The following is a 50,840-nucleotide window of genomic DNA, read 5'->3' on the forward strand; positions in this document are numbered from 1 at the left end:
GTTAGGTGTTACCGCATTTGGTGGTATTGTTGAAGCCGTTCCTGCAGATGCAAGTTGCACCTTATGCCCAGCTTGTGCTGACCTGGAGCAATGTCCGGTCGACGTAGTGCAGTTTTAATCAATGACATTAGACACCTGAAAAAATACCCGGCATCAGTGCCGGGTATTGTCATTATTTGTTACGCCCTTTGCCAGGCTTAGTCGTTCCGCCCGAAGTATCAGGATCTGCAGACGTCTGCAGGGCAATCGACACCACCGCACTTGAACTACCAACACCATTACTTATGGTATATCTAAAGCTGTCGCTCGATTTAAAGCTCTTATGCGGCGTATATTTCAGGCTACCATCAGCCAGTAATTGTACGGTGCCTTTGCTTGGCTGAGTGAACGAGGTAAGAGTGACTGCAGAAGTGTCTTCAATCACATCGTTCGCTAACACATCAATCACCACAGAATCTGTATTCGCTAGAGAAACCGAATCATTAACTGCAACCGGGGCTGTGCCTGCTGAGCCGTTATCCGCCACAACAGTATAATTCACTGTGGTCGTTGCTTCTGTCTGGGTTTGTGAACTGTGCTTAGCTGAAACAGTCAGCGTATAGTTGTTCGCCGCCGCACTGTCCGACGACACCACGGAGATAACGACCTGACCAGACTCCCCAGGAGCCAAAGTCACCTGTTCACTGCTCGCCTGCCAACCGATTGGTACAGCCGTACTGACATTAAACGACTCCGTCTCACAGTCCGTACTATCATGGTTGGTGACCGTAACTAAATACTGCACTTGCTCTCCGGCTGCTCCCGCATTATCGCTCATGGCAGTCGCACTGATTTGTGGAGCGCTCGTACTACAGCTTTGGGGCGAAACATTACCCTGCCCTGAATCTCCGAAATTAACGCTCACCTCTGCGATACCGTTTGCGGCACTGATGAGGCTGAACGTTACACCCGAATCTGGATCGGTATAGCTGTCACCAACCGGCATCGCCGGATCGAACCAGTCATTACGTCCATATGCCTGGTGAAACTGTGAATCAGTTTTAAAGTGAAGCAGATTACTGCTGCGGCCATCGCCATCGGTGGCAGCACGAACCACAATGCCATCCGTCACATCACCACGGTAAAAGCGATATGAGCGGTCAGCAAGGAAATCATCGAAGCCGACAGACTGACGGTATTCGATATAGAACCATTTCATTGCCCCAGTCGACGCATCGGTGCCTCGTGGGATTTTGATAGTAACCGGTTGAGTGTCTACGCTTTCATAATTGGAGATCGAGTAAGTTCCGCTTTGCGTCACTTCTAAAGTTCGTGCGGCATGCGCACCGTTCAGCCATCCCAGCTGTTCTTTCTGGAAGGTGTTGAAATAACCAATGTCCGGATTACCCATCACATCGTAGGTATCGCCATACTCATTGATTGTACAGCTGCTGCCCAATGTTTCATCACCACAGTCCAGAGCACGCGAATGATACAATCCGAAGTTATGACCCAGTTCGTGAGCAATGTTGGTCGCTGTCAGTACACCGTTAATAAACGCGCGGGTTGGGACACCGTCCATCGTGGCAGAGCCGGCAACACCACACGCTGCCGTGGTCATCAGATACACGATACGGTCATAATTACCTATATCGATGCCAGAATTGGCAGCCTGTTTATCCGCTTCGTCCTGTACCGCGTTCAAATCACACACCTGGTTGGACAAAGGCAGTGTGAACCAACCCGCAACCTGACCGGACAACCAGGTTTGGCCAAAAGAGTTCTCACGATAGAACTGATCAACCTGACCAAATACCAGATCATCCGCCTCGGCAAGTGTCAGTGGTTTATCGTCAGGATTTTCCTGAAAATTCACCATCAGAACCAAGGTATTTTGCTGACCCGTAGTCGAAATATTTATTGCTGAATGTGCCGAGAATGGAACCATGGTCATGATGCTGAGCAATAGCAACCCAATAGCATGCAAATGTTTAAGCAAGCTTTTCCCTACCCTAAATGGCACAACAGAGTTAATAGAATTCAACGTCTTCCCCTCAGACTCACGAGTAATAATTTTTAAAATATTCATTACTTAAGAAGTTATCATGTGAAATAACATAAACTTGCCGAACATATATTTACGCTTAAAATAAGTAGCGGATAAATGTTTATATACAATAAATTGCAAATATAACTTTTATGTTGTTAGCCAAAATTTCCGCAATACAACCCCCTCCTCGCAGGGAAAGAGGATAAAATTATAATATTAATTTTCAGTCAGTTACGAAAAAATAATATTACTTGCGATCATTTAGACAAACTCATCCCACACCTATTTTTATACAGATGGTGGCATACTTAAAAATATGATGTTCAGACTAATAAAATCCAGGATTAAAAAGACCCAATATGCTTACTTAAACATATTGGGTTATCCTTTAACGATGATAATGCTATCAATAAATATATTTATAACTCAAGGAAATTTTGGTTAATTTTTGGTCAAACCAAAAAATGCGGAATATTAACATTATGATAACAATTAATAAGCCTGACTAAAGCTAACAATATCAATATTTTCAACTAGTTTAATAATATTAATCTGAACATATTTTATTAACAGTCATCATTGAAATAGCATTTTCATCATCACTGAGCAACTGCATATCTGCTGCATTCAAATTTTAATTTGGAATAAAGATCACTATTAATTACAACCGTCCACGTGTTCGTGAAACACGCTGTGAGAGCAAATTGGAACTAAGCGTCAGACCCGGCAAATGATAGTGCCTTCTGATATCACATCAAGTCTCAGCCCGATTCACATCGTGAGAGTAACCCGCTTGCGTAACTGCCGATCTTTTCATGAACACAACCCACTTTCACAGGGTGCATGCGATTATCAAACCAACCTATATGGTTGCGCGGCAACTGTCCGGTATTGGACCTGTGGGTGCGCTGGCCCGGGCTGGAATAACACAAAAACTCGAACTGCCAGTGGGTAGCAGGAATCCGGGCCGTGCGGAGCCGTCGTTGGATAAAGCACACCGATAGTCAGTCGGTGTAACAGGGATAAACTTTAAATTTAACAGCGAAAAAGCGAACCCTGAGGTTCGCTTTTTCGTATCTGTTTACCAATCAGCGCATACGCTTACAGCATGGCCACTGACTGCTGGGCAATCACAAATTCTTCGTTAGTCGGAATCACAACCGCCAGTTTGGAGTCTTTGGCGGTAATCACGCCAGACTGACCGAAACGAGCGTCAGCATTCGCTTTGGCATCTTCTTGATAGCCAAACACTTTCAGGTAGTTAAGAATCTCGCTGCGAATTGGCAGTGAGTTTTCACCGATACCACCAGTAAACACAATCGCATCGACTTCTTCACCAATCGCCACCATGTACGAACCAATGTATTTCGCGACCCGGTAGGTAAAGATCTCAAATGCCAGACGGGCACGCGGATTGCCCTTTTCCATCGCTTCCAGCACACCACGCGCGTCGCTGGTCACACCGGAGACGCCAAGGAAGCCTGACTTCTTGTTGAGCATGTCAAACAGCTCGTCTTGCTGCCAGCCTTTGCGGAACAGGAATTCGATCACGCTTGGGTCGATATCACCACAACGGGTTCCCATCATCAAACCAGCCAGAGGAGTCAGACCCATACTGGTATCAACGCACTCACCATTCTTAATGGCAGTGACCGACGCACCGTTACCCAGGTGAACCGTGATGAAGTTACTCTGCTCTACCGGCTTATCCAGCATCTTGGCCGCTTCACGGCTAACGTAATAGTGGCTGGTACCGTGGGCACCGTAGCGGCGAACTTTCTGTTCTTCATATAACTCGTAAGGAAGGCCGTAGATAAAGGCTTTAGGTGGCATGGTTTGGTGGAAGGCGGTATCAAAAACAGCGAACTGTGGCAGGTTTGGGAACGCAGCCATTGCAGCGCGCATACCGGTTGCATTGGCTTTGTTATGCAGCGGAGCCAGTTCAGCCAGGCGTTCAACTTCTTCTATCACCGCTTCATCCACTTTGACCGTACCTTTAAAGGTTTCGCCACCAGCCACGATACGATGACCCACAGCGACAAACTGAGAAGTCAGCCCCAGGGTCTCCAGCAAGCTTACCACCCGATTGACCGCATACTGGTGATGATTGCCTCCTGCCGGGATCGCTTCGACGGTTTTCTCACCTTGGTATTTCCAGCTGATTTCAGCTTCTGGCAAACCAAAACATTCACCAAGACCAGAGACCAGGGCGTCACCCGATTGTGAATCAATGACCGCGAATTTAAGTGAGGAGCTGCCTGAGTTGATAACCAGCACGTACGAGTTCGACATGGGGATGTATCCTGTTTCCGACTAAATTTGCGAAGCCTGAGCTTCTCCGTTTGCTGGCCCTATTATTCAATAATTTTTGAATCTTTCAACTTTGTTTTAGTTTTTTGTGTGATGAAAACGAAATTTTGTTGATCTTTGACAACAAAATATTTTTTTTGAGTGTAGAAATATTTCCATATGTCACTATTTTTTAACTGCATTTCTTAATGGAGCGTGTCTTGCCCGACCAGTAACGCGTAAAATGCATCATCAGAACGAAAAAAAGCCTGTGGCAGAACCACTGGCTTTTCGATTGAAAATGTCGGCATAGAATCGGTTGCGAAAAATCACCGCCTTGTGCCTCTGTCATCATGCTTAGTGAGTGTGATACAAGCACATGCGCTTGCCTTCGATCTCCAGCACCCGGAATGGGGTTTCGTAGATTTCACTCAGAACACTTTCCTGAATAACCGACTCCACACTACCCGTTGCAACCACTTCGCCTTTCTTCAGTGCAATGATGTAATCCGAATAACAGGAAGCAAAGTTGATGTCGTGAATAACAACCACCACGGCTTTATTCAGCTCATGGGCCAGACGCTGAATTGTTGCCATGATCTGCAGCGAATGCTTGATGTCCAGGTTGTTGAGCGGCTCATCGAGGAAGATGTAGTCGGTATCCTGCGCAATCACCATGGCAATAAACGCAAGCTGGCGCTGACCACCACTCAGTTCATCCAGATACTTGTGCTGAATCGTGCTCAAATCAAGGTAGTTGATCGACTGGTCGATCACCTGCTGATCGTTCGCATCCAGTTTGCCCTGCGAGTATGGGAAACGCCCGAAGGCCACCAGCTCACGCACTGTAAAACGCATGGTTAAGCTGTTCGCCTGGCGCAACACCGACAGTTTTCTCGCCAGGGCTTTGGTATCCCAGTCCACCAGTTCTTTACTATCGATCCACACTTTACCGGCATCACGGTTCACCAGGCGGCTGGCCATCGACAGCAAGGTACTCTTACCTGCTCCATTCGGGCCGATGATTGAGGTGACTTTACCTTTCTCGAACTCCGCACTGGCCTCTTTTACCACTGCATGTTGGCCGAATTTTTTCGTCAGTTTATCGAGTAGAATCATAGCTAAACCACTTTGTTACGAATCAGAAGAGAAAGGAAATAAATGCCGCCAACGAAGTTAATGATGACACTTAGTGTGGTCCCGAAATGGAACACTTTTTCCACCATCCACTGCCCGGCCAAAAGAGCCAGAACAGACATGGCAGAACAGGCAATCAACAGCACACGATGCTGGTAAGATTTAAACCATTCCCGGGTCAGGTTCGTCACCAGGATACCGAAGAACATAATTGGCCCCACCAACGCGGTGGAAATTGAAATCAGGACCGCGCTCAGCAGCAGGACCTGGCGGGTAGTTTTGCGAACGTCTACCCCAAGGCTGACTGCATTATCATTATCGAGCCAGAACACATCCAGCACGCGGTGCATTCGGAACAATAACAAGGCTATGCCTAACAGCAACGGCGTTGCCAGATATACCAGGCTCACTTTTACATTGTTAAAGCTGGCAAACATATTGGCCTGAACGGACGCAAAGTCATTCGGATCCATCAGCATGATCAAAAACGAAGCAATATTCGAGAACAGCTGACCAAAAATCACCCCCATCAACAATAGCGCCATCAGGTTACGTTTCTCTTTACTGAAATAAAAAGTAAATAACAGGGCCGAGAACCCCATCATCACCGCAACAGAAAGTGAAAAATTCAGATAAGCATTAATAGCGAAGCTGCTCAACCCACCAAACAGTGCCACAATCGCCACCTGTACAAACAAGTACAGGGAATCAAAACCCATGATACTCGGGGTAAGAATACGGTTGTGGGTGATGGTCTGAAACGCCAATGAAGACTGTGCGATTGCGATGCCGGCCAGCACAATAGCTAACACTTTCGGCACACGGCGCGACAGGAAATACTCATAATTATCGGCGGTTAATCCGACACCAATGAATAATGCAGCAAATACGACGGCAAGGGCAATCATCGCCGTCAGTTTGGTTTTATCCTGCATGACGCTGACCTCGCAGGATAAGAGCGATAAATGCAAAACCACCAAAAATACTGATGATCATAGAAATAGGCACTTCATAAGGGAAAATGATCACACGCCCTAACAAATCACAAAGCAGTACCAGCAAGGCACCAAAAATAGCGGTGCGAGGAATGTTGAGACGCAAATTGTCGCCATAGTAATAACTGACGATGTTCGGCACAATCAGCCCCAGGAACGGCAACTCTCCGACAATCATTACGACAGTCGCCGACATCACCGAAACCAGACAGACACCAATGATGAGAACCTGCTGATAGTTAAGGCCGAGGTTAACCGCAAAATCTTTGCCCATACCGACCGCAGAAATACGTGCGGCATACAGATAGCTGAAAATCGCGACCGGCACCGCGATATACAGCAGTTCGTAATTGCCTTTCAACAAGTTGGCGAAGTTCGCGACTGCCCAGCCGGAGAGGTTTTGAATCGCATCGAATTTGTAGGCAATAAAGGTCGCAGCAGAGCTGACCACATTACCAAAAATGATGCCGACCAAAGGGACAAAAATGGCATTTTTAAACTGAATGCGCTGAATAAACTGCACGAACACCAGGGTTCCGGCCATCGCGACAGCAAAGATCAACCAAAGGTTGTTGCCATCACCAAATATCACCAGACTTAAGACGTACCCCAGCATGGCACATTCGATGGTGCCGGAAGTGGAAGGTGCAGCGAATCGGTTCTGACTGACCTGCTGCATTATCAGGCCGGCGATACTTAGTCCGCCTCCGGCCAGTAACACCGCCAGCAAACGCGGTACACGGCTGGTAACAAGCAGATTCCAGCTTTCGGCATCACCGCTTAGCAGGCCTACAAACGACAAATTGCCCACCCCCACAAACAGTGAAGACAGGCTCACAATTACAAAAACGAGCAATAATTTTTTCACAACTAACCTAGGCTTGCCAGTGCCTGCCCTAAGGGCAGACACCGTTACACATGATTAAAGGCCAACAGAATTTTTCATGTCTGCCACCATCTGCTCGGTGGCTTTAACACCAGCGGCTGAGATGTACCAGGCGTTCAAATCCAAAAACTTCATGCGTTTATTCTGATAAGCATCCGTAGCTTTCACCAGATCATTTTCAAACTCTTCATGGGTGTGGCTTACGCCTTTGTTAACCAACTTGTCACGGTCAATGATGAACAGCGTCTGCGGGTTGTGCTCACGAATGAATTCGTAAGAGATCAGATCACCATGTTTGCCTGTCTGTTTTACCTTGGTGTTTTCTTTAAAACCAAAATCACGATAGATAGCAGAGAAACGAGAGTCTTTACCAAACGTGGTCAGGTTACCGCCTGAGCTCATCACCGTCAGGGCATCCACGGTATGGTGATCGGTGTAATCATGTACCTGTTTGATCTCTTTCTTCAGCTGATCAATTTTAGCGTCAACTTGCGGTTCAATATCAAACACTTTACCCAGGTTATGCCACTGTTCCTGCGTGCTTTCCCAGTAACCTTTACTGTCATCGACAGCAAAAACGATGGTCGGTGCAATTTTAGACAGCTCATCGTAGGCTGTTGCGGCACGTGAACCCACAATGATCAAATCTGGTTTCTGGGTGTAAATAGACTCGAAATCCGGCTCGAACAAAGAACCAGCCTGTGCGTAATCATCACCGTGGTATTTATCCAGATACGGCGGAAGTTGTGGCACTTTAGAGACAGCCACCGGCTTGATACCAAAGCTGTCGACCGCATCCAGCGCGCCTAAGCCAATCACAACAACACGTTGAGGTTTCTGTTCCAGAGTGGTTTTACCCATCTGATGTTCAATAGTCACTTCTGCAGAATGGGCTGAAAAAGACAGGACCAAAGCCAGAGACGTCAAACTGATAACGGATTTCATAATCTTCCTTTTACTAATCATTGCGATATATTTTGAGAAGCATTCGCATTAAGATGTGGCAACTATACCCAGTTACCCACCCTACCGCAACTGAGATAACCGACTTAGGATTGTAAATCTGTGTAAAACAGGGAAGATGTTGATCTGACGTTAAAAAAACGCCAGATCCTATGCAGAAACTAAGCTGCTCGTGGTGAAGATATCACCTGCGTTGTTAGGTCTGTGCCTGCGACGTGGGTAATCGTCTGCGGATCAACCAGGCTCCAACCGGTACTGTTATCCAAAGGCTCGGAAGCCAATACGATGTCATCGTCCATCACTTTGATAAATACCGTTGGCGGGTGCAGGTCCGAACTGTAACGTACCAACCAGAACTGGTCGCCGTCTGACAGGCAAATCGACGCTTTAAACGGGGTAGTAATCCCCTTCATTGCCATCGCCTGTTCAATCTCATTCACCGTACGCCGGATAGCCGCTTCCGGATTGACAGCCAGGCCATTTTTCATCATCAGCAAGAAGATCAGCTCACTGTCTGTCGTCCCCTTGCGCTGTACATAAAGTGACTCCGGCAGCATGCATTCCAGGGTATAGCGTACCTTTTCAAACTCACCAATCTGGCCGTTATGCAGAAACATCCACTGCTCCAGCACAAAAGGATGGCAGTTACTGCGCGACACCTGAGTTCCGGTCGAAGAGCGGACATGAGCCATAAAGCGGTGTGAGCGAATATGGTGGGCAAGCGACTTAAGATTTTCATCCCCCCAGGCTGGCAGAACTTCATGAAAAGTACCCGGCGTGCTGCGCTCGGTATACCAGCCTAAGCCAAAGCTGTCGGCGTTAACACGCGTCACAGCTTTGCGCGCTTCGAGACTTTGATGAACCAGCGAATGCTCCGGTTGATAAACCAGTTGTTCAAGATAAATAGGGTTGCCCTGATAGGCGAGCCAGCGACACATAAAGGTGATAGCCCTTAAAATAGAGAGGTCTTTACTAAACCACGTTTCCACCTTGCTGGCAATATCGCCGGGCAAGATTATCTTCTGCCGACCCAACGTGCATCCAGCCAGGCTGCTGACGAGAAGACATGCACCCGACAAATAGTAAAGCGGCTTACCAGTATATTGCTAAGCCGCTTTGCATACTACTTACAGGCAATTGAGCCGTTTTTGAACCGACTTTAACTCAGCTTAAACTGGGCCATATCTTTATCCAGTGCCGCAAACTGCTCTTGCACCTGTTGCGAGGTTTGGGTCGAACGACTGCTGATCGCCGCCACATCATCCACCGCATGATTCACTTGCTGCATCAGATGCGTGATGGCCTGCGTCGCCTGGGTTTGCTGCTCTGACGCATGAGTGAGTTCCACCATCTGCTGATTAAGCTGACTTATCTGATTGGTGGTCGATTCCAGTTTGACGACGGCTTCTTCAATATGTTGCGAACCGACTCCGGCAATCTGCTGCCCCTGCTGGATCTCTTTGACCACAGCAGCGGTCGAGGACTGAATCGCCTGCACAATCTGATTGATTTCGCTGGTTGATGCCGTCGTGCGTGTTGCCAGCAGGCGTACTTCATCAGCAACCACCGCAAAACCCCGCCCCTGCTCTCCGGCGCGGGCGGCTTCGATCGCCGCATTTAAAGCCAGCAGATTGGTTTGCTCGGCCAGACCTTCAATCACTTCCGTCACTTTACCGATAGCAGCACTCTCCTGACTCAATTGCCCGACTAACCGGTTAGCCTGTTCAATGGTCTGGTGCAGGTTATTCATGGTCTCTTTATTTAGCGCCAGTGACGACTTACCCTCAGCGATTTCACGCTGTGATTCGGCCAGAGCGACCATTGAACGCTGTGCCTGCTGTAAAGTGTGTGCGGTCGACTGGCTGACATCAGATAACTCTGCATCCATTGCGCTGATGTGCTGTTGCTGGTTTTTCACCTGCGACAGGGTATGTTGATTGGACTGCAATAAAGCGCCCATACTTTCACTGACACGCTGCGCTTTGTCCGTCACGCCCTGCACGATACCCGCTAAGGAAACATTCATGCGGTTGATCGATTCGGTCAGAGCAGACAGTTCATCATTTCCGTTAACGCTCAGCGGCGGCTGAGAAACATCACCGGACGCAATCAATTGTGCGCGAGCGGAAATACCCGCCACGCGACGGCCAATGCTGCGCCCCATGTAACCGGAAATCACCAGCGCCGCGACAATAACCAGAATCAAGGTAGTGACCAGCACGCTGAGCACCTGACTGATAGACGCTTCGATTCCCTCGCCGCTCTCGTCGGCTTTCAACTGCTGGGCTTTAACAACGGCTTCTAAGGCACTATCCAGGCTCTCTGCCGCTGGCAGCAATGTTTTCGCCATCTCCTGATGGGCAAAGTTCCAGTCCGGAGACTGCCGCAGTTCGATCACCTGATCAGCCAGCGGGAAAAACAACTGCTGCATCTCTTTAAACAGATCCCAAAGCGAGCGGTCACTGTCATTAAGCAGGTTCAGTTTACTGTCAATTTCACTGACCGACTGATTATGAGCTTTAATGAAATCATGATACTTGTCGAGATATTCACTGCGCCCGTATAACAGAAAATCGCGCATCGCTGAAAGTGCATTCGCGAGAGAGTTATAGCTGTCGGCGTAAACCTTAAACAAGCGCTTGCGCTCATCGCCTTCCTTATTCGAAGATTCGGCATTGATCAGCCCTTGTAACTGATCCAGAGCCACTTCGGCTATCGGGGCTGCTTCGTTGGTAAACAAATTGTGAGCTGGCAGGTTTTCAGCGCTGTGGGCCAACTCAACGATCTTCTCTACTGATGCTTTCACCGCTTGCCATTGTTTGACCACGGTTTGATAGTCTTGCTGGTCGATCAACGGCTCGAGAACGGGTAACGATTGATCAGTCTGCACAACAATCTGGTTTAACTGCTGTTTAAGGCGTTCCGCACTGGCTTCATTGCTACCGAGCAGCATATAAGCCCGTACGGTCGATAAACTGGCCTGGACCGATTGCTGAATACCACGACTGGTGTCAACGGTCGGCAAATCAGAATTAAGAAGAGACTGGGCGTGATTATCCAGCACTGAGATACTGCGGTAGGTCATTGCCGCTGACGCGACAAACAAAAGGGCCAGCAACAAAAAACTGAGTTGCAACTTCCCTGAAATTGTTAGCTTCATCCATAAGCTCCTGTACAACTTTAGAACGACACTATAGCGTCAAACTCCGACAAGAGAAACCGAAGAGGATGAAATACTGTAAATAGGTAACCTTATGATATAAAACAGATTGCATCAAATATTGAACAATTGCTTATTAAAAAGCCAAAGGTCAATCATCGTTTGGCTCTTCAGTTAGTAAATGAGTTCCCCCACTAAAGGCAATACCACACACAAGCCAAACAAAGCATGGGCCTTATCCGAATAACGAATCGGGATCAGAAATGGCGCCGCAACAAACAAGGTTATCAACACAGGAATAGCACTCAGTGAGGTGGTCAAATAGCACAGCAACAAAACCACGCTGAGTACCACCAGCCAACGGTCTGGCACCATCAGCTTTTTACCCAAAGCCAGCATAAATACAAATGCAATAATGAAAGGTAACATCAAAACACCTTAACGATAATAATTTTCATTTAGATTTATACTAGACATTCCCCGTAACAAAAGCAAGGGATAATGATACACCAGCGCAAACGCCATTCGGGTTGGGGAATACGATGAGTTAAGGTATATTGCCCGACAACTTGACTGACGATTCGATTACCATGAAAACCCCTTGTATTGCCGCCTGCAAAAATAATGGCGGAATTTGCTCAGGCTGCCATCGCACCATGCCAGAAATTATCCAGTGGCGAAAGTGGTCGGATGCCGAGCGTGACGCTGTCATGCAGCAATTATCCCGGGAAAGCGCGACTCATGACTGCCCTGCTTGCGGCGATGCGGCGCACTGTGACATCAGTGCCGGTAAAAGTACCTGCTGGTGTTTTGAACTGGAAACGCGCGAAAGCAATCAAGAGCGTAAACAGCAAGCCTGTTTGTGCCGTCACTGTCTGTCTGCGCTGCCGATTGCTTAGTATTGTTCAACCGATGAAAGGCATTACCTTATGCCTTTTATGAACCACGTCCCTCAACGCACTCGTTGCCCATAGCGAATTGCTCACCATTGAAAAAGGAGGCCTTAGCCTCCTTTTTCAATATTCTGACGCGCGTTATTTTACACTCAAAGCCTTGGCTGCAAACTTCACGCCTTCCCAGCCATATTGCATAAAGTTGCGAATGTTCTGATGATCATCATTATCCGGATGCCCGAGTACATCTTTACGGTAGAAATCGCCAAAACAAGCCAGAGTCTGTTCCGGACTCAGGGTATGTAAACTAGCAAACGAAAAGATTTTGCATGAGCCGTTATTTTGGTTGGCTTCGTTGTGCAAGTCGCCATTTTCAAAAGCCGTTGGGGTGAAATCATAGTTCGCGTCAATCACGCTGATCACATCAGCAAATGCCACTTGCTCTGGCTGCTCGGCAATTTGAGTCAATAGCTCATTCAGTTCCATGGATTCTTATCCTGTTTGATTGAAAACCGGCAGTCTAAATAAAATTCGTCACGATGCAAACCGGAATGTCATTTGCGTAAACCGAAACGTAACTTGCTTAAACAGGAATATCATTTGCATAAACAAGATTGTAATTTGCTTAACGTCATAAGGTGCCACTTTATGCACATAAATCTATTGCTTTTATAGTGCGCTTGTGGCTTTTATTGTGCTAGTACACATACTATTCATCCGGTTTCAGCGTCGTTGAAATAACCGTTAATAAGGCGGCAGGACACATGAAAAAACTATTACAGCGTTTTCCTTTGTATAAAGTGGTTACCGTCATCGCAGGTCTGCCGATGTTACTCGCATTGGCACTGGCGACTTTAAACGTGATTGACCTAAATAACAAAGTTGACACAGCCCACCACGATAAAGAGACGGTGCAACTGATCTTGCTCTACGATAACCTCGCCCATAACCTGGCACTGGAACGCGGCCTCACTGCCGGCGTGTTAGGCTCCAGGGGTCAGGGCGCTCAGGTAGAACAGTTGAATAAGCAACGCATTGAATCAGATAAACACGCTCAGGCGCTGCTTAATTTCAACCCGCAATACATTAACACCAGCCTGGCAGATAAACTCAAATCCGATGTCGCCAAACAGTTAGCTCAGCTGACGGAAGTACGCCGTCAGGTCGATAGCCTGAAGCCTCAGATTTCGTCTTTTGCTTACTATTCCAATTTGAACCAACTGGCTATTGATGACTCACAAGTGTTGTTGTCCACCATTGATGATGTGGAAGTGGCAAAGCTTGGTAGTGCGATGCTATCTGTGGTGGTCATGAAAGAGCGAGCCGGACAGGTTCGGGGGGCACTCAATGGCGCTTTCGCGCGTCAGGCATCTTCACCGGCGCAGTATACGGCGGTGAAAGGTTACATTGATTCGGGTCAATACGCTGAACGTACAGCTATGACCATCTTGCCCGCTACACTTATCAGCGAGTTGAATCAGGCGAAAAGTAGTAACACCTGGAAAAATGTCGAACAAGTTCAACGCTCTTATCTCGACCAAGTCGATAGCCTGGAAAATCTGCAAGGGCCTGAACCATCACAATGGTTTGGCGCAGCGACAGAACGTATCAAGCTGATTAACCAACTACGCAACCATCTCCAACAACAGATGGTTACCATTTCCGATAGTCAGGCTGACCGTGCCCAAACCAATCAGCAGCTCATTCTGGTGGTGAGTATTGTCGTGGGTATTGTTTTAATCTGGAGTCTGGTCAGCATTGTTGCATCACTGCGCGAGCGAGTCGGACAACTGAATAAAACCATACACAACATGGCATCAAAGCGCGATCTGACCGTGGCATTGCAAGCGGAAGGCAATGACGAAGTTTCCCAGATTTCGACCAGTGTTAACGATTTCATCAGTAATATTCGTCAATTGTTGGCTGACGTGACTCAAACCAATAACCACAGTGCCGAACGGCTGAAAAACATCGTCCAGGGTGCGAAAGATCTCGGTAAAAGCAGCAGCAGTACCACTGCCAAATGTGAAAATATCGCCGCAGCCATGACCGAGCTTGCCCAGTCAAGTGTCGAAATCGCCCAGGCATCGGAACGTGCGCTGGAAGAAACCACACAAATGACCCAGCGCGTGGTCGAATGCCAGGGGCAAAGTCAGTCTTCGTTCAAGGCTGTCGAGGCCCTGGTTGAGCAGATAGAACAGACTCAGACCTGCATGACTGAATTGGAAAAAGATGCGCAAAGTGTCAGCAAAATTGTTGATACAATCAACAGCATTTCTGAACAAACCAACTTGCTGGCACTGAATGCCGCCATTGAAGCGGCGCGCGCCGGTGAACACGGGCGCGGCTTCGCGGTCGTATCTTCTGAGGTGCGCGATCTTGCTCAGCGTAGTAAAGCCGCGACAGAGCACATCAGCCAGTTACTGGGCAACATTACCAATAACACGACGATTGCGGTCAACAACATGCAAAAGAGTCATCAGGCTACCAGCGTGACCTTTGATTCCGTATCGACCGTAACCAGCAGCGTATCCGCGCTGGAGAGTGTGATTGATGAGGTTAACTCACACATTACCAGCATCGCTAATGCCACCATCGAGCAATCGAAAGCGAGCGAAGATGTCGATAAAGATGTCGACATCCTGGCGGAAATCGCCCAGAAAACGGGGCAGTTAGCACAAGATATGAACAACATCGTCAGCAGTTATCATGGTGAAGTGGACCGGGTAAAACGAACCTTGGGCGAGTTTAAACTCAGCTGATGTGACTGACAAACAGCAACTAAAAAGGGCATCATCTGATGCCCTTTTGTCTTTCATTCATGCCCGCTTGATGGCAAACAGTACCCGCCTGGCCAATATCAGCGCCTAAAACGGTACTTCTATCTGCATAAACCAATCAGCCTGATACTCTTCATGCCAGCGATAATCCAGGCGAACTCTGGGCTCTCCGCTTTCACGTTCACCAAACCCAAGGCTGAACTTCAGCCCATGATTGATCAACCACTCTTCCGTGTTCATATCCTGTTCCTGCTCAACTAGCTTGGACGGAACCCACAGCCCGAGGCCAAGGTAACTGTGTTCGAGTTGTTGAGTCACAATCGGATTGCTGTCATTTTTATCATTGACCAGCCAACCCTGCCAGTAGTCGCCGCTTTGCGGAGAGCGGGTATCAGTTTCAACGTCGAATACCAAAGCCTGCTCACTACCCTGCTGCCAATGCTCGTCAAAGTTGTCACACGGAGTATAAACGGCAACATCATCTACTACTGGGTGGAGCGGATCGATGGATAAATCAGCATCGCAGACCGATGCCAGGCACGGCAGAGAAAAAAGCGCGACCAACCCAACACACACTTTCATCATTAACCACTCCTATTCACCAACAGGCGTTAATATACATCGAGCTCAAGCAAAAGCTTAGCGACCGACGGCGTTGTCAGATGCCGGATATCCTCCCGCTCTTTTAAACTCCGCCGCAGATCTGTGCTGCGAACCTGAACTCTCTCCGGACAAGCCATGACCGACCAACGTTGTAATATTTCTTTTGATTTGTAGAACCGACCAAAATTAAATAAATTATCCGGCCCAACAACAAAGGTGATATCCGCATCGGGAAACTGCTGTTGTAAGCGCTCCAGCACCGCATAGGTGGTAACGCTCTCGCCCGGCTGATAAAGATCCTGTTCTACCGAACAACGTTGTAACTTATCTGACGCTAAATCGCCAATGAAAGCATCAATAAGTTTACAGCGTATCTCATAATTCAGCATTTCTTTACCCCACGCATGGGAAATACTGGGCACCAGCAAAATACGGTCGAAATGTTCCAGTGAGTCAATCACGCTTTTATGGCCTAATGTCGGCGGGTTAAAAGCGCTGCCAAAAACAGCAATTTTGTCCATCTTTTCCCCGATTCAGTGTGAAAGTCGCTTTCACGGTTTTCTAATTGAATGTTTGCGGTATGATACTACGATAGTTTTTTATTGCTTGCAGGAAAAGGAACTCTAATGGAACAAATTATCCGCGAAGAGATGCATGTACTTCCAGTGATCGACCCACAATTCGAAATTGAACGTCGCGTTGGTTTTATCAAACGCAAACTATCAGAGTCCGGTTGTAAGGCGCTGGTTCTGGGTATCAGCGGTGGCGTTGACTCAACCACTTGCGGCCGTTTGGCGCAAATGGCGGTAGACGCGCTGAACAAAGAGCATGGCAGCAACGCTTATCAGTTTATTGCTGTTCGTCTGCCGTACGGCTCGCAAAAAGACGAAGATGAAGCACAACTGGCACTGTCATTTATCCAGCCAACCCATTCCGTTTCGGTCAATATCAAAGCGGGAGTAGACGGCCTGCACGCAGCGTCTCATGAAGCCTTGGCGGGCACAGGACTGATGCCTGCTGAAGCGGCTAAAATCGATTTTGTCAAAGGTAATGTCAAAGCACGCGCACGTATGGTGGCACAGTATGAAGTGGCAGGCTACGTAGGTGGCCTGGTGCTGGGGACCGACCATTCAGCTGAAAATATTACCGGCTTCTACACCAAATTTGGTGACGGAGCCTGTGATCTGGCTCCCCTGTTTGGTCTGAACAAACGCCAGGTTCGTCAGGTTGCAGCAACACTGGGCGCACCTGATCTGCTGGTGAAGAAAACACCGACGGCCGATCTGGAAGAACTGGCACCACAAAAAGCGGATGAAGATGCACTGAACCTGACCTACGATCAGATCGATGACTTCCTGGAAGGCAAAGCTGTCTCACCTGCTGTTGCCGATCGTCTGGTGTCGATTTACAAAGCGACACAGCACAAACGTCAGCCGATCCCAACCATCTACGACTAACTCTAACACAGCCAATAGCGCGTTTGAGCTTATGTCCGGCAGCGAAACACTTCTCGTTATTCAGTGTGTTAGGCTGGTCCTTTCAGCCGGGTCCTTACGGCCCGGCTTTTGTTTACACCCCACCTTATGTGCTACAACAGTTTTGCTACAAAAAAACCAAAAAATCATTACTTATCAATCAAATAGCGTGACAACACTCCCAAAGCCTTCATTCCGTTTTTGTACGCCTGCAATGTGTGAAGCACTCTCCATATTTTTTGTGAAATGCGTCGGAAAATAACCCCATCTGTTTCGTTCTAAAGGTTAATTCATATGTTGTATATGGAATTTATTTTCCTGCTATTGGTGCTCTATACGGGCTCTCGTTATGGCGGTATCGGCCTCGGTGTTGTTTCCGGCATCGGTCTGGTTATCGAAGTGTTTATTTTCAAGATGCCGCCAACCTCACCGCCGGTGACGGTGATGTTAATCATTCTGGCGGTCGTTACCTGTGCTTCAATTCTCGAAGCCGCCGGCGGGCTGAAATATATGCTACAGGTCGCTGAGCGCCTGCTGCGTAAAAACCCCAAACGCGTCACCATCATCGCGCCTCTGGTGACCTATTCGATGACCTTCCTACTGGGTACCGGGCACGCGGTTTACTCTATTATGCCAATTATCGGTGATGTGGCGCTGAAAAATGGTATCCGCCCGGAACGTCCGATGGCAGCGGCCTCAGTGGCATCACAGATAGCCATTACCGCGTCACCTATCTCTGCCGCTGTGGTTTACTATCTGGCAGAGCTGTCCAACATCAACCATAACATCACCTTACTCTCCATTCTGATGGTTACGGTACCGGCTACCCTGTTTGGCACCGTACTGATGTCGCTCTACAGCCTGCGCCGCGGTAAAGAACTGGATCAGGACCCGGGTTATCAGGAACGATTACAAGACCCGGTATTGCGTGAGCGCATTGAAACTACGACAGCCACTTCGCTGAACGAACAGTTGCCTGCGTCGGCAAAGAACTCAGTGTTGCTGTTTATCCTGTCGATCCTGGTCATCGTACTGGTTGCAATGTTTCCGGAAGTACGCCAAATCGGCGATGCCAAACCAATCAATATGGCGACCGTGATTCAGATGATGATGCTGTGTTTCGGCGGTATCATCATGCTGGTTGCCAAGGTTGAGCCGAAGAAAGTACCGGAAGGCGTGGTGTTTAAATCCGGTATGGTTGCAGCAATCGCTATCTTTGGTATTGCCTGGATGTCAGATACCTATTTCCAGTATGCGATGCCGCAGTTTCGCAGCGGGATCATCGATATGGTGAATGCATATCCCTGGACATTTGCCCTGGCGTTGTTTGTCGTCTCTGTAGTGGTTAACTCGCAAGCTGTGGTGGCAAAAATGATGCTGCCGGTTGGTCTGGCGCTGGGACTGGAACCGGCACTGCTTATCGGCCTGATGCCTGCGTTGTACGGATACTTCTTTATTCCGAACTACCCGTCTGATATTGCAACCGTGAACTTCGATATCACCGGCACCACCAAAATTGGCAAGTGGTATTTCAACCACTCGTTTATGGCTCCGGGTCTGGTCGGGGTCATTGGTGGCAGTTGCATGGGCTACATACTTGGTCAGATGGTGATTGGCTGACCGTGTAGCCAAACAGCAGAACATCTTATTGCGAAAAACATCACGAGTTGATGAAAGTCGGCGGATGTTTAGAAGTGAACTGATGATATAAACAGAAAGCCAGCCCGTTGAGGCTGGCTTTAACTTTATACCCTATCGATACCCTATCGCTCTATGGCACACCGTGGCCTTTCGAAACTACCCAAACCCGGAACCACTGTTCGCGGGTCAGCGTTAGATCCAGCGCGGCTACAGCCGCCTTGACGCGGTCTATTTTGCCGGAACCAACGATAGCCAAAGGCTTGGATGGCAGCGCGCGAACCCAGGCATAGATCACCTGATCAATACTCTCGGCGCCAAGCTCTGCACGCAGTTCTTCCAGCACGCTGCGTACCCGCTGCGCCTGCTCGCTCTCACCGTTGAAAATAGCACCGCCGCCCAGACAAGACCACGCCATCGGACGAGTGCGCAGCATTTGCATCTGATCCAGCGTACCATCATGGGCGACTTCAAAATTAAGCGGGTTAATCTCCACCTGATTAGTCACCAGAGGTTTATTGATGCGTGACTGCAGCAGATTAAACTGCGAAGGACTGAAGTTAGACACACCAAAGTGCTTCACTTTGCCGACTTTATGCAGTTCGGTAAATGCTTCTGCCACTTCATCTGCATCCATCAGCACATCCGGACGATGGATCAACAGCACGTCAATTTCACTCACACCGAGGCGCTGCAGCGAGTTATTGACTGACTGATAAATGTGCGCGGCACTGGTATCGTAGTGATTAATTTGACGATCCGGGAACTGATCGCTGCACAGCTTAATGTCGCATTTAGTGACAATCTGCAGCTGTTCGCGCAAAGAGGGATCCAGCGCCAGCGCTTCACCAAACAGAGATTCACATTGATAGTTACCGTAAATATCAGCGTGATCGACAGTGGTGATACCCAGTTCAACGTGCTGTTTGAGGAATGTCAGTCGCTCCTGAGGCGACATGCCCCATTCCGTTAACCGCCAGTAGCCCTGTACCAACTCAGATAAATCCGGGCCTTGCGGGGCAATCGTTACTTTCGCAACCATGGTTGTACTCCTTTTTCTTTGTCTGACATCCTAAGCTTGTTTTCCGCTGACCTCAACGGATAGACTGTCGAAGTTCGAACTGGAGTACGAAGTTGTGAGTTTTGCAAACCGATTACAAACATTAATAGGTGCTGAAAGCATCAGCGGTTTTGCCCGCCGGGTGGACATTTCAGAAGCACTGATCAGAAAATACCTCAAAGGCAGTGAGCCCAGCCTGAGTAAAGCCAACCAAATTGCCATGCGTGCCAATTGTTCACTCGAATGGTTGGCTACCGGCTGTGGTTATTTATACCGCCAGGCTGAAGTCGTAGATATGGAGGCCTGCGTTCTGGCCCATACATTCGTAACCGGGCAGGAGCTGTCACCCAATCAGCAGGATCAACTGCAACAGGTGATTGCCGGTTATCAGTATCTGCGCGCGCACAAAAAGGCCGACGGCTATCTGGACGAAACCGCTATGGCTGCGTTTCTGCAGCGTCATCCCAAAGCGTTGACACCGGAGCCTGTGTAAATAACAGTTGTACACTCTGCGCGTTGCTGTGCAGCTCTGCAAATCCATAGCGCGCCTGCCAATACAAGGTCTTGGGAAACTGGCGCGCATGCTGGCTGATAAACAGCATCAGCTCCCGATCCACCTGCTGCGGTGTCTGGTGCTGAAGACGCCGCACAACATCGAACCGCGCTTCACCGACAGTGACTTTGCGCAGCTCAAAACCATCACTGCGCAGTCCGAGCTGGATCTGACTCCAGCTGTGAAAAGTGTAGTCAGTATGCAAAATCAGCGATGGACGAGCGATAGGCGTGGCTTCCCCTGTCTGCGCCCACACCCGGGTCGCGTAGTAGTAAAAAGGCTCGCTGCACCAACTCTTCTCTGTATCTTGTTCGCTGCATTCGAACCAATCGGCACGCTGAGCCAACTGTTCAGGGGCGAGAGCCTGCTTTCTCCCCTCCAGATAAGACTGTAAAAAATCCGGATGAACAGCCAACACATCATGGCTCCACACAACTGCGGCACCACTGCTCCACAAAATAAGCATCAAAGACCACTTTTTCATCGGACATCCCACTGTTCCTTCGCCATTTAACCCAGTGTGCCGCGCCAGCACCGACCAGACAAGCGCCCGCCTCTACGCCCCTGAACAGCGAAAACTGTGAACGGCTTCAATAGTTCGGGGCGTAGCCAAGAGAATGATGTCAGTTCGTTTTTTGCCCGCTATGGTTAACGCTCAATAATTCTAAAAAGAAACAAGGACCTGAACCGACATGAAACCCAGTACCCTAGCTATGGCACTGCTTACTCTGACACCGGCCGCATCAGCGATGCCAAACCTGACGATCGCCACCACAACCAACAGCCGTGATTTCCCGCTCAACAGTGAACAGCCGTTGGTTATTCCCCTCACCAAAGACAGCTATACCCTGACCGTTACCGGGCTGACCGGCGACTGTCGTGCGCCCGAAGAACAGCAAGTTAAATTCAACACGCCAGTATCACTTAATTGTGATGCAGCTACCGTGTTGCCACTTAAAATACGCTTTAGTGGCGACTACGCGTTTCAATACGATGCTAAAGCCTTCACTCTGACCTTTGTGCGTCAGCCCAAAAACAGCGCCCAGACCGAGTTCAAACGCCCTGTCCCGAATGTCAGCTGCGAGGTGTATGCAGGCGGTGAGGTCACTCTGAATCTGGGCGATACCTTCAGCGACGGGACCCGGCTGCGAGAGACATTCAGTGGCCAGGTCATCACCGTCCGCCAAAGTCAGGTCAGGCTCACACCCTCTGCTGACAGTGGCGGTCTGGTGCTGCTCGAACCCGTTACACCGACTTCGCATGACTTTAATTACCGTAATGCCAACATCTACTTTGTCATGGTGGACAGATTCAATAATGGCGATCCGGAAAACGACCACAGTTATGGCCGGCATAAAGACGGTGAACAAGAGATCGGCACCTTTCACGGCGGTGATCTAAAAGGTGTGATTGATAAACTGGATTACATTCAAAGCCTGGGCACTGACGCTCTCTGGTTATCACCAGTGGTGGAACAGGTGCATGGTTTCGTTGGTGGCGGCGACAAAGGCGCTTTCCCTTTTTATGCCTACCATGGCTACTGGACCCGTGACTTTACCAAACTGGACGCCAACTTTGGCGTGGATGACGATCTTAAAGCCTTAGTCGAACAAGCTCATCAGCGCGGTATGAAAGTGTTGCTGGATGCAGTGGTCAATCACGCCGGCTACGCCACACTGGCTGACTTACAGTTGGATGGCATTAAAGTGGTCGACCCGGCGCGTTTACCGCCAAAATGGAGTGACTGGGCACCCGCTGCGGGACAAAACTGGCACAGTTTTCATCAGAATATCGATTATCAGAGTCCGAACTGGAAAAACTGGTGGGGCGGCGACTGGGTGCGGGCCGGACTGCCGGGTTATCCGCAACCGGGCAGCAGCGACATCAGCATGACTCTGGCTGGTTTGCCCGATTTTCGCACCGAATCAAGACAACATGTCACCCCGCCGCCATGGTTACTGAATAATCCTGGCACCCGAGTGGTGGCCCGAGACGGGTATGATGTTTCTGATTATCTGATTGAGTGGCAGAGCGACTGGGTCAGACGTTTCGGTATTGACGGCTTCCGGGTGGATACGGTTAAGCATGTCGAAGGCGAAGTGTGGCAACGCCTCAAACAACAAGCCAGTGAAAAGCTCAGCCAATGGCGCAGCGAACGTGGCGAGCAAGGTCTGCCATTTTGGATGATGGGCGAAGTTTGGGGACACACAGCCTACCGCAGCCCCTACTTTGACGATGGGTTTGATGCCTTAATCAATTTTGATTTACAAAAACGTATGGATAACGGCGCCGCTTGTTTAAGCCAAATGGCGGACACTTACAGCAGCTATGCTAAAACACTGGCCGAACAACCAGATTTCAACCCGGTCAGTTACATGTCTTCCCATGATACTGAACTGTTTTTTGGCCGCTTCAACTCACTGGAGATGCAGCGCAACGCGGCGAATGCTTTGCTGCTGACGCCCGGCGCGATCCAGGTTTACTACGGTGATGAGGTCGCCCGGCAAGTCGGCCCATATGGGGATGATTTTCATCAGGGCACCCGTTCCGATATGCTGTGGCAACTCGATTCACAACGAGAGGCACTGCTCAGACACTGGCAACATCTGGGGCAGTTCCGTCAGCGTCATCCGGCGGTCGGGGCCGGCAAGCATCATGTGATCCCAAACCGCAACGCCTACGTTTTCTCGCGTATTTTAGCTGACGATAAGATCGTTGCCGCCTATGTAGGACGACCACCAGCGGAATAATTCAGTGACACCCACTGGCGATCAAAAAAGGCAGCTTGACGCTGCCTTCTTGATTCATCCGACTAAGATCAGAACTTGTAACCCGCTGCCACCATGAATACCCAAGGGTTGATGTCAACGTCAGTAGACTGTGACACACCGCCTGCTTTGTATTTGGCTGTAGTTTCAATGTTCGCGTACCACACCGCTGCGTTAGCAAACCAGTTGTCGTTGATCTTGTAATCGACACCAATGTTCGCGGCCAGCCCCCAGGAATCATCCAGTTTCAGATCGCTCAGACCCGCTGTTTTACCCGTGCTATTAAATTTCTCGTCAAAAAAGGTGGTGTAGTTGATACCGGCACCGACGTAAGGACGAAAATCTGCATTTGGTTCCATGAAGTAGTACTGAACCATCAGTGTTGGTGGCAGATGCTTGGTTTCACCGATTTTACCCAGACCACCTAAGTCGGTTGAAATGTCATGAGAAAATGGTGACGCGGCCAGCAATTCCACGCTGACATGATCAGTCAGCATGTAACCCATTGTTAAACCCAACTGGGTATTGCTATCGACATCCAGTTCTTCATCCGAACCGAGGATCTTATCACTGCTGTCATTTGGGACTACCGCAGCCAGACCCGCTCGAACAAAGATGTCACCTTCTTGGTGCGCCAGGACGTTGGTTGAAGCTAGAGCTGAAAGGATTGCGAGTCCGCAAAGTGTCTTTTTCATTATTGGTATTCCTTTTTCTGGGGCTTGGTTTTTAATTTTTGTTGCTGCGCACAGTAGCACATAAAGCCCACACTATTTTGATGGAAATCAATTTGTAAAACTAATTGTGCTAAAAAATAAAAAAATGGGGATTAAATCACCGTTTATTTGTAATTAAGCAAGAACTCAACCACTGAGCAATGAATAGGTATCACTATGAAAATTCGAATAAAAATTGATTTAGATCAATTCTTATTCGAATTAAATTTCCAGCTTTTGAAGCCGTTCTACACTTATCAAGGCGAGTAAAAAACGGCACATACAGGAGGGCGTTATGAGCTTAATTCCGCGTGACTCTTGGTCAGATATCTATCGTTTATTCGATAATACATTTCCATCAATTCGGCCACGATTTGATGCAGATACTTTCTCACCACGTGTCGATGTTATTGAGAAAGAAACAGCATTTGAAATTATTGCCGATTTACCCGGCGTGGCGAAACAGGACATCAACATCACCTGCCGGAATGGTATGTTGACGATCGAAGCGTCGACAACGAAAGACGAAGAAACCAAAGAGAATGATAAAGTCATCCATAAAGAACGCTATCACGGCAAAATGGTGCGTAGCTTTTCTTTGGGCGACAATCTGGACATGAAACAGATTTATGCCGAATTTGAAGAAGGTGTGTTAGTGGTTGTAGTACCGAAATTGGAGGGAAAACCAGAAGAAAGCCAACGCATCCATATCAGCTGAGACAGACTTATATTGCAAGCGGCGTGGTCACAGACGCCGCTTTTTTATTGTGGATAATTTGCCGATGATTTGACCGTCCGCTAACACCGCATGCAGCAGTATTGACCAAAATAGCAAAATGAAGAATCACCCTTTTGAGCTGCTATGAAACCTCTCATCGTATTGTTAATCACTCTGCTATTCAGTAGCGTAGCCTTATCCGGGCTTCGAGTAGGCACACCGCAGACCAATCTGACCACGGCCAGTTATCCGACGCAAAAACAAGCCGCCCAAGCAGGAGACGAGCTGATCGAACAGTTAGAAACCATGTCACCGAGTGCTCTGCAGTATGTCTTACCTGCCGAAAGCGCACAAAATCGTCGCGATGGTATTGAAATCAGACAGTTACGCCGTAGTGTAAAACCGGTCTCAACACAAGCAGGTCAGATCGAGTTTCAAAGCATTGTCACGGTACATTACGCATACTCAACCGGACAATCTGCGCGCTGAACCTGTATACGGCCTGCCGCCGCTGCTTTTTTACTGAGTTGTGCGTTACTGGCTTTTGCGGGTTAATAGCGCAGCAATAACCAGCCCCAGACCAATACAAGCCAGCAACGTGCCAACAAACGCCAGCGCAGAATAGTGCAACAGAGTTAAACCGGCACCCAGCCCAATCAGAGTACATCCGCCGACTGCCCAGGCCGCGCTGTGTATGTTCCCTGGTTTCTCTTTCATAACATTTGTCCATGTTGATGAGCCTAAACGTTTTGTCTTAAACAAATCATCGCCTTGATTAATCATGGCACACTCAGCAACGATCCGGTGTCATTGGGTGGATTATTCCGGGTAATTCGAACTCAATTCGCATCAGCCTTATCCGGCCAAACTCGACACCAAGTTCACGCTGCTGTTCAGCGGCCGGCAAAGCCTGAGACGTGCTGCCCTCTCATTGCCGTGTTGCTTGCTGACACATCGGACGGATATCGCCCCTGTGCTTAATGACATTTACTGTAACAAAGTGATTTTAGCCGTACTGGCAAGTTGAGAATGCAGAAAATAACGGCTCAGCGAAACGAGATAAATTGGGAAGTTATCAGCATATTCGTCGCTGAGTTTCTCCCCCTTCTGCGACTTTGAAAAAAGGGCATTTCCTACGAGGACATGTGTTCCTACGAGGACACACACCTTAATGCGCCAATGGCCACTCGACCCCAGGCAACGCCTTGTTACAGTGTGTCTCCATATTGCTCCGGTGTGTGTCCATATTACTTCAGTCAATTATTTTGATAACTCTGCTTTCGCCTCAGCTAACTCTTGTCTGGCCTCTTTCAACTTTTTCTTACGTTTCTCTATTTTTTCCGGATTACCTGATTGTTTAGCATCATCCAAATCCCGAAGACGCTGTGTGACTTCATGCTCCTTCTCGTGAACATCAGACAGACGCTCGCGGCGCAGACTTGCGTCTGTACAATGTTCGCGAACTTCGCGCAAAGCCTTGTGCAAGCCATCAGCACGATGCGGGTTATTGTGCTTATGAGCCTGTTCAATCTGCTGCTTTATATCGTGTTCTTTTGCAGCACAGCCGGTAAGCTGAGGCTTTGCCAGGGCCGAACAAACCGGAAGTAGCACCAACAGTCCTGTAACTAGAGTTCGTTTCTTCATACCATATCTCTTTGATAAAAATTAGAGGCATTCTGGCACAAGCAACAACCGATTAAGTTCGGACAACGTAAATTCCACATTAGAACTATGCCTTTATTTTTCTTTTGTCATCGGCAGTGGCAGGGACACACCGTCACTCATTGGCCAAAATCTGCTACCCGGTTCCGCAGCCACGCTGCCGCTGCGGCAAAGTCACTCCATCCGGTCGCATGGAAAAATCGTGGGACAACTGACAGCCAGCCAAACGCGCAGGCTGATCTCAAAATGAGAGTGAAACGCCGCAGGTAACAACCAAGCGCCCGCGGTAACGTCACAAGTGACTGGTTGACCGCAACAAAGTGCTTTACCATGCCAGTTATCAGAATCGGTTTGTGAGCCATCAATGGGCAGTAAACATAACAGTAATCTCAGCATCCTTCTTAGACTCAGTACGTTTGTTTCCCCTTACAAATGGCGTGTCACGGCAGCACTGATCGCTTTAGTGACGACCGCCAGCCTGACGTTATCCATCGGTTACGGAGTGCGTATCCTGATCGATCAAGGGTTTGCTCAGCAATCGTTGCCACAACTGACCAGCGCGATTCAATTTATTGTTGCTCTCACGCTGTGTATTGCTGTCGGCACCTTCTTTCGCTTCTATCTGGTATCCTCAGTCGGTGAACGCGTCAGTGCCGATATCCGGTTGGCGGTGTTTAACCATGTGATATCGCTTCATCCGAGTTATTTTGAAACCCACAGCAGCGGCGATATTATGTCGCGCCTGACCACAGACACCACCTTGCTGCAAAGCATCATCGGTTCCTCCTTTTCCATGGCCATGCGCAGCGCCCTGATGTGTGTTGGGGCCATCATCATGCTGTTTGCCACGAATTTTAAGCTGACCTTAATCGTCCTCGCGTCAGTGCCTTTTGTATTAGTCCCTATTTTGGTTTATGGCCGGCGCGTGCGCGCATTATCACGCCAAAGCCAGGACTCGATGGCCGACGTCGGCAGTTATGCCGGTGAAGCGATAGAGCATATAAAGACCGTACAAAGTTTCGGCTCACAGCAATATGAAAAAGCCGCCTTTGCGGTTGAGGTGGAAAAAGCATTCGAAGTCGGCAGGCAACGGGTGCAGCAGCGTGCCATTTTAATCTCCGGAGTGATTGTGATTGTCTTCAGCGCGATTGCAGGCATGCTCTGGGTCGGCGGCAGTGACGTGATTCACGGCCAAATGTCTGCAGGCGATCTGGGCGCTTTTGTGTTTTACGCCATCATGGTCGCCTCATCGATGGCAACCATTTCAGAAGTACTGGGCGAGCTGCAAAGAGCCGCAGGAGCCACCGAACGCCTGATTGAGATCCTGCAAGTAAAAAGCGAAATCAGCGCGCCGGATGATCTTGTGCCGATTCACCCGACCATGCCCGCAGAGATAGTGTTTGATTCGGTCAATTTCAGCTACCCTTCCCGCCCTGGTCAGCATGCCATCAAACAGCTCGACCTGACCGCAGAACAAGGCAAGGTACTCGCGCTGGTTGGCCCGTCCGGCGCCGGTAAAACAACCTTGTTCGAACTATTGCAACGCTTCTACGATCCGCAGCAAGGCCAGATTCGGTTCGGAGGCGTGGACATTCGCCAGTTCGATCCCAACGATCTTCGCCGCCAGATGGCACTCGTACCGCAGCAACCTGCGCTATTCAGCCAGGATGTATTGCATAACATTCGTTACGGCACGCCCGAAGCAAGCGATGAGCAAGTGATTGCCGCCGCAAAAAAAGCCCATGCGCACGAGTTTATCGAGACGCTACCGCAGGGTTATCACAGCTTCTTGGGAGAACGCGGCGTCAGGCTATCCGGCGGGCAAAAGCAGCGCATTGCTATCGCACGCGCGATTCTTAAAGATCCGAAAATCCTGCTACTGGATGAGGCGACCAGCGCACTCGACAGCGAAAGTGAACACCATGTGCAGCAGGCACTGGAAGCATTAATGAAAGGCCGCACCACACTGATCATTGCGCATCGTTTGTCCACCATCCAGCATGCCGATAAGATAGCCGTCCTGGACGGCGGTACTTTGGTCGATATCGGTGATCACCAGTCATTAATGCAAAGTTGCGAACTTTATCAGCGCCTGGTCGCCCTGCAGTTTAAGCACCTGACCTAAGGCGATATCAGTCAGTTTTAATTGAATTACTTTTTCATGTTCATCAACGCCTTGGTTGGGTGAACATGATTAATGTGTAGACTGGACTAGATTAAAATATGCCACCTATGCGTATAGAACTCGAAGCGTGTGGCGGTGCACATTATTGGGCAAGAACCCTCAATAATTTAGGACACGATGCTCGTGTTATGGCGGTTAAATATATCGTCCCCCACAGAACTAAAGGTAAAAATAACCTCAATAATGCCGTTGCTATCTGCCAAGCAGTCCAACATACATCTACACGATTCGTTCCAGTAAAATCTCCAGAACAACATGCCATATTGCCTGTTCATCGAATACGTGAGCATTGGGTGTGTGAACGCACGGCTCTAATGAACCAGATTCGCGCCTTGATTTCTGAGTTTGGTCTCATTATTCCTGTTGGACGGACGCTCTTCTTTAATGAAGCAAGTACCTAACCGTCATTTATAATTTTAGGTTTCCATACCACAACTTGGTTTCTACCAAGTGATTTCGCCTTATATACAGCCTCATCTGCTCTTTTAAGTAACTGCTCAACACTGAAGTCACCAGGTTGAGAACAAGTAACACCGATACTCACTGTGGCAAATATCTCATTGGATTCATATTCCATGATTTGCGCTTCTACCGCTCGCCGTACCGATTCAAACAGACAGAAAGCTGCCGAAGAGTCTTTAACGCTGAGTAAAATACCGAACTCTTCACCGCCTAAACGATATATCTGACCATTGTCCTTCAGCAGTTCTTTTATCACTGACACTGTTTGTTGAAGAAACTGATCTCCAGCGACATGACCATAATTATCGTTAATTTTTTTGAAATAGTCTAAGTCGGCAAACCCTAAAAAGAACATTTCTTTGCCAAGGTGGAAATAATTGATAGCCGTTTTAATATCCTTCATAAAACGACGGCGATTGAGAGATTGAGTCAGAGGGTCAACGGAAGCTTGGTAATTGAGTTTGTCAATTTGTTGATGAAGGTGCACGTTAGATGCTATCCAATTCGCAATACACTGAAGCTCTATGGCATGTTGAGTGGTATAACGAAAGTTATCTCCATGGGCGACATTTAATGTGCCTAAACACTTATTGGCGCTGAGCAGAGGTGCATCCATGCAGGTTGTTAGACCAGCTTTCCGCAATATTTCACAGTCAAGCTCAGTGGATGTGGATAAATCATCGCAGATTTGTAATTGACGACTCAGAAACACTCGTCCCACAAATGTTCCGCGAATAGGAACACTGAACCCCCTCGGAATGGCAGAGTCACCACTTATAGCATATATCTTTAGATTTTCCTCATCCTCAAACAGTGTAACGCTAGCCCTTTCCGCGTCAAAAATATCGTGCAACCAACGAGCTACTGTATCTAACACCTCCTGTACTGATGTAGAAATCGACAATTCATGTATGAAATCGACCGGTAGACTTATCTTGTATCGATTTCCGCCCTCGGACGTTTCCAAAGCTCTCAATTGCCTTTCCATGAACATACCTTCTCAACAAGCGCTAGTTAAATCCTTATGCAATTTGTGAAGTTTAGCAAGGACATTAACGGAAAGAACTTCATGCAATTCATATAACTTATTGTTGATATTATAATTAAAGGTGTAAGGCCAATATTCAGAGATAAAGAAGTTGATTAAATGATAATTCATAACTAAATTAAAAATTGAAATTTAAAGTGCAGTAATAATTTCCTACCCAGTTAGCACGTCATATTGCCATCTTCTACAGGTGGCATTTTTTTACAATTGATTCAAAACACTGCCATCTCCAAAGGGCTTTGTTGCAGAAATCGAATGAACTAAATCAGAATCTTACGACCAGATCAGGGACATTAATTCACTGACTTTGATTTCATACCGAAGCCTCGCTACAAAACTACTAACTGGTGCAAGTACAATAACTCCCTGAACAACAGAGGCTCACTCACGTTTTGGATTGACGAAGAGGCCATAACTGAGTGGAAACAATCTAAACAGGATAAACGTGGTAGACCAAGATTATTTAGTGATCTCGCTATCACGACTACTCTGATGGTAAAGCGCATTTTTCCTTACCATTAAGGGCGCTACAAGGCTTTATCGACTCTGTTTTTAGATTGGCGAACGTCCTATTGGTTTGTCCCCACTATACTTGCATCAGTCGCCGAGCTACAGTGAAGCGAAACGGATAATCGTTTAAAGCCTCACAGAAAGGCAGTGATCACTCAGGGTATCAATGCCTTTCTTATACCTAGTAACTCTTCTCAACCTTACCCATCCTCTGATTAGTGCCGACTAGTTCGTACTGTCTACCTACTGGTATCGTAACTAATAATTGGACATAACTTTGCCAGTGACTTTACTAAATTGGTAAATCAGGAATAACTACAGGTATGGAAAGTTTCGTAGCTCGGTGTCCAGAAGTGATGGTGCAGATCATAAATCCTGTAGGCATTCCTCATGACTCATAAGCCAGCTTTAACGCTTTGACGGTCACTTGTAAGGGAAATGCGGAGTTGTTCAAACCATGTGCAGCAGATGTTCGGCGGAATTTAAATCTGCCCTACAATGTTAGTATCAACATAGACAAAAGGTTTATATATGATGCGCTGGTCCCTTATCCTCATATTTTTATCTGCAACCAATGCCTTTACAAAAACACTTCCTGAGTCTTTAGTCCCCATTTTCGAAGACGTGGCTTCGAAGGAGAATTCATCGCTTGCCTCCATCTCGTTTCATACTGGCGACTACAACTATGACGGTATTGAAGATGTACTGGCGCTTTACACTCTAGAGATCATTGGCGGTAATGCCTATTCGCAATATACAGCGTTAATGGTTGGTAAAGGTACAGGCGGCTACCGTGTCTATTTTACCGAGATCGGTGACAAAGCTACTCGTACAGTGACTTACAAATACTTTAAAGATGGAATCTTTCATTTTGATACAAACTATATAAAAGATGATGACCCATTTTGCTGTCCATCTGGTGTCGGTGTTCTATTCATGACTTTTGTACCAAACGAACTAGCATTGCATGATACTGACCTCGCGGCTAGTTTGACTCAATTTCGCTATCTTCATAGTAGGATTGAGGTAGAGAAAAACACTCTGCTAACCAATAAAACTTTATATTCTCGAATGATGTGTCAGGTTGCAGAGTTCATCCCCTACAATGCGCTATTCACCCAATTTAAATTTCAAAGCAATATGAACTTTCCGTTCAATGCCCCTCCAACACCTGCAAATTTATACGGATACTTTGCGTCTTCTAACTATCCTGAACAACTAAAGTTCGTGGATGATGTAATTGACGCTGTAGAGCGGACTCCTAATCTCATTGGAGGAAGAGGGTGTTCCGCTCACCTGTTAGACGCACTTAACAAAACATTCTGATCACAGGATAGAAACTTGTATGCTATTTGGTACTAACAAACTGTCCTATAATCTAAACTATCCGAGATTCAGAAACAGTCCCTATATAGGCCTGCATAATTCTTTGGTGTTGCGTCTAAATGTGGATTTATCAAGTATGAACAATGACTGTTAGTAGGAGATCCATATGCTATTTGAAAGCAATCCATTGCTCTCTGACTATAGAAAAAAATTTAAGGCTCGGCACCGATTCAGAGTCTTGCTCTACGTTTTGACAGCTTCGTGTGGCATAGGTTGGGCAACCAATTGGTATTACAGTGGGAGCGTCATCAATGCGCTGCTCACAGTTTTTTCCATAATCTATTTGCTAACCAGTTTCCCAACACGAAAGTCATTGTTAAAGCAAGATGCGGACAACCCCAAGTATAAAGTGTTCGCCAATATACTCATTACAGAATGTGAGCACGACGTTATCCGCAAGCATAACCTTGAAAAAGAAAATTTGAAGGAACTAGAAGAATATCTATCAAAACTTAGTAAAGACCAAAAGAAAGATTTATAGGCACACAGCCAGAAATGCATCTAACCGCACAAACAAAGCGTTCTTTTTAACACGGCTACCCACAATACCAATTCACTAGGAACTACATAGATTAGAAAAAGTAGTTTAAATACTTTTCCATAACAGATTTTGAATAAGTCCGCTTAACTTACACTTAATTCCTTGTCATACGCGGCCGATATATGGAGAAATATCAATGACCGCCACAGACCCTTTATGAATCTCATAGTAATCCCTTACTACTTTAATCGCTGATCCGTACTTATCTGATATACCTTTGTATATTGCTGGTTGCTTCGATAGCACACTAGTTAATGCTCTTCTCCCATTCAAGAATTTCAGTGGATAACGAGTGCCTACTACGTAGAGGTTTTTAGACTTTTCAGTATCATATTCAGCAAGTTCATAGAAATCTTTGAATAACCCATTCTGCCGTATTGACTCAGCCCCACCTTTCCAATCGATAAACTTGAATTCAGCTACTTGAAGGTTTGTTTCGAGATCAAATTTTCTACCAGTATTCCCCGCTCCTAAAGAAACACTTTGAACAACTTCCCCTTTTTTTAGAATATCTTTAAGTGAGTGCAATATTCCTGAGGCATGAATAATAACATTGATCTCTCCAGCAACTTTTTTTACAGCCAAGGCTGAAGCAACAAAGTCATCATCTATTTTTCTCTCAGAGCAATACTCTAATGAGTCGGCAGCACTAGCACCGATAATATCTTTTTCCAAGCGAGAAAGACTTTCAGTGAGAGAATTTCCTTGAAATTTACTAATTGCTTCAATTGCACTTTCAATGCTCATTTGTACCTTTACGCATAATGAAGTTAATCCGTATCTATATCCACATTACTAGTATTACGAAAAGTAAGTCAAATGATGCTTAGGTGAAGTGTGTACCCAATCGGACGTAACACTGAAAGAGACAAAAGTAAGATAAGAATTCTTGGGGCTTTTTGGGGCGCTAAATGGGACTATATTTTCCATTTTACTGTTTATACACCCAGTATTATCCCAAACAAAAAGCGCCCCAACCGGAGCGCTTCAGATTCAATTTTGGGTTATTCCCAATCAAGGATAACTTTGCCGGAAGCTCCGCTACGCATGGTGTCGAAGCCTTGTTGGAAATCATCCACCTTGAAGTGGTGGGTGATGATTGGCGTCAGATCCAGGCCTGATTGAATCAGGCTCGCCATCTTGTACCAGGTTTCAAACATTTCACGACCGTAGATGCCTTTGATGACCAGGCCTTTAAAGATCACCTGGTTCCAGTCAATCGCCATGTCTGATGGCGGAATACCCAGCAGAGCAATACGGCCACCGTGATTCATGGTTTGCAGCATTGAGCTAAACGCACTTGGTACACCGGACATTTCCAGGCCAACGTCAAAACCTTCAGTCATGCCCAGTTCTGCCATCACGTCTTGCAGTTTTTGCTCAGCCACGTTCACTGCGCGGGTCACGCCCATTTTACGCGCCAGTTCCAGGCGGTATTCGTTCACATCAGTGATCACCACATGGCGGGCACCAACGTGTTTTGCGACTGCGGCGGCCATGATACCGATCGGGCCGGCACCGGTGATAAGCACGTCTTCGCCAACCAGGTCAAACGACAGCGCGGTATGCACTGCATTACCGAACGGATCAAAAATAGACGCCAGATCATCAGAAATGCCTTCCGGGATCTTAAATGCGTTAAACGCAGGGATCACCAGATATTCAGCAAACGCACCGGTACGGTTTACACCCACACCAATGGTGTTACGACATAAGTGAGTACGGCCGCCACGGCAGTTACGGCAGTGACCACAGGTAATATGACCTTCACCAGAAACGCGGTCACCGATTTCGAAACCACGAACTTCCTGGCCAATCGCAACCACTTCACCCACGTATTCGTGGCCGACAACCATAGGAACAGGAATTGTCTTCTGTGACCATTCATCCCAGTTGTAGATGTGAACATCAGTACCACAGATCGCCGTTTTCTTAATGCGAATCAACAGATCGTTGTGGCCCATTTCTGGTTTGTCCACTTCGGTCATCCAGATGCCTTGTTCTGGCTTTAGCTTAGATAGCGCTTTGATTTTCATGTTCTTCACTCAATATACCCCGCGCTGTGCGAGGCAAAAAATACGATGTTTTCGGCTCAAGGCCGTATCACTTCGGGAGGAGTTTTCTCCTCAGCCTGAATCAATACGGCTCCGCACCGGGGATCAGATAAGCCCCATCTCTTTACCGACTTCGATAAAGGCATCAATGGCTTTGTCGAGTTGCTCACGAGAGTGTGCCGCAGACATTTGAGTACGGATACGAGCCTGGCCTTTAGGGACCACAGGGAAAGAGAAGCCAATCACGTAAATACCTTTCGCCAGAGCGCGCTCGGCAAATTCCGCAGCAACCTTCGCATCACCCAGCATAATTGGAATGATGGCATGGTCTGCGCCTGCCATGGTAAAACCGGCCTCAGTCATACGAGCACGGAAGTGCGCCGCGTTGTCCCACAAGTGAGTACGCAGTTCACCGCTTTCCTGCAGCAGATCCAGCACACGCAGAGACGCAGAAACAATGGCCGGAGCCACAGAGTTAGAGAACAGGTAAGGGCGAGAACGCTGGCGCAGCCAGTCGATCACTTCTTTCTTACCAGACGTGTAACCGCCTGATGCACCGCCCATCGCTTTACCCAGAGTACCTGTGATGATGTCAATACGATCAATCACGTTGTGGTATTCGTGGGTACCACGGCCGTTTTCGCCCATGAAACCAACCGCGTGCGAGTCATCAACCATCACCAGCGCATTGTATTTATCCGCCAGGTCACAAATCGCCGGCAGGTTAGCCACCACGCCGTCCATTGAGAACACACCGTCAGTCACGATCAGTTTGTTCCGTGCGCCTTTTTCATCGGCAGCGATCAGTTGCTCTTCCAACTCCTGCATGTTGTTGTTGCTGTAGCGGAAACGCATCGCTTTACATAAACGCACACCATCGATAATCGAAGCATGGTTTAGTGCGTCAGAAATGATCGCGTCTTCTTTGTCCAACAGGGTTTCAAACAGACCGGCGTTGGCATCAAAACATGAGGTGTAAAGAATGGTGTCTTCTTTACCCAGGAACTCAGACAGTTTTTGTTCCAGCGCTTTGTGAGTATCTTGCGTACCACAAATAAAACGTACCGATGCCATACCAAAACCGTGCGAGTCCATGCCCTCTTTCGCGGCTTCAATCAACGCCGGGTGGTTAGCCAGGCCAAGGTAGTTATTAGCGCAAAAGTTGAGAACATCTTCACCAGAGGAGATATGAACCGACGCTTGCTGTTGCGAGGTGATAATGCGCTCAGATTTGTAAAGACCCTCAGCTTTGACTTCCTCAAGCTGGTTGCGAATCTGTTGATAAAAAGCAGAAGACATTGCATTTTCCTTCTTTGTTCTTGGGTTGACGTGCAGTCAGTAGGGCCAGAGAACCGATCCTGTTTAGGATCCATTTACACTGTAAACATTCACTACCAGTAAGTGTAATCCAAGCACCAGAAAGGGATTATCCTGATTTGCGGAAAAACATTAGTGAATCATAGGAACAAATAGGGTTTATTATTTTCACATCGCACAAAAAACGCCCTTTCGGGCGCTTTGGTGTTGAATCTAAGCGGCTAATCAGCCAGGGAAGTGATGGAGCCGAACTTAGAAGAAACCCAGAGGGTTAACATCATAGCTCACCAACAGGTTTTTGGTGTTTTGGTAATGATCCAGCATCATCTTATGGGTTTCACGGCCAATACCTGATTTTTTGTAGCCACCGAATGCTGCGTGTGCCGGGTAAGCGTGGTAACAGTTGATCCACACGCGCCCTGCTTCAATATTGCGCCCCATACGGTAAGCCAGGTTGGTATCTCGGGTCCAGACACCGGCGCCGAGGCCGTATTCGGTATCATTGGCGATAGCCAGCGCTTCAGCTTCATCTTTAAAGGTGGTGATCGCGATAACCGGGCCAAAGATCTCTTCCTGGAAAACGCGCATTTTATTATGACCTGCCAGCATGGTCGGCTGAATATAGTAGCCTTGGCTGATATCGCCCTGTTGCAGCGCAGCAGCGCCTCCAAGCAGTACCTGAGCGCCTTCCTGACGGCCAATCTCCATATAGCTTAGAATCTTATCGAACTGTTCCTGTGAAGCCTGAGCGCCGACCTGGGTATCGGTATCCAGCGGGTTACCCTGCTTGATGGTTTTCGCACGCTCCACCAGCTTGGTAATAAACTTATCATAAATGTCTTCATGCACCAGCACCCGCGAAGGACAAGTACACACTTCGCCCTGGTTGAAGAAGCCCAGTAAGGTACCCTCCAGACATTTTTCCAGATACGCATCTTCATGATCAAAGATGTCAGCAAAGTAGATGTTTGGTGATTTACCGCCCAGCTCAACGGTGGATGGAATCAGGTTGTCAGCGGCACATTTGAGGATATGGTTGCCCACTTCGGTCGAACCGGTAAAGGCCAGTTTGGCGATGCGGTTGCTGGTCGCCAGCGCCTGGCCTGCTTCAGAACCGTAGCCATTAACCACGTTCACCACACCTGCTGGCAGCAGATCGCCGATGGTTTCCATCAGCACCAGAATAGACGTTGGCGTCTGTTCGGCAGGTTTGAGCACCACACAACAACCGGCCGCAATCGCAGGAGCCAGTTTCCATGCTGCCATCAGCATCGGGAAGTTCCATGGGATAATCTGGCCTACCACACCGATAGGTTCCGGGAAATGGTAAGCGGCCGTTGTCGCATCAATTTCGGCCGCACTGCCTTCCTGGGCACGAATACAGCCGGCAAAGTAACGGAAATGGTCGACGACTAATGGCAGGTCAGCCGCCAGTGTTTCACGGATTGGCTTACCGTTTTCCCAGCTTTCCACATACGCCAGTTTTTCTAAGTTTGCTTCTACGCGGTCAGCAATTTTAAGCAGCAGATTGGAACGTTCAGTCACACTGGTTCTGGCCCATTCTGCACGCACTTCATGGGCCGCATCCAGCGCCAGGCTGATATCTTCCGGGCCGGAACGTGCCACTTTACAGAACGGCTGGCCGTTGACCGGCGATGTGTTATCAAAATATTGGCCGTTGACTGGTTTTACCCACTGGCCGCCAATGAAATTATCGTAATGACTTTTGAAGTTGAAAATCGCGTTGTCCGATCCGGGTTGTGCATAAATCATCGTTCGTTCCTTCTTACTTTCTCGTTCACGTATAAATGGAGTGTTTATGTTTAAACAGCGCCGTTTGAGCTGATTATTGTGGTTATCGATGTTGGGTTGATGATTGCGCAGCAGGTCGCGATAAAAGACAGCATTGCCATACCTTGCTGCACCGTTGCTTTACTACACAACGCAAATCACAGGCCAGAATGAGAAATCTTGTTGTTAAATAAATGTAAAACTATGATTACCAATATGATTACAAGATCAGTGTCATCCGGGAACCGAAGTTGGGTACTGCCACCCAGTGTTCCAGTGTGCCAAAATGACACACTGCCACTGTGACAACATGGAACAGTTATGCAAATTCAATCAGTTAATCAAGACTGGCTGACCACGTCCTGGCACAGAAGCCAGCAAGCCGGTCTGAACCAAAGAAGTCAGCCAGAGCACATTCGCCTGCCAAACTATCAGTTGAAGGAACGTCAGTGGCGCGCGACCTATCTACTCGCTGCGGTAGAAAAATACGCGTTGCCCCTGTTTAACCAGATGTGCGCACACAGTGACAGTCGTCTGATTGTGACCGATCAGGAAGGCGTTATTCTTTCCAGCTGGGGACAATCCCGTTTCGAACAGCGTTTGACCGAGATAGCGCTTGAATCCGGTGCCTGCTGGCAGGAAAAAATCAAAGGCACCAACGCCATTGGCACCGCGATTTTTGAAGCCAGGCCAGTCACCATTATCGGTGACCAGCATTACATACGGCAGCATCACTTTATCAGTTGCTCCGCCTGTCCGGTGTTTAACCACCAAGGCGAGTTGATCGGTGTGCTGGACATTACCAGTGAGCAAAAACAGCACGATTTATCCACTCAGGTTCTGGTGCAAAACATGGTACAGCTGATCGAAAATCATCTGCTGTGCGATATTCCGCAAGGTACGATGCGAATTGATCTGGCCTGTGATCGCTCACTACTCAACAGTGGCTGGCAAGGCATTGTGATTGCGGATGAGAGCGGAAAAGTGCTGGCCCATAACCACATCGCCGCTCAGCTGCTGGCGCAAAACTCCGTGATTGGCCACTCGATTGAAGATTTGTTCGGCGCGCATTCTGCCGCTTTCGTGTATGAAAAGCATGAGCTAAAGTCACCACCGCACAAAGCGCGTCACTACTCTGCATCTTGCGACTTACATTTTGGCGATATGACGACCGAGCGAGCCTGGCAACAAGCCAACAAATTGATTGATAAAGACATTACGTTGTTGATTCTGGGCGAAACCGGCGTGGGTAAAGGTGAGTTCGTTAAGGCTCTGCATCAACGTAGCTCACGTAAAAACCAGACTCTGGTCAGTGTTAATTGCGGCGCGCTGCCTAAAGATTTGATCGAATCAGAGCTGTTCGGATATGTCGGGGGGGCGTTTACCGGAGCGAACAGTAAAGGCTATCAGGGCAAAATCAGACAAGCCGATCAAGGCATCTTGTTTTTAGATGAAATCGCCGATATGCCGCTTGAAGCGCAATCAAGGTTACTGCACGTACTGCAGGATAAACGGGTGGTGCCGGTGGGCTCCAATCAGAGTTATCAGGTTGATATTCAGATCATCGCCGCGACACACAAAGATCTGCAACAGGCCGTGGCTGAAGGTCGTTTTCGCCAGGATCTGTTCTATCGCCTTAATGGCTTGGTGTTGCCGCTACCTGCACTGCGCGAGCGCCAGGACAAAGCCGCATTAATTGAACATATTCATAACAAGTACCGGCTGGGTCAACAGACTTTGTGCCCTCATCTGATGAGCTTATTGTGCGGGTATGATTGGCCTGGCAATATTCGTGAACTCGATAACCTGATGAAGGTGGCTTGCCTGCTGGCGAGCGATGAGCCACAACTCAGGCTTGAGCATGTACCAGGTCATATCAGTCAGTCTCTGACCGCCAAAAAACGGCGCGAGCTGGCGACAGAAAGTGTTGATCTCAAAACCACGGTAGATGATACCCTGCTGCAAGCCTATCAGGCCAACCAGGGTAATATCAGCCGCACATCGAGAATGTTAGGGATAAGCCGCAACACCTTGTACCGAAAACTTAAAGCACTCGGCATACTCCAATAAGCCGATTGCTCTTGCCACTGATGTTCCTGCCAACTTCGGCTACGCAGTTGGCACGTTTTTTAACAGCATGAACGGTCTGCACGCCCCGTTTTCGCTGAATAATTCCGCAAAAAAACGGCCAATCTAACAAATATCTATGACCTGAATTCACAAAATAAGCTAAAATAAATACTTTCCTATCAATAACATATGTAGCCAAACTTTCTTTTTACCCCTTCCTGTTAACATTTTTTTTGGCACAGCGCACAGATTGACAGATAAAAAGCAATCACTGGACACTCATTACACATAAATCTGCAAGAATGAGACACTTTATCATGCTGTCACATCGTACTTTAAATCGAGCGTGACGACAGATTGTCATCGAATTCAATTCGTTGCCGGCTTGACCGCACAGCCAAAGAGCGCCTGGCAAATCCACATTGAATTTTAATTTAGTAACTGAAGAAAAATCGGACATGCTCAATACCAAACTGATAGGCCTGCTTCCTGACTTAGCGACTTTTATTTTAGTGGTCAACGAAGGCAGTTTTACTGCTGCAGCAAAAAAACTCGGAGTGACCCCCTCGGCGTTAAGTAAATTGATCACGCGTCTGGAGCAGGCGCTTTCAGTCAAACTGTTCGAACGTACTACTCGTAAGCTGGTGATCACCCAGGCAGGACAAAAGGTCTACGACCAATGCCTGGTGATGGTAAATGCGGCGCAACAGGCGGTGGAATTATCGGGATCAGACCATACGGAACCGTCAGGTTCATTGACCGTTGCCGCTCCTGAAGCGTTTTTAAACTCGGTGCTTCAGCCCTTTGTTATTCCATTTCTAAAGCAATATCCGCAGATCCAACTTAAGTTGCGCGCCGCCGATGGTGAGATAGATCTGTTTAAACATGACATTGATGTCGCATTTAAACTGACTGATAAACCGGATGAAAATCTGGTGTTGCGTGAGTTGTGTAAAACCAATCTGGTGCTGTGCGCCAGTCCGGAATATCTGGCTGAACGCGGTAATCCCGCCCATCCGACTGAACTTGCCCAGCATGACTGTTTGTATCTCGCCGAAACCAACAAAGACCACCTCTGGGATTTTCTCAAAGATGACGAGTTCCATACCGTTGCCGTGAGCGGGCGTTATGCCGTGAACCATTCGCAAATGCGCTTAAACGGGGTAAAAAACGGCCTGGGCATCGGTATTTTTCACGATTTTGTGGTGCAGGATGATTTGGCCAGCGGTAAAGTCGTGCAGTTACTCAAAGACTGGACGATCAAGAGTAACTACCATGGTGCAATTGCGATGCAATATGCGCAAACCAAATACATGCCGGCGCGGTTACGGGTGTTTATCGACTATGTGATGACACACCTGAGCGTGAAGTTAAATGACAAAGGCTGAATTAAGGACTGATTAACGGATGCTGAAGCGGTTACATCATGCAGCGATTATCTGCGCTGATTACCAGCGTTCTAAATACTTCTACAGTGAGATATTAGGGCTGGAGATAGTCGCAGAGAATTACCGTGCCGCGCGCGACTCATACAAACTTGATCTTGCTCTGCCGGATGGTGCACAAATTGAACTGTTTTCATTTCCGGATGCACCGCCACGCCCGAGTTATCCGGAAGCTCAGGGACTCCGCCATCTCGCTTTTGCCGTTGAGGATGTCAGGGAGGTAAAAACCATCCTGGAATCACAGGGGATCGAGGTAGAGCCAATCCGAATTGACGAGTACACCGGGCGCATGTTCACCTTTTTCCAGGATCCCGATGGATTGCCACTGGAAGTTTATCAAGCCTGATGGATCTCCAATCATGTCATGACCTGCAGGTAAAAAAGCCAGAATTTTGTCATTCTGGCTTTTTTACATCCATTGTCTCGTCCTGAAATGTGTTTACACATTGAGGACGACACACATCAACTCAGCATATAACGCAGGCGTGCAACACGGCTGAACAGCAGCCAGTCGAGCAATAACACGCTGATAATACTCAGCCCGGCCAACGGAAAAGCGACGCCTATCAGAATGAGCGTCACCAGCCCTACTTTCCAGATCCCCGCTTGCTCAAAACGCGGCGGCACGCCCAATTTTCCTTTGCCTGCCGGACGACGAATCCACCACATAACGCCCCCCGTCACGGCAATCAGAATAAACGACAAACAAAACACCACATTTAGCCATTTGTTTAGCGGGCTCAGATCACCCTGGTGCAGCGATACGCCAGCTGCCATCGCCTTGGCAAACAGAGTGTAGTCCTGCCAGGTCACGCCCATCAACACCTCGCCACTGTACTGGTCGAAATGCACCGTTTGATCGTCACGCGGATCATGAATATCGCCGGCCATGGTATTGGCGGTGACAGTGTAAACGCCTGTCGCGCCGGTCGGGAAAAACACCCGATAATAACCAAATCCCATCTGCTTGGCCTTCGCCATGATGGTATCGATATTCAGCGCGCCATGCCCCATGGCATGCACTTCGCCCATGCCCATTTTGGAGTGATCATGCGCCTCTTCCGGTTGCCCGCCTGCCATAGAGGGCGCGCCGGCAGCCATCGGCTGCTCCTCCATTACCGGATGCGTCGACTCGGGCATCGGCGTCAGTTCCAGGTTCCACGGCAGTTCTTTTTCTGTACCGTGGTTAAGGCTGGCATGCGTCATCGGCTTGGATTGCGGTTTTTCACCGTAGGTGTAGTAAGTCGGAAATGAGTTCCAGGTCTGAACAAACGTCCTGCCCCAGAACCCGGTCCAGGACAGACCGGAAATCAGGAAAAACAACAGCACAATAGAAAGCACGCCACCCAGATTCGCGTGCATATCACGCATCACGATGCGTGAGCCGCTGCCGAAACGGATTTTGAGAAAGCCCGAACGACTGGCGTTATCACGTGGCCACCATAAATATAACCCGGTCACGAGCAGCAAAATTCCCAGGCTGGCAGCAATTTCCAGCAGATAGTCTCCGGCATCACCGATCAACAAAGTGGCATGAATGCCATTCGCCAGCTGGTACCAGCTTTGAGTGCGGTCGATACTGCCCAGCACTTCCCCGCTGTATGGATTGACGGTAATAAACCGATCGCTGCCATCAGCCATCCGCACGGAAAATTTATTGGCAACATCAACGGCCTGCGCCGGGATAAACTCCGTCACAATGCCATGAGGATAAGCACTTTGCACCGCGGCCAGTTGCTGCGAAACCGCCACCTGATGGTGTTGGGGTGTTACCTGCAGGATATCGCTGTAACGAGCCTGCTCAATTTCACCGTCAAACATCATCACGATGCCAGTAACCGCCAGGATTAAAATAAACGGCACGACAAATAGACCGGCGTAAAAATGCCAGCGCCAGGTTAAAAAGTAGAGAGATTTTCCGCGCTCGACAGATTCGTGAGACGCGGCAGACATTCTCGACATGGAGTTTCCTTATACGATTCGGACGAACGGCCCCCTTCCGCTAAGACTGCGGGGAACCGCCTGAAATATGAATTATTTTGGGTTATTAAGATTTAACGTCGAGTCCTGGCAACGCCCGCCAGCCCACAATCATCGTTGATGCATCAAGAAGGCTCGGACGGCTTGCATCGGCAATATAACGCTCAGGACACATGACCGAATGGCGGGGCGCGGGGAATCGATAAGCCAAAGCGCTGCTTGCGCACAGTGAATGCATAACGCTCTGCGGTGAATAGCGACCTGCTTGCAACAGACTGAATGGTGGTCAGCCCGGCATAGTGAAAATTAGAGAAGTGCGCGCACGGGCAAGGTTTGCCATGCTGCGAATGAACTTTGGTGTGTTTGGGGTGAGTATGACCTTCAAACGGATGCGCCGTCTCAACATCACCGCTGGCCAATACGCAAAATGTTTGCCAGATATTCTGCTGGCCGCTGTGCGCATTGAGCACCGGCATCAACGTCACCAGCAGCCAACTTAGGACACTGGTACAGATCATAATGCGGTGAAAACGGCAAAGGAGGTTCATAAAGGTTCTCAAACAAATTGCCGCTACTATACCGACTCAGCAAAGTATACCGACTCAGCAGAGAATGTATATCTGATGGCAAAAATCAGCCCCGTAGTATCGGCGTAGTCTCGATCAACGTTCGTTTAACCGGCACTACGGAGCAGAATAAACCACAATAATGGGTAGTGATCAGCCGAACAGGCGTTTCCAGATACTTGGATTACGGCCTTCGTGATACTCTTTTTTCAGATTATCGACACTACGCAGTGACGTTTGCGCCGCTTCGAATTCACCATTTGCTAGTTCGTTCTCGATTTTATCCAGCGCGACACTCAGCTTATTAAAGCCTTCCAGGTAATAATCCTGTTTTTCCGGCGGATACTCACCCTGTTTGGCATGGGAGACCAGCTCGTTGAGTTGCGCGACCGGCGCTTTCATTTCCTCGATGCTCTGAGCCTCAGCGGCATGTTTAAATGCCAATTTCATCTGTTTCATCGTCTGCTTCAGATCGACCTCAGCAGCAAAAACCTGGCTGCTAAGTAACAATGCAGCACTCAGTATCATGCATTTCTTCATTATATCTGCCACCCTTTGAGTTCAGTCGCCCTAGTGTACTTGAATCTGATCATCCAATTTAAGCTGAAATTGTTTCAAATACTTACATTCGCCGCCCGGCTGACCAAAAACATTAAAGGTTCTGAAACGCTTCAACCGGATGACGTCCACGTAAAGCAAGAAATTGCACAAACTGCGCTGCGGTATGCGTGATGACTTTTTCCGACGCGATTCCTACCCGGTCCAAAAGCTCGCTGGCCAAGGCTAAGTTACCGACATCCTGGCAAAAATGCGCATCACTGCCCGTGGTAATCCAGGCTCCGCACGCTTTGGCAATTTGTGCAATTTCATAGCATCGGTCAACGCTACCTGCGCGGCTGTGCCCCTTCAGAGTACTGTTATTAATTTCAATCGCGACATTGTGCTGTGCGGCACAATCAATCACCGGCTGAAAATCAAAGTCAAAATGCGGATTACCAAGATGGCCCAGAGCATCAACACGGCCGCTGCGAATGACGTTCAGCAGCGCTTCAGTATGTTGTGCTTTCGTGCCTGGGCGAAATACCGGCTCGTGAAAACTGGCAATGACCCAGTCTAGATTCTGATCCACTGAAGGATGGATATCTATCTCTCCGGCGGTATTGAGTATATTGGATTCAACGCCACGAACCACCGCGACACCGTGCAGAAAACGCGGTAAAACGCGTTGATTGGAGAAGAACCAATAGTGCGGTGCTCCGGGCATCGACTCTGAATGGTCTGTGGTACAGAACATGGTCAGATCCTGCTTGGCCGCTGACTGGGCATTCTCAATCAATGTGCTGTAAGCATGCCCGCTGGCATACGTGTGGGTGTGGGTATCAACCGCTAATTTCATCGCTACTTCCCTCCGTTATTCAATCAGTTTAACAATATCCCCTGGTGGATACCAATCTCTGAATGGTGCTGCTGATGACGACTGAGATGTGAACGGCCCTGCTTAACGACACGAAATTTGTGAGCCCTAAACAACTTTCAGCAAAATAGAAACTCGCTAATTGGTTGATTTTTGCAAGTTATGGAACTTGAACAATACTTATACCATCGTCGAACTAGAGATGGCTTTATGACCAAACGTTGCTACCCGCTGAGCATTCAAATCAGTACATTATTTGTCGTTTTAGTAACATTAGTTGGATCAGCATTAATTGCTGTCAGTTACTATCATTCACAGCAGTTACTGACCACCAGTGCCAAAGAGCTCAGCCATGAAAATAGCCGCAAACTTGAAGCAGCGTTTAGTCAGAACGCGTCACCGGTACTGACAACTCTCGATTTCATGGCTTTTAGTCACTTTGTCGATCAGGGTTTGCCGCCCCAGGAAGCGAAAAACTGGTTTGCGGCGCTAAGCCTGGTGTTTAAACGTAATCAGGATTTAATTGCACTGTATTACGGTAATAATCAGGGCGACTTTACGATGATAAGGCCGCTTAACAGTGCCGAAGCACGCAAACAGTTTGACGCACCTCCGGAAGCACAACTGTTTATTAACCGCACCCGGATGGATGGCAGCAGTATCGTATTATTTGTCGATAGCGAACTGAATACTATGATGACTCGCCAGAGCCACGACAATACATACGACCCACGAGAGCGCCCGTGGTACATCCAGGCTCAAGACGATGGCGTTACACGACTCACCGAGCCCTACTCTTTTCACTTTCTCCAAACCCACGGTGTCACACTTTCCAGACGCTCTTATGATGGTCAAACCGTGGTAGCGGCAGACTTCACGTTAAATTCACTCTCTAACCAGATGGCCCGTATCGGTTATTCGCCCGATGCCAAACTCGCGCTATTCGATCATCAATTCCGCCTGCTGGCTGAACACAATACCGGGATGACGGTGAGCGACAGCGATCAGCAAACCAAACAAAAACTGGCCTCCGGTATTTTCGGTTCGATAGCCAACCGTATCAGCAGCCAAACCTTATACACCACCACCCATTTTGCCTCTGACGAATGGTCCGTCACCCTGACCCCGGTGACGCTCAACGAGCACGTCCATCTGCTCCTGGCGGAAGCAACGCCTCAAAAAGCGCTACTAGCTAACCTGCTGTCTATGCGCGATCAGCAAATCATGGTCGCCATTTTTCTACTGATGGGCTGTTTCCTGATTGTCTGGTTCACGGCGCGGCGTCTGGCCAGTCCGCTGGAAAACCTGGTGGTACAGACAGATAACATCGCGCGCTTTGATTTTCAGAAAACCCGCTATCCGAAAAGCGTGATCAAAGAGGTGGCCGATCTTACTCAGTCCATCGAATTGATGGAACACACTCTGCACGACCTGCTGAAATTATTGCGTGAAACCGCTTCGAATCAGGACTTTGATGTGCTGGCGAAAACCATTACTCATCAGAGTTACATCGTGACCAGAGCGGAAACCATTTTGCTCTATTTGTATTCGAATGAATGTCAAACGTTCACGATTGCCGCCAATCATGCAATTATTCCGTTCAAAATCGATATCAATCAGTTAGTTCAGGACACACCCTGGCTACTTTCTGAACTGAAGAAAGGGGAACTGGTTCACCTGACTCGTGATGACAATATCCTGCGCAAACACAAAGACTATTTGTTTAACAGCGATATCTATCTTTTCCCGTTACTTAACCGCCATCGTCAGCTCGTCGGCGTACTCAATCTCAGCTATGAACGCACCACCACCAAGGCACAACTCGATAAACACGCGTTTTTACGTGAGGTACTCAGTTTTGCTGAAATAGCCAAAGACAATATCGACAAAATGCAGCAGCAAAAAGATATGCTGAATGCCTTCATCGCCTTGATCGCCTCTGCCATCGATACCAAATCTCCATACACTGGCGGACATTGCCAGCGTGTCCCCGAGCTCGCCAAGATGCTGGCCAAAGCTGCGGTGGAGGATCATCATTACTTCCCACGCTTCACCATGAACAGTGAACAATGGGAAGAGCTTAATCTGGCCGCCTGGATGCATGACTGCGGTAAAGTCACCACGCCTGAGTTCGTAGTTGATAAAGCCACCAAGCTCGAGACCATTTATGATCGTATCCATGAGATACGCATGCGTTTCGAACTGCTCAAAATGCAAGCTGAAGCCGAGTATTGGCAAGCCGTTGCTCAGGGCGGCGACCCAACTGAACTTCAACAGCAACTGGACAGCACCCGACACACGTTAGACGAGGAGTTCAGTTTTGTCGCTCAATGCAACATCGGCTCTGAATTTATGCGCGATGAGGACATTGAACGCTTGCAACAAATTGCCAGGCGTCAATGGAAACGGACTCTGGACAACAGGCTGGGCGTTTCCCATCTGGAACAACAACGTTACCCTGACAATGGGAGCCTGCCCGTTATGGAAGGCTTGCTGGCCGATAAACCAGAGCACCTAATCGCCTGGGCCAAAGACACCCAACCAGCAGCGGTACAGCAGTCAGAGTTCACACTCAAACCGCTCGATGTCCAATACAATCGCGGCGAGCTACATAATTTGAGTATTCGCAGTGGTACGCTGACCGATGAAGAGCGCTTCGTCATTAATGACCATATTATTCAGACTATCGAAATGCTGCGTCGCCTGCCCTATCCGGAACATCTGCAGAATGTGCCGGACATTGCTGGCAACCACCATGAACGTATGGATGGGAAAGGTTATCCGCGCGGGCTGAACGAAGAGCAGTTATCAATCCCGGCCCGGATCATGGCCATCGCTGATGTGTTTGAAGCCCTGACATCCAGTGACCGGCCTTACAAAAAAGCCAAAACGCTGACTGAGTCGATAGCCATCATGACCCAGATGGCAACCTCGGGCCACATTGACCCTAAACTGTATGTGCTGTTTCTGGAGACCGGTGTTTATGCTGAATACGCCCAGCGCTTCTTAGATACGCAGCAATGTACTAAGGTCGATATTGACGAAGAGATTAAAACCGTTAAAGCCTTTATGAAGGCTCAGTTTTAAAAACAAGGCCGGTTCGGAGATAAATTCAAACTAAGTTTACCAGTCAGTACCTTTAAAAATTAGTAAGTTAGCTAAAAAGTAACTCAATTATTGGTCGATTGCGCTATCAATAGTTGATGTGTGTCAAATTGTCGTAGACAATACCCCTCCGGGCGAGATCTCATATTTGCTATTTATGTGATCTCCCTATCGGTTTTGCCTATCGACAATATAGGCATCACCTTCTTTCTATTTGTGTATTGCGCTGCTAGGGTTGGCGCATGCTAACTACCTCGTTTTTAAGGGAAAGATGATGGTAATACCTGAAAACAGCAGCATCGTGATTTTTGGTGCTTCGGGCGACTTAACTTACCGTAAGTTGGTTCCTGCTCTGTATCATCTGTATGCAAGCAAGCAATTGCCTGAGTCCTTTGCTATTTTGGGCGTGAGCCGTACTGAATACAGTGATGAATCATACCGCGAGAAGCTGAAACGCTCGCTTCAGGAACTGGAGAAAACAGAACCTGAAATCCTTGATGCCTTCTGTGAACACCTTCACTATCAAGCTATTAATACATCCGACCAGGATGATTACTCAAAACTGACCACCCGCCTTGACCAACTGGCTGATAAATACAACCAGACTGAACGCAATACACTCTTCTATCTCGCGACGCCGCCAAGTCTTTACGGTGTGATCCCTGCGTGTCTTGCCTCTCAGGGTCTGAACGATGAATCCAATGGCTGGAAACGCCTGATCATTGAGAAACCGTTCGGTTACGACCTTAAATCCGCTCAAGAGCTGGATATCGAAATCCATAACCACTTCAAAGAACATCAGATTTACCGCATTGACCACTATTTGGGCAAAGAAACCGTGCAAAACCTACTGGTTTTCCGTTTTGCTAACGGTATGTTTGAACCACTTTGGAACCGTAACTTCATCGATTACGTTGAAATTACCGGTGCGGAGTTCCTGGGCGTAGAAGGCCGCGGTGGTTATTACGATGGTTCAGGCGCAGTGCGCGACATGTTCCAGAACCACCTGCTGCAAGTTCTGGCCATGGTGGGTATGGAGCCGCCGGCGGCTATCAACGCCAATTCCATTCGTAACGAAGTGAATAAAGTCCTGCAGAGCCTGCAACCGCTCTCCGATGACGACTTGCGTAACAACCTGGTATTGGGTCAGTACACCGAATCTGAAGTTCGTGGCAAATTCCTTCCGGGTTACCGCGACGAACCGGGCGTGGCTGAAGATTCACGTACCGAAACCTATATGGCACTGAAGATGTTTATCAACAACTGGCGTTGGAATGGCGTACCATTCTACGTGCGCAGTGGTAAACGCCTGCCAACCCGCGTGACTGAAGTGGTTATCCACTTTAAGCGTACGCCGCACCCAGTGTTTGGTCAAAATGCGCCAGAGAACAAGCTCATCATCCGTATTCAGCCTGACGAAGGCATTCTGATGAGCTTCGGTCTGAAAGAGCCGGGCGCAGGCTTTAAGGCAAAAGAAGTGTCAATGAACTTCCACTATGCCTCTCTGGAAGAGACCAAAATGCTGACAGCATACGAGCGTCTGCTTCTGGATGCACTGAACGGTGATGCGACACTATTTGCGCGCACGGATGCCGTGGAAGCGTGCTGGCGATTTGTTCAGCCAATTCTGGACTTCAAACAAGATCCTCAATCTCTGTACGGCTACGCCTGCGGTACATGGGGACCTAAAGAATCCGATGACCTGCTGAGCAATGATGGCCGTGAATGGCGCTTCCCTTGTAAAAATCTGACCAATACGGACTATTGCGAACTATGATCAATCACAAAATTCTGCCAACCGCGGATGCCGTTGTGGAATCCCTCGCGAATGATATGAAGTCATTCAGCGAGCTGGGCCGCCCGGTACACATTTCTCTGTCTGGCGGCAGCACACCAAAAATGCTGTTCAAACTGTTGGCCTCTGAGCCATATGTAAGCTCTATTCAGTGGCAAAACCTGCACTTCTGGTGGGGTGATGAGCGCTGCGTAGCGCCGGATGATGCAGAAAGCAACTACGGTGAAGCGAACACTCTGCTGTTCAGCCAAATCGACATCCCGGCTGGTAACATTCACCGTATTTTGGGTGAAAACGAGCCTCAGGCAGAAGCTGAACGCTTTGCTCAAGAAATGGCTGACGTGATTCCATCAGACAATGGGACGCCTGTCTTTGACTGGATCCTGCTGGGTGTCGGCGCTGACGGCCACACTGCATCTCTGTTCCCGGGTAAAACCAACTACGATGATGAGAACTTGTCTGTCGTCGCCTCTCACCCTGAATCAGGCCAGCTTCGTGTGTCTAAAACCGCGAAGGTACTGGAAGCAGCAAAACGTATTAGTTACCTTGTTCTTGGCGCTGGTAAGGCCGAGATCGTTTATGAAATTCACACCACTCCTGCTGAAGATCTGCCGTATCCAGCAGCGAAAATCCAGTCTTCGGCTGGTGAAACAGAGTGGTTTTTAGATTTAGACGCAGCAGCGAAGATTGCGTGAAGGAGAGAAAAATGAAAGGCGATATTGGTGTAATTGGCCTGGCAGTCATGGGCCAGAACCTTATCCTGAACATGAACGACCACGGCTTTAAAGTGGTGGCACATAACCGTACTGCGGCGAAAGTCGACGAATTCCTGCAAGGCCCGGCGAAAGG

General features: G+C 48.3%; 45 protein-coding genes and 2 pseudogenes (1 of these 47 only partly in view). 21 read left to right on the forward strand and 26 right to left on the reverse strand.

Annotated features, from left to right (window positions below; genetic code table 11):
* Positions 1-118, forward strand: the final stretch of a protein-coding gene (locus tag E6C74_RS15510) for a hypothetical protein (RefSeq protein WP_240798203.1). Its footprint begins 1,190 nt before the window's first position; 118 of the gene's 1,308 nt are visible here — the last part of the coding sequence; the start codon falls outside the window, past its left edge; the stop codon is at positions 116-118.
* Between the two features lie 54 nt (positions 119-172).
* On the opposite strand, the gene E6C74_RS15515 is transcribed toward E6C74_RS15510, so the two are convergent.
* The 9 genes from E6C74_RS15515 to E6C74_RS15555 all read right to left on the reverse strand — a co-directional run bounded on the left by E6C74_RS15515 (position 173) and on the right by E6C74_RS15555 (position 11,888).
* Positions 173-1,978, reverse strand: a complete 1,806-nt coding sequence (locus E6C74_RS15515) for an Ig-like domain-containing protein (protein WP_240798204.1) — start codon at positions 1,976-1,978, stop codon at positions 173-175.
* A 1,152-nt stretch (positions 1,979-3,130) separates the two neighbouring features.
* Positions 3,131-4,321 carry an acetate/propionate family kinase gene (locus E6C74_RS15520; RefSeq protein ID WP_136486871.1) on the reverse strand — a complete coding sequence of 397 codons (1,191 nt, stop codon included), beginning with the start codon at positions 4,319-4,321 and terminating at the stop codon, positions 3,131-3,133.
* 354 nt (positions 4,322-4,675) lie between these two features.
* Positions 4,676-5,437, reverse strand: a complete 762-nt coding sequence (gene vctC, locus E6C74_RS15525; protein WP_136486873.1) for an iron chelate ABC transporter ATP-binding protein VctC — start codon at positions 5,435-5,437, stop codon at positions 4,676-4,678.
* Positions 5,438-5,439: 2 nt separating this feature from the next.
* Positions 5,440-6,390, reverse strand: coding sequence for an iron chelate uptake ABC transporter permease subunit VctG (vctG, locus tag E6C74_RS15530; RefSeq protein ID WP_136486875.1), 951 nt, complete (start codon positions 6,388-6,390; stop codon positions 5,440-5,442).
* The gene (gene vctD / locus E6C74_RS15535) at positions 6,380-7,318 is read right to left on the reverse strand and encodes an iron chelate uptake ABC transporter permease subunit VctD (RefSeq protein ID WP_136486877.1); all 939 of its coding nucleotides are present in this window, start codon (positions 7,316-7,318) and stop codon (positions 6,380-6,382) included. The genes vctG and vctD overlap by 11 nt, the downstream gene beginning before the upstream one ends.
* A gap of 54 nt (positions 7,319-7,372) precedes the next feature.
* Positions 7,373-8,281 (reverse strand): siderophore ABC transporter substrate-binding protein, encoded by a 909-nt coding sequence (locus E6C74_RS15540; protein ID WP_136486879.1) that lies wholly within the window; start codon positions 8,279-8,281, stop codon positions 7,373-7,375.
* Positions 8,282-8,460: 179 nt separating this feature from the next.
* Positions 8,461-9,237 (reverse strand): class II glutamine amidotransferase, encoded by a 777-nt coding sequence (locus E6C74_RS15545; RefSeq protein WP_136486881.1) that lies wholly within the window; start codon positions 9,235-9,237, stop codon positions 8,461-8,463.
* A 221-nt stretch (positions 9,238-9,458) separates the two neighbouring features.
* Positions 9,459-11,459 carry a methyl-accepting chemotaxis protein gene (locus E6C74_RS15550; protein ID WP_136486884.1) on the reverse strand — a complete coding sequence of 667 codons (2,001 nt, stop codon included), beginning with the start codon at positions 11,457-11,459 and terminating at the stop codon, positions 9,459-9,461.
* Positions 11,460-11,633: 174 nt separating this feature from the next.
* A complete protein-coding gene (locus tag E6C74_RS15555; RefSeq protein WP_136486886.1) occupies positions 11,634-11,888 on the reverse strand; it encodes a hypothetical protein in 255 nt (84 codons plus the stop codon).
* Positions 11,889-12,049: 161 nt separating this feature from the next.
* Between E6C74_RS15555 and E6C74_RS15560 the strand changes: the two genes are divergently transcribed.
* Positions 12,050-12,358 carry a cysteine-rich CWC family protein gene (locus E6C74_RS15560; protein WP_136486889.1) on the forward strand — a complete coding sequence of 103 codons (309 nt, stop codon included), beginning with the start codon at positions 12,050-12,052 and terminating at the stop codon, positions 12,356-12,358.
* Positions 12,359-12,493: 135 nt separating this feature from the next.
* On the opposite strand, the gene E6C74_RS15565 is transcribed toward E6C74_RS15560, so the two are convergent.
* A complete protein-coding gene (locus E6C74_RS15565; RefSeq protein ID WP_136486891.1) occupies positions 12,494-12,838 on the reverse strand; it encodes a HopJ type III effector protein in 345 nt (114 codons plus the stop codon).
* Positions 12,839-13,116: 278 nt separating this feature from the next.
* Here E6C74_RS15565 and E6C74_RS15570 point away from each other — a divergent pair, with 278 nt between their 5' ends.
* Positions 13,117-15,114, forward strand: a complete 1,998-nt coding sequence (locus E6C74_RS15570; protein WP_168797042.1) for a methyl-accepting chemotaxis protein — start codon at positions 13,117-13,119, stop codon at positions 15,112-15,114.
* A gap of 105 nt (positions 15,115-15,219) precedes the next feature.
* Here the strand turns inward: E6C74_RS15570 and E6C74_RS15575 are convergent, their stop codons facing one another.
* Positions 15,220-15,714 carry a hypothetical protein gene (locus E6C74_RS15575; protein ID WP_346762938.1) on the reverse strand — a complete coding sequence of 165 codons (495 nt, stop codon included), beginning with the start codon at positions 15,712-15,714 and terminating at the stop codon, positions 15,220-15,222.
* A gap of 29 nt (positions 15,715-15,743) precedes the next feature.
* The gene (locus E6C74_RS15580; protein ID WP_136486893.1) at positions 15,744-16,256 is read right to left on the reverse strand and encodes a nicotinate-nicotinamide nucleotide adenylyltransferase; all 513 of its coding nucleotides are present in this window, start codon (positions 16,254-16,256) and stop codon (positions 15,744-15,746) included.
* Between the two features lie 105 nt (positions 16,257-16,361).
* Between E6C74_RS15580 and nadE the strand changes: the two genes are divergently transcribed.
* Together nadE and E6C74_RS15590 are read left to right on the forward strand one after the other, a co-directional pair.
* Positions 16,362-17,192 (forward strand): ammonia-dependent NAD(+) synthetase, encoded by an 831-nt coding sequence (gene nadE, locus E6C74_RS15585; RefSeq protein WP_136486895.1) that lies wholly within the window; start codon positions 16,362-16,364, stop codon positions 17,190-17,192.
* Positions 17,193-17,504: 312 nt separating this feature from the next.
* Entirely contained in the window at positions 17,505-18,830 is a 1,326-nt protein-coding gene (locus tag E6C74_RS15590) for an anaerobic C4-dicarboxylate transporter (RefSeq protein WP_136486897.1), read from the forward strand.
* A gap of 151 nt (positions 18,831-18,981) precedes the next feature.
* Here the strand turns inward: E6C74_RS15590 and E6C74_RS15595 are convergent, their stop codons facing one another.
* Positions 18,982-19,890 carry an aldo/keto reductase family oxidoreductase gene (locus E6C74_RS15595; protein WP_136486899.1) on the reverse strand — a complete coding sequence of 303 codons (909 nt, stop codon included), beginning with the start codon at positions 19,888-19,890 and terminating at the stop codon, positions 18,982-18,984.
* Positions 19,891-19,984: 94 nt separating this feature from the next.
* Between E6C74_RS15595 and E6C74_RS15600 the strand changes: the two genes are divergently transcribed.
* Positions 19,985-20,401, forward strand: a complete 417-nt coding sequence (locus E6C74_RS15600; protein ID WP_136486901.1) for a helix-turn-helix transcriptional regulator — start codon at positions 19,985-19,987, stop codon at positions 20,399-20,401.
* On the opposite strand, the gene E6C74_RS15605 is transcribed toward E6C74_RS15600, so the two are convergent.
* On the reverse strand, positions 20,346-20,945 hold the full coding sequence (locus E6C74_RS15605) for a hypothetical protein (protein WP_136486903.1): 600 nt from the start codon (positions 20,943-20,945) through the stop codon (positions 20,346-20,348). The genes E6C74_RS15600 and E6C74_RS15605 overlap by 56 nt on opposite strands.
* 208 nt (positions 20,946-21,153) lie before the next feature.
* Here E6C74_RS15605 and E6C74_RS15610 point away from each other — a divergent pair, with 208 nt between their 5' ends.
* Positions 21,154-23,211 carry an alpha-amylase gene (locus E6C74_RS15610; protein ID WP_136486905.1) on the forward strand — a complete coding sequence of 686 codons (2,058 nt, stop codon included), beginning with the start codon at positions 21,154-21,156 and terminating at the stop codon, positions 23,209-23,211.
* Between the two features lie 68 nt (positions 23,212-23,279).
* Here E6C74_RS15610 and ompW read toward each other — a convergent pair whose 3' ends face one another.
* Entirely contained in the window at positions 23,280-23,924 is a 645-nt protein-coding gene (ompW, locus tag E6C74_RS15615; protein ID WP_136486908.1) for an outer membrane protein OmpW, read from the reverse strand.
* 313 nt (positions 23,925-24,237) lie between these two features.
* Here ompW and E6C74_RS15620 point away from each other — a divergent pair, with 313 nt between their 5' ends.
* Positions 24,238-24,660 carry an Hsp20 family protein gene (locus E6C74_RS15620; RefSeq protein ID WP_136486910.1) on the forward strand — a complete coding sequence of 141 codons (423 nt, stop codon included), beginning with the start codon at positions 24,238-24,240 and terminating at the stop codon, positions 24,658-24,660.
* A 144-nt stretch (positions 24,661-24,804) separates the two neighbouring features.
* Positions 24,805-25,149: a DUF3316 domain-containing protein gene (locus E6C74_RS15625; protein WP_136486912.1), complete on the forward strand. Its 345-nt coding sequence runs from the start codon at positions 24,805-24,807 to the stop codon at positions 25,147-25,149.
* 45 nt (positions 25,150-25,194) lie between these two features.
* Here the strand turns inward: E6C74_RS15625 and E6C74_RS15630 are convergent, their stop codons facing one another.
* Positions 25,195-25,377: a hypothetical protein gene (locus E6C74_RS15630; protein ID WP_136486914.1), complete on the reverse strand. Its 183-nt coding sequence runs from the start codon at positions 25,375-25,377 to the stop codon at positions 25,195-25,197.
* Between the two features lie 543 nt (positions 25,378-25,920).
* Entirely contained in the window at positions 25,921-26,304 is a 384-nt protein-coding gene (locus E6C74_RS15635; protein ID WP_136486916.1) for a DUF1090 domain-containing protein, read from the reverse strand.
* Between the two features lie 382 nt (positions 26,305-26,686).
* Here E6C74_RS15635 and E6C74_RS15640 point away from each other — a divergent pair, with 382 nt between their 5' ends.
* Both E6C74_RS15640 and E6C74_RS15645 read left to right on the forward strand, forming a co-directional pair.
* Positions 26,687-28,447: an ABC transporter ATP-binding protein/permease gene (locus E6C74_RS15640; RefSeq protein WP_136486918.1), complete on the forward strand. Its 1,761-nt coding sequence runs from the start codon at positions 26,687-26,689 to the stop codon at positions 28,445-28,447.
* 95 nt (positions 28,448-28,542) lie between these two features.
* A pseudogene (locus E6C74_RS15645) lies at positions 28,543-28,906 on the forward strand (IS110 family transposase); the annotation flags it as partial.
* Here the strand turns inward: E6C74_RS15645 and E6C74_RS15650 are convergent.
* On the reverse strand, positions 28,905-29,957 hold the full coding sequence (locus E6C74_RS15650; protein ID WP_240798206.1) for a sensor domain-containing diguanylate cyclase: 1,053 nt from the start codon (positions 29,955-29,957) through the stop codon (positions 28,905-28,907). The pseudogene E6C74_RS15645 and the gene E6C74_RS15650 sit on opposite strands and share 2 nt — an antisense overlap.
* 375 nt (positions 29,958-30,332) lie before the next feature.
* Here E6C74_RS15650 and E6C74_RS15655 point away from each other — a divergent pair.
* From E6C74_RS15655 to E6C74_RS15665, 3 genes and pseudogenes are all read left to right on the forward strand, one after another.
* Positions 30,333-30,628, forward strand: a pseudogene (locus E6C74_RS15655) (transposase); the annotation flags it as partial.
* A 430-nt stretch (positions 30,629-31,058) separates the two neighbouring features.
* Entirely contained in the window at positions 31,059-31,853 is a 795-nt protein-coding gene (locus tag E6C74_RS15660) for a hypothetical protein (protein ID WP_136486922.1), read from the forward strand.
* A gap of 166 nt (positions 31,854-32,019) precedes the next feature.
* A complete protein-coding gene (locus E6C74_RS15665) occupies positions 32,020-32,394 on the forward strand; it encodes a hypothetical protein (RefSeq protein ID WP_136486924.1) in 375 nt (124 codons plus the stop codon).
* 165 nt (positions 32,395-32,559) lie between these two features.
* Here E6C74_RS15665 and E6C74_RS15670 read toward each other — a convergent pair whose 3' ends face one another.
* The 4 genes from E6C74_RS15670 to E6C74_RS15685 form a co-directional block, all read right to left on the reverse strand.
* Entirely contained in the window at positions 32,560-33,201 is a 642-nt protein-coding gene (locus tag E6C74_RS15670; protein ID WP_136486926.1) for a hypothetical protein, read from the reverse strand.
* 257 nt (positions 33,202-33,458) lie between these two features.
* Positions 33,459-34,490: an L-threonine 3-dehydrogenase gene (gene tdh, locus E6C74_RS15675; RefSeq protein ID WP_136486928.1), complete on the reverse strand. Its 1,032-nt coding sequence runs from the start codon at positions 34,488-34,490 to the stop codon at positions 33,459-33,461.
* A gap of 123 nt (positions 34,491-34,613) precedes the next feature.
* Entirely contained in the window at positions 34,614-35,807 is a 1,194-nt protein-coding gene (locus tag E6C74_RS15680) for a glycine C-acetyltransferase (RefSeq protein ID WP_136486930.1), read from the reverse strand.
* A gap of 270 nt (positions 35,808-36,077) precedes the next feature.
* A complete protein-coding gene (locus E6C74_RS15685) occupies positions 36,078-37,598 on the reverse strand; it encodes an aldehyde dehydrogenase family protein (RefSeq protein ID WP_136486932.1) in 1,521 nt (506 codons plus the stop codon).
* A 339-nt stretch (positions 37,599-37,937) separates the two neighbouring features.
* On the opposite strand from E6C74_RS15685, the gene E6C74_RS15690 reads away from it, so the two are divergent.
* From E6C74_RS15690 to E6C74_RS15700, 3 genes are all read left to right on the forward strand, one after another.
* Positions 37,938-39,686, forward strand: a complete 1,749-nt coding sequence (locus E6C74_RS15690) for a sigma-54-dependent Fis family transcriptional regulator (RefSeq protein ID WP_136486934.1) — start codon at positions 37,938-37,940, stop codon at positions 39,684-39,686.
* 458 nt (positions 39,687-40,144) lie between these two features.
* Entirely contained in the window at positions 40,145-41,074 is a 930-nt protein-coding gene (locus E6C74_RS15695; protein ID WP_136486936.1) for a LysR family transcriptional regulator, read from the forward strand.
* 19 nt (positions 41,075-41,093) lie between these two features.
* Positions 41,094-41,477 (forward strand): VOC family protein, encoded by a 384-nt coding sequence (locus tag E6C74_RS15700; RefSeq protein ID WP_136486938.1) that lies wholly within the window; start codon positions 41,094-41,096, stop codon positions 41,475-41,477.
* A 116-nt stretch (positions 41,478-41,593) separates the two neighbouring features.
* Here E6C74_RS15700 and E6C74_RS15705 read toward each other — a convergent pair whose 3' ends face one another.
* From E6C74_RS15705 to E6C74_RS15720, 4 genes are all read right to left on the reverse strand, one after another.
* Positions 41,594-43,093 carry a PepSY domain-containing protein gene (locus tag E6C74_RS15705; RefSeq protein ID WP_136486940.1) on the reverse strand — a complete coding sequence of 500 codons (1,500 nt, stop codon included), beginning with the start codon at positions 43,091-43,093 and terminating at the stop codon, positions 41,594-41,596.
* A 182-nt stretch (positions 43,094-43,275) separates the two neighbouring features.
* Positions 43,276-43,659, reverse strand: coding sequence for a hypothetical protein (locus E6C74_RS15710; protein ID WP_136486942.1), 384 nt, complete (start codon positions 43,657-43,659; stop codon positions 43,276-43,278).
* A 171-nt stretch (positions 43,660-43,830) separates the two neighbouring features.
* Positions 43,831-44,217, reverse strand: a complete 387-nt coding sequence (locus E6C74_RS15715) for a cytochrome b562 (protein ID WP_136486944.1) — start codon at positions 44,215-44,217, stop codon at positions 43,831-43,833.
* 112 nt (positions 44,218-44,329) lie between these two features.
* The gene (locus tag E6C74_RS15720) at positions 44,330-45,073 is read right to left on the reverse strand and encodes a phosphatase (RefSeq protein ID WP_136486946.1); all 744 of its coding nucleotides are present in this window, start codon (positions 45,071-45,073) and stop codon (positions 44,330-44,332) included.
* 228 nt (positions 45,074-45,301) lie between these two features.
* On the opposite strand from E6C74_RS15720, the gene E6C74_RS15725 reads away from it, so the two are divergent.
* The 4 genes from E6C74_RS15725 to E6C74_RS15740 all read left to right on the forward strand — a co-directional run.
* On the forward strand, positions 45,302-48,178 hold the full coding sequence (locus E6C74_RS15725) for an HD domain-containing phosphohydrolase (protein ID WP_136486948.1): 2,877 nt from the start codon (positions 45,302-45,304) through the stop codon (positions 48,176-48,178).
* A gap of 292 nt (positions 48,179-48,470) precedes the next feature.
* Positions 48,471-49,973, forward strand: coding sequence for a glucose-6-phosphate dehydrogenase (zwf, locus tag E6C74_RS15730; RefSeq protein WP_168797043.1), 1,503 nt, complete (start codon positions 48,471-48,473; stop codon positions 49,971-49,973).
* Entirely contained in the window at positions 49,970-50,686 is a 717-nt protein-coding gene (gene pgl / locus E6C74_RS15735; RefSeq protein ID WP_136486952.1) for a 6-phosphogluconolactonase, read from the forward strand. The genes zwf and pgl overlap by 4 nt, the downstream gene beginning before the upstream one ends.
* Before the next feature lie 11 nt (positions 50,687-50,697).
* Positions 50,698-50,840, forward strand: a 143-nt coding sequence (locus E6C74_RS15740) for an NAD(P)-binding domain-containing protein (protein WP_136486954.1), incomplete at its 3' end; no start/stop codon positions are given.

It is taken from the genome of Vibrio sp. H11 (assembly GCF_004804295.1).
Taxonomy (GTDB): Bacteria; Pseudomonadota; Gammaproteobacteria; order Enterobacterales; family Vibrionaceae; genus Vibrio; species Vibrio ostreae.

What these genes read in the sequence shown, in the direction of transcription:
- E6C74_RS15520 (WP_136486871.1), bottom strand. Translation starts at nt 4,321, where the DNA reads ATGTCGAACTCGTACGTGCTGGTTATCAACTCAGGCAGCTCCTCACTT.
- vctC (WP_136486873.1), bottom strand. Translation starts at nt 5,437, where the DNA reads ATGATTCTACTCGATAAACTGACGAAAAAATTCGGCCAACATGCAGTG.
- vctG (WP_136486875.1), bottom strand. Translation starts at nt 6,390, where the DNA reads ATGCAGGATAAAACCAAACTGACGGCGATGATTGCCCTTGCCGTCGTA.
- E6C74_RS15540 (WP_136486879.1), bottom strand. Translation starts at nt 8,281, where the DNA reads ATGAAATCCGTTATCAGTTTGACGTCTCTGGCTTTGGTCCTGTCTTTT.
- E6C74_RS15545 (WP_136486881.1), bottom strand. Translation starts at nt 9,237, where the DNA reads ATGTGTCGCTGGCTCGCCTATCAGGGCAACCCTATTTATCTTGAACAA.
- E6C74_RS15550 (WP_136486884.1), bottom strand. Translation starts at nt 11,459, where the DNA reads ATGAAGCTAACAATTTCAGGGAAGTTGCAACTCAGTTTTTTGTTGCTG.
- E6C74_RS15555 (WP_136486886.1), bottom strand. Translation starts at nt 11,888, where the DNA reads ATGTTACCTTTCATTATTGCATTTGTATTTATGCTGGCTTTGGGTAAA.
- E6C74_RS15560 (WP_136486889.1), top strand. Translation starts at nt 12,050, where the DNA reads ATGAAAACCCCTTGTATTGCCGCCTGCAAAAATAATGGCGGAATTTGC.
- E6C74_RS15565 (WP_136486891.1), bottom strand. Translation starts at nt 12,838, where the DNA reads ATGGAACTGAATGAGCTATTGACTCAAATTGCCGAGCAGCCAGAGCAA.
- E6C74_RS15570 (WP_168797042.1), top strand. Translation starts at nt 13,117, where the DNA reads ATGAAAAAACTATTACAGCGTTTTCCTTTGTATAAAGTGGTTACCGTC.
- E6C74_RS15575 (WP_346762938.1), bottom strand. Translation starts at nt 15,714, where the DNA reads ATGAAAGTGTGTGTTGGGTTGGTCGCGCTTTTTTCTCTGCCGTGCCTG.
- E6C74_RS15580 (WP_136486893.1), bottom strand. Translation starts at nt 16,256, where the DNA reads ATGGACAAAATTGCTGTTTTTGGCAGCGCTTTTAACCCGCCGACATTA.
- nadE (WP_136486895.1), top strand. Translation starts at nt 16,362, where the DNA reads ATGGAACAAATTATCCGCGAAGAGATGCATGTACTTCCAGTGATCGAC.
- E6C74_RS15590 (WP_136486897.1), top strand. Translation starts at nt 17,505, where the DNA reads ATGTTGTATATGGAATTTATTTTCCTGCTATTGGTGCTCTATACGGGC.
- E6C74_RS15595 (WP_136486899.1), bottom strand. Translation starts at nt 19,890, where the DNA reads ATGGTTGCGAAAGTAACGATTGCCCCGCAAGGCCCGGATTTATCTGAG.
- E6C74_RS15605 (WP_136486903.1), bottom strand. Translation starts at nt 20,945, where the DNA reads ATGAAAAAGTGGTCTTTGATGCTTATTTTGTGGAGCAGTGGTGCCGCA.
- E6C74_RS15610 (WP_136486905.1), top strand. Translation starts at nt 21,154, where the DNA reads ATGAAACCCAGTACCCTAGCTATGGCACTGCTTACTCTGACACCGGCC.
- ompW (WP_136486908.1), bottom strand. Translation starts at nt 23,924, where the DNA reads ATGAAAAAGACACTTTGCGGACTCGCAATCCTTTCAGCTCTAGCTTCA.
- E6C74_RS15620 (WP_136486910.1), top strand. Translation starts at nt 24,238, where the DNA reads ATGAGCTTAATTCCGCGTGACTCTTGGTCAGATATCTATCGTTTATTC.
- E6C74_RS15625 (WP_136486912.1), top strand. Translation starts at nt 24,805, where the DNA reads ATGAAACCTCTCATCGTATTGTTAATCACTCTGCTATTCAGTAGCGTA.
- E6C74_RS15630 (WP_136486914.1), bottom strand. Translation starts at nt 25,377, where the DNA reads ATGAAAGAGAAACCAGGGAACATACACAGCGCGGCCTGGGCAGTCGGC.
- E6C74_RS15635 (WP_136486916.1), bottom strand. Translation starts at nt 26,304, where the DNA reads ATGAAGAAACGAACTCTAGTTACAGGACTGTTGGTGCTACTTCCGGTT.
- E6C74_RS15640 (WP_136486918.1), top strand. Translation starts at nt 26,687, where the DNA reads ATGGGCAGTAAACATAACAGTAATCTCAGCATCCTTCTTAGACTCAGT.
- E6C74_RS15650 (WP_240798206.1), bottom strand. Translation starts at nt 29,957, where the DNA reads ATGGAAAGGCAATTGAGAGCTTTGGAAACGTCCGAGGGCGGAAATCGA.
- E6C74_RS15660 (WP_136486922.1), top strand. Translation starts at nt 31,059, where the DNA reads ATGATGCGCTGGTCCCTTATCCTCATATTTTTATCTGCAACCAATGCC.
- E6C74_RS15665 (WP_136486924.1), top strand. Translation starts at nt 32,020, where the DNA reads ATGCTATTTGAAAGCAATCCATTGCTCTCTGACTATAGAAAAAAATTT.
- E6C74_RS15670 (WP_136486926.1), bottom strand. Translation starts at nt 33,201, where the DNA reads ATGAGCATTGAAAGTGCAATTGAAGCAATTAGTAAATTTCAAGGAAAT.
- tdh (WP_136486928.1), bottom strand. Translation starts at nt 34,490, where the DNA reads ATGAAAATCAAAGCGCTATCTAAGCTAAAGCCAGAACAAGGCATCTGG.
- E6C74_RS15680 (WP_136486930.1), bottom strand. Translation starts at nt 35,807, where the DNA reads ATGTCTTCTGCTTTTTATCAACAGATTCGCAACCAGCTTGAGGAAGTC.
- E6C74_RS15685 (WP_136486932.1), bottom strand. Translation starts at nt 37,598, where the DNA reads ATGATTTATGCACAACCCGGATCGGACAACGCGATTTTCAACTTCAAA.
- E6C74_RS15690 (WP_136486934.1), top strand. Translation starts at nt 37,938, where the DNA reads ATGCAAATTCAATCAGTTAATCAAGACTGGCTGACCACGTCCTGGCAC.
- E6C74_RS15695 (WP_136486936.1), top strand. Translation starts at nt 40,145, where the DNA reads ATGCTCAATACCAAACTGATAGGCCTGCTTCCTGACTTAGCGACTTTT.
- E6C74_RS15700 (WP_136486938.1), top strand. Translation starts at nt 41,094, where the DNA reads ATGCTGAAGCGGTTACATCATGCAGCGATTATCTGCGCTGATTACCAG.
- E6C74_RS15705 (WP_136486940.1), bottom strand. Translation starts at nt 43,093, where the DNA reads ATGTCGAGAATGTCTGCCGCGTCTCACGAATCTGTCGAGCGCGGAAAA.
- E6C74_RS15710 (WP_136486942.1), bottom strand. Translation starts at nt 43,659, where the DNA reads ATGAACCTCCTTTGCCGTTTTCACCGCATTATGATCTGTACCAGTGTC.
- E6C74_RS15715 (WP_136486944.1), bottom strand. Translation starts at nt 44,217, where the DNA reads ATGAAGAAATGCATGATACTGAGTGCTGCATTGTTACTTAGCAGCCAG.
- E6C74_RS15720 (WP_136486946.1), bottom strand. Translation starts at nt 45,073, where the DNA reads ATGAAATTAGCGGTTGATACCCACACCCACACGTATGCCAGCGGGCAT.
- E6C74_RS15725 (WP_136486948.1), top strand. Translation starts at nt 45,302, where the DNA reads ATGACCAAACGTTGCTACCCGCTGAGCATTCAAATCAGTACATTATTT.
- zwf (WP_168797043.1), top strand. Translation starts at nt 48,471, where the DNA reads ATGGTAATACCTGAAAACAGCAGCATCGTGATTTTTGGTGCTTCGGGC.
- pgl (WP_136486952.1), top strand. Translation starts at nt 49,970, where the DNA reads ATGATCAATCACAAAATTCTGCCAACCGCGGATGCCGTTGTGGAATCC.